We start from the raw sequence: 45088 nt of genomic DNA, 5'->3' as shown, positions 1-45088 counted from the left end.
TGTCAACTTAACGCGAAACCGCACGTCCGCCAGGGATTTACAATCTTTGGCGGGTGAACAACACCCAATCAGTACGCTATTTTTGGCTTAAGTTGACACCAGTGGCTTTTCGTCCCACCCGGTTGGATATTTTTATGTGAAAGTCCTTAACTAACGCCATGTGCGACTTTATCTCAAACCTAACCCCCAACCCCTTCCCTACTAGCGTTGGGGAGCAAAAATCAAAGCCTCTCTCCTTTTAGGAGAGAGGTTTGGAGAGAGGTCAGAATATTAACTTGCACATCGCGTTTAACTAACGCAGTAGTACTCGACTACGAGGGCCGATCGCTTGTTTGGGTGAAGCGGATATTGCACAACTCTGGGCAGAATCCTGTAAACAAGCAGCTTGAGCTAGGGTTGCAGGGTTGACTTCCAGGGAATTACCACTACTGAATTCTATATTAGGTGTAGTAGAGAGTGATGGAGAATTAGATCCAGATGTGTAGGTTGTAGGTGTTGAGGAAGCGATCGCACTACCACCACTAACTACGGGTGTAGGTGCGATCGCATTACCACCACTAACCACAGGTGTAGGTGCGATCGCACTACCACCACTAACTACAGGTGTAGGTGCGATCGCATTACCATCACTAACTACAGGTGCAGGAGTGGGTGTGCTACCACCATCAATTACTAGTGGGGGAATGGGTATACTACCACCGCTAATTACTGGCGGGGGAGTGGGTGTGTTACCACCACTAACTACGGGCGGGGGAGTGGGTGTGCTACCACCGTCAACTACGGGCGTGGGAGTTATAAGAGTTGCAGTTGCAGGTACTTTGATTTGTATTCTTGCTAGGGGTGCGTTAGTCATTTCCAAAGATGTCACCCTTGGGGAACCTGGGAGATCGGACTTGAAATCAAAGACTGTGGGGGTTGCACTACCATTGCGATCGCTATATCGCACTCCATATCCACTCACTTCAAAAGTGCCTTGATACTGGTTTCCAGTCTTGGGATCGGTGACAATGCCGGTGTATAAGGCCTTTGTGAGATTAAATTCATCCTGAACTACTCCTTGAAATGTAGTTCCTGCCAATCTTCCCTGGTATTTATAGGGTGTCAATTCACCCTCAGAGAGAATCGGCGAAGTCAAAACGCCGTTGAATGAGACAATCGGAATGCCTTTAAAGTCAACAAAATAATGCAGACTTCCATCATTACGTGTTCTTACTTGTACATAATCTGACTTGTATACAGGAACGTAATTAGGATTATTATTAGTTCCTAAGTTCCGCGAGTAAGTTCCTGTGTTGTCTGTATCAATACGAGTAGTGCTTTGATTGAAATTGGGATTAATGCTCGGAAGTTGAATAGTGCCTGATAATGTCCCAGTGCTTTGGATTGTAATTTGAGCAAAAGCACTTGTTCCACCTAGACCGATGAAAACTGCGGCTAAACTGCTGCTGCTAACAACTGCACAACCCAATTTAGTGAATGAATCTAATTTCATGAAAAATTTGCTCCTTTAATCACCTATGAAAAAAATACGCATAGGTTTAGGCATGATTTTTCCTTGCTATCACTGGATAATGAAAGCATCCGATACTGAATTAACCAGTATCTAAACAGCGTATTTGATTACATTTACATCAGTACAAAATTAAAACCGGAAAGTAGCTCTTAATGTCCCAACGACTAATGCATCGTTAGCAGAATTGTGATCGGGATTGAAAATGACAAATAAGCCGGGAGTGAGGGAAATGTTGTCGCTCAGTTGGGCGCGGTAAAAAACTTCTACGTGAATTGATGTGTCACTACGTCCGCCCGCTGTCCCCCCATCAGAAAAGTTGGGAAAATTTAAGCCTTCGGGTAAAGTACTAGAAGTAATTTTGGGCGGTTGTCCGACGAGAACGCCCCCTAAATTCCCAGAACGCAGCAAGTTGGGAAAAGCCGCGAACACCATCCAGTTGGTAGTTTCCACACTTCCAGAAAGGTTAACTGGTTTGGAGGAAGTAAAGCCACCCCAACCGCCCAACTGCAAGTTAGGGTTAATTCGCCAAGCAACGGTAGCACCAATTGCGTGGGTATCGAAAGCTGTAGGATCTGCAAAAGGCGAAATTAGTTGAGAATCGCCGATACCACTTCCTAGTAAGCCATCTGGGGAGTGGGAATAAAGATAATGTACGCCGACATCGATGTTATTGGTGGGTGCTAAACTTAACTGAGCGCCAGCAGTAAATCTGCCGCCAAATAGTCCACCTTGGTTGATGTTGCCAGGAAAACTGGGGATTTCTGAACTATAAACGCCTTGTAAACTGATGCGATCGCTAATCTGCCAGTCAAAGCCTATACCGCCAGTGCCGTTACCAATATTTAAAATCGGGTTCCGCTGACCAAATAGAGAAATTGCACCGTCGCTAGAACCTTCTAAAGGGCTAATACCGCGAAAAGTGTTGATGGGGTTGACTCCCGCCGTACCTACGACGATTCCCAAGTTATCCGAAGCAAGAAATCGATAAGATAAGTCACTAACAACTAGATTGTTGTCTGTATTTGACTCGAAACCTAACCGTCCCATATTGGTGGATAGCAAAGATGCAGTAGAACCTAAATTCCCCGCAGATAGCCCTGTTAACAGCAAATCTCGCCCTGTGAACGACGTTGCTAAGGTTAGTTGGGCGCTACTTGTGAAAGTCAGATTGGTTTTTCCCTGGCGTTCAGGGACTCCATCTCTAGGAAACAAATCCACATCAGGGCTATTGGTTCCCTGAACGCTAAAAATAGCTTGACCAAATAATCTAGTAGTTGTGGAAAACTGATTCCCTTGTAATTCACTAGTTTGTTTTTCCACAGCCTCGACACGTTGCTGTAATTGTTGCAACTCTGCTTTGAATTCGCCTTGCAACCTTTGCAGCAAGATTAAATCTTCATTATTAACAGTATTAATTTTATTGTTAGCGATAGCTTCGTTAATCTTTTCCAAACAAGCATTTAAACCAGCCGCAAATTCATAACGGCTAATGGTACGATTTCCCAGATAAGTACCATCAGTATATCCCGCAATGCAGCCATAGCGTTCTACCAAAGACTGCAAAGCATCAAAAGCCCAATCAGATGGTTGCACATCTTCAAGTTGCGACACTGAGGTGACTTGAGACATTGGGTTGTCTGAGTCTGGGGGATGGGGAGATAGAGAGAATTCTTCTATGTTCTTCTGGTTCTGTGCAATTTCTGTTACAGGTTGAGTATTTTTTAATTCAGGTAAGTTAGGAGAACTGATAAATTGAATTTTCTCTCTGCTTTTTTTAAGTATATTTTCGTACTTATTATTTATAGCTGATGAAGTGGTTATATCTGGCTGTACAAATTCAGGCGGTGTAATTTCAGCAGGTGAGACAACTTGAGGTAAATTTTCCTCTGTTGACTCCTGCACTGGATTGTCTGAAGTAATTACAGGCTGTTCTGGTAAATTGAGGGCAGAGATTGGCGCTGTTACTAGCACACTCGCCATCAGTAGACTAATATCACTCATGGTATTTCATTTGACTTGCACCACTATTTCTTTTGACAGAGAAACTTGGTGTATATCAGGAAGATTTACAAAAAAATGAGTGATAAAAATCACCAAAAATTAGCGAGGAGTTTCAGGTTTCATAAGGCAGTCTCAATGAAAAAATTTCACAGCCAAGTATGAAAGAGGGATTAAAGACTGGGGACTGAGATTCTAACTTATACATTTTTCAGAAAATAAATATTTCTTTGGGTAGTAGAGTTATCGGCTGAAAAAGCAAGATGGTTAACGCAGGAGGGTAGGTAGAATGCGTCAACTGATTATTCAAGTGCCACGAGGAAACGGAAAAGCTGTTATCGATATTGCCAAATCTCATCACGGCACAAATCTGGCTCGATTAGAAGGAAATGCAGAAGAACCGATTGATGTGGTGGGTGACACCTCTAGTTGATGTCAACGTGCTATAGGACTCATATTTGATTTTTGAAAAAACTCAGTACAACTAAGAAGCCTTCTTGACTGTTGCCTATTGCCTGCCTACGCAAATCAGTTCAGAAATCAAAGCGGATTCCTACAGAAAACCCTGCTATTAGCCAATAATACCAATTATCTAAAATCCAACAACAGATTCAAATCCAGCAATTCTGATGAAATATGACTTTCTCAATTACGAATTACGACTATGAGTAGTTAAAAGTTTTCCAAAAAAACAATCCCTAGAAAGAGAACGCAGCGAAATCGATTCAAGTGCTTCAAGGTGAAATCGCAGCGTTGCGGCAGGAAATTCAAGAATTATTGCATCAGAATTTACAGCGATAACATTAGCAAAGATTAATTGGTGAATAAACTACATGAATGCAGCAATCTCCACAGCTTGGGACAAGGTTCAAAGCATGATTAACGGGTTCATAGCTTTAGTCCCGAACATTGTCTTAGGGTTAATTGTCTTCATTTTCTTTTTGTTTATTGCTAGCAGAATTAAGGCACTGGTTAAGCGGTTAACTCGCAACCGTCGCTCCGCTCGGAATCTGGGATTAGTACTGGGAAGGTTAGCCCAAGGGGTAACAGTTTTGATTGGCTTGTTTATCGCCCTTTCCATTGTAATTCCTACATTTAGAGCCGGAGATTTAGTGCAACTTTTGGGAATTAGCGGTGTTGCAATTGGTTTTGCTTTCCGCGATATTCTACAAAACTTCTTAGCTGGGATTTTAATTCTGCTGACTGAACCTTTTCAAATTGATGACCAAATTGTTTTTAAAGGCTTTGAGGGAACTGTTGAAAATATCGAGACACGCGCAACAACAATCAGAACCTATGACGGTCGGCGAATTGTGATTCCTAACTCGGAATTATTTATCAATTCTGTCACGGTGAATACTGCCTTTGACAACCGCCGATTAGAGTACGATGTCGGCATTGGCTACAACGATGACACTGATCTAGCCAAGCAATTGATGTTAGACGCAATGTATAGCGTAGACGAGGTTTTAAGAGAACCCGCTCCTGATGTACTGGTAATGGAACTTGCCGAAAGCACTGTCAACATCCGTGTGCGTTGGTGGATTAATCCACCGAGAAGGATAGACTCTCTTCAATCACGGGACAAAGTACTGTCTGCAATCAAGAAAAAGTTAGTCGCCAATGGTATTGATTTGCCCTTTCCAACTCAACAAATTCTATTTCATGACCAAACCGAAGAGACAGATGGAAACCGCTCCCATCAGCGTGAAGGTTGGCCATCTGGTAAAGGTGAAGTACCAAAACCCCGCCGGATCAGCGATTCACTCAGGTTACTTGCTCAAGAGCGTTTCTCACAAGATGGCAACAATAAGGTAGATTCTAAAATTAACGAAAAATGAGAAACGTCAAGTTAAGCAAACTTTGGGATCAGATTCACTCAAGTTACTGGTTTATACCATCTGTCATGGCGGTAGCATCTCTTGCTCTGGCTTTCATCATGCTAAGTCTTGACCGCACAGACAAGGTAGAAATTGATTATTGGTGGATATATACTGGTGGAGCAGATGGAGCGCGATCGCTACTCGGAACTGTTGCAGGTTCGATGATCAGCGTTGCTGCTACAGCTTTTTCAATTACAATCGTGGCGCTTCAGCTTGCTGCTTCTAACTTTGGCCCCCGCCTACTGCGTAATTTTATGCAGGATACGGGTAATCAGGTTGTACTTGGTACATTTATTGGAACGTTCATCTACTGTTTACTCGTACTGCGGACGATTCATGGAGAAGGAGATGGATATGAAGAGTTTGTGCCACAACTTGCGGTTACAGTCGGCACTTTACTGGCAATTATTAGTATTGGTGTATTGATTTATTTTATTCATCATGCTTCAACAATAATTCAGGCATCTTATGTAATCCAAAATGTTAGTGAAGATTTACATTCAGCAATTGAGCGGCTATTTCCAGAAAAAATTGGGTGTGGTGAATCAGAAGATAGCCTTGGAGTTGAAGAAATTCCAATGTCTTTTGAGGAAGAAGCTTTACCGATTCGAGTTAATGGCACTGGTTATTTACAAGCTATAGATCATGAAGAATTGATAGACATTGCTTGTAAACATAATTTGCTAGTACGTCTTCAGACTCGACCGGGAAAATTTTTGGTTCAAGGTGGCGATTTAGTCTTAGTTTTCCCTGGTGAAAAAGTAAATAAAAAACTTACCAAACAAATCAATGATGCCTTTATTTTGGGTAAAGAACGTACAGAGCAACAAGATGTAGAGTTTCCAATTGATCAACTAGTAGAAATTGCTCTGCGTGCCATTTCTCCTGGAATAAATGATCCATTTACTGCTATTCGCTGCATTGACCGAATTAGCGCTGGATTGTGCCACTTAGTTCAAAGAAATTTACCTTCACCCTACCGCTACGATCACAATAAAATATTACGCATAATTGCCGAAGGATTAGATTTTCAAGGATTGGTTGACCGTGCTTTTAACCAAATTCGGCAGTATGGAAAGTCGGATGCAGGAGTAACTATTAGGTTGTTAGAAGCTATAGCTACTATTGCCAGCTACACCAACAATAGTAAATACTGTCAAATCCTACAATATCATGCTGAGAAGATTTTGCAGGATAGTCATGAGGAGCTATCACAAGAACAAGACCGCAAAGACGCACAAGAGCGTTATTCTGCCGTCATCAAAACTTTAGACTGCAAAGGTGCTATTAAAAATTGGGATTATTGAACCTCGCATGACTAGAAGTCACGAGTGTGCAGCTTGTAGAAATCAAAAAAAATTTAATTAGTTCACTTTGCTCCAGACGGTTCAAAATATGGATATAGCGGTTCCCACTCAGATGCGGTATAAAATTATACCGCATCTGAGTGGGAACCGCTATTGAGCCTCCACTTGAAGAGATCCCAAGTGGAGCAATGGCTCCTCCATACTCCAAGTTAGATTATTCAGCTTGACTACAATACTTATTCATCTGATTGACTAACGTATCTGACTGCTTACCAACAGTTGTAGCTGCTGTTGTCAGTGTTGAATCAATTTCGGCTCTAGCCTTTTGAATTTTTTCTCTACCAGGTGCCGAGGCTTCTGCTGTCTTGGTCGCACCCAGGGCCCTACCAGCTTTAGCGATCGCTTGACTGAGATTTTGAAAAATCTTGACAAAACCACTTTGAAATTCTTTCAGTTTGGGGTCTGTTAAATTCAGTTCCCCAATAGATTTAGTCACAAATTCTAAATCTTTAGATAGCTGTATGCTAGTTATGACTTGCGTTCCTTTATTTTGATCAATCAGAGAAGTGCCGGCATTGACAACTCGAATTAGTCGCTGGCATTGAGAGACTTTATCTTCACTGCAACTAGTAATTAACAAAGCGATGCTCAGACTAACAGGAGCAAGAACACTATATTTATGTAAAACAGACATTAACACTCCAACAGCAATAAGACCGAGAATATAGTATCCAATATTACTAATAAATAAGTTATTTGGGCATTGGGCATGGGGAAGAGACAAGGAAAAGGAGGGAGGTAAGGGAGAGATTTATTCAATAATTCACCCTTGTCCCCCTTGTCCCCAGTCCCCAATCCCCAACCCCCAGTCCCCAATCCCAAATCACCAATCTATCGGCAAACCCAACTGGTCTAAAGTAGTACCATCTTGCAAAAGTGGCTGAATATCACTGTCTATTTGAATGCGACCACCAGCCAGCACTAAAGCGCGTTGAGTAACTCTGCCTAACCAATGTAGGTCATGGGAGGCAATTAATATCACCTGCACGGGTAACTTTAACAACACTTGGGCCAAATGACGCCGCCATGCTGGATCAAGACCGCTGGTTGGCTCATCCAAAATTAGAATTGTCGGGTCTAGGGCTAAAATCGAGGCTAGGGCGGCTAGGCGTCTTTGTCCACCAGAGAGTTCGTGGGCGGAACGATTGGCGTAGGCTTCGAGTCCAAAATCAGCTAATAATTGTCGGGCGCGATCGCTTGCTTCTGCTGGTGACACACCATAGTTACGTGGCCCAAAGGTAACATCTTCCAAGATAGTGGGCATAAATAATTGGTCGTTGGCATCTTGGAAGCTAAAGCCGATTTGACGACGCACTTGGGGTAAAGTTTGCGGTTCTACGGGGATACCATTAATTGTAATTTTCCCAGATTGCGGTTGTTTTAAGCCGATCAGGTTCTCTAGCAAGGTACTTTTTCCGGAACCTGTTGCTCCCATCAACGCCACGCGATCGCCTTTATTCAAGGTAAAAGATATTTCTTGTAATATCGGCTCCTGGCGAGAATATGCATACACCAGGTTCTCAACCTCGACTACAGCTGTGTGGGGATTAGAAGTTAATGATTTCAAAATTTACAAACTCAATATTACTGCGTAAAGAGGTTGGGAGTTGGGAGTGGGTTAAATTTTGTAAGAAGTTAGGGTAACAACAGCAGCGATCGCCCAAGCTACTAATAAGGCAAAACGTTCTTTTGGTCTGAGGGTAGAATCTATGGGCAATTGTCCGTTGTAACCACGAGCTACCATTGCCGCGTAGACTCGCTCTGCTCTATCTAGACTACGGAGATACAAGGCTCCAATCATGGCGACACTCGCATAGCGCAGCCATCCAGCAGTTCCAGTCAAACCGCGTAATTGGGCGCTACGCCGCATCCGGTTTACTTCTGAGAGCAAAATTTCCATGTATTGCCCAGCTAACAACAAGTTTTCCTTTAAAGGTGCTGGTACTGGTAAACTTTTGAGGGCAATGCCAAAACTGTGGGGTGGTAAGGTTAGCAAAAAACTATTCATGGTAACCAGACAAACCAGCGAACGAACCAGCAAAAAAGTGGCTCGTTCCCATCCCTGGGGCAATGCCAGCAATGACAAAAAAATCAATTCTGTGCCGAGTAATCCTCCCAACTGGCGAATTGGGACGCGCAAGAAGCAAGCCCATAAAATTGCGATCGCGCCATATACACTTAGTCCATACCAGGCAGAATGCTTTAATAAAGCTGCCCCTACCACAATTACTAGAGATAGTTGCAAGCGTAGCGGTAAGGAAAGTTTAAGCATTCTTCGGTTTTACTACCTTGGCAATTGCAAAGGCAACAGCAAAGCAAACCGCAGATCCCACAAGTCCAGCGATACTAGTGCCAATTGGCCCTAAACCCTCAATCCCATAGTCAGCTAAGGGGGTTGGCACAATTATCCGTACTTTCTCGGCTAAGTCGATGAAGCCCGTATTTTCGGCAACTTTCTCTAAACCATCGGGCCACGCTGAGGCAAAGAGTGAGAGGACTCCGGCAATTAAGAAAATGGTGACAATAGGCACTGACCATCCGCGAAACTCCTGCTGCTCCCCCGGTAATAAATCTGGTCGAGCGGTGGCCAGATAAGTCAGCACACCCCCGGTTATCAGCCCTTCGCCAATGCCGATCAAAATATGTACACCTGTCATGGCTGGTAAAACTATAGCTACGGATGCAGTTCCAGAAAGGGCTAACTCAATGGCTGCTGCTACTGCTGCTACCACCACACTCACACCAGCGGCTATCCCAGCAGCTAAAGGTAAGCGCCTTTTAGATCCCCCAAACAACCGCTGTAAGGTTTCGGTTAAAACCCAGCCTACCCAAACACCAATCACTCCCATGTTCAAAATATTTGCGCCCAAGGCAGTAATACCACCATCAGCAAATAACACAGCTTGAATGATTAACACTGTGGCGATACACAACGTCCCTGCCCAAGGACTGCCCAAAACGATCGCAGCTAAGGTTCCCCCCAACAAGTGACCACTAGTACCTCCTGCTACCGGAAAATTGACCATCTGGGCGGCAAAAATGAAGGCGGTGGTTAGTCCCAATATCGGCGCACGACGAATACCAAAAGCTTCTTGCGATCGCCCAAAGGCAATAAAAAGTGCTGCTACACTAGCTAAACTAGTAGCCCCTGCCACTGGAACAGAAACAAATCCATCAGGAATATGCATGATCTACCCTGTATTTTTAGATGTTCACTTACTCAACACAATCAATAAAACTACGCCATCAACGCCATCAATTTAATAACAAACAAAATTCTTCGCTTTTTTGCAATGCCCTATTGGGGGATTTTGTAGTGTTACTTTTGACATATTTACAATCCGATATCTACTCAATAGTATACTTATTTATTAAGTAGTTAAATTTTGTTAAGTTTATTTTTTATCGAACAAAATTCAGGAGTCAAGAGTCAGAATTCAGCAATGTTTTCTGTATGACTGGCAGATGAATAACCGGGTTTAAGACCCCCACAAAATCGTAGATTTTGTGGTTTTCAAGACGCTCCAGGATGAGCTAACGCTGCGCTATCAGTCGCGGGTCTGAATCCCCGACTGATAGCGAGTCTTGTCTACGACACGCTACGCGAACGATAGCGGAGCGGTAGCGAGTCTGCGAGCGTCGCGTCTTTATTCTGACTCCTGAATTCTGACTCCTGAATTCTGACTTCTAAATTCTTCTTCAAATCACTAAACGTTGATTGGTCAAAGCTTAATAAAATTTTTAATAAATAATAATGATGTAGAAATATATTACCAAATCTTCGGATATTTCATACTCATTAAATATTACCCCTAGTAGTAAAAATCATAAAAATACGCTTATTCAACTGTATATTTGCTGTCTTAGTTGACTTAATGGTACAGTATATTTCAGATAAGCCAAAGTATAATAACACATATACAACAGTTTGCAAGTAACTGAGGTACAAAATGCAGGACTCATGCATCAGATATAAATAGTTTCTACCTCCAGCCGACGTTCGCGGACTCGCTACCGCTGCGCTATCATGCCTCCTGCCTCAAAACCCGTATCTTTGTACTTCATCCAAAAGAAAACTGCTGCGTGTCATAAATAAGTGGTTAAATATAAATTTTAGATGAATTTTGAAAAAATACTGTGAATTGAAGTACGGTAATTACTAAACTTTCAGAACAGCTACCTGTAGCAAAAGTATTGCTCAAGTTTTGAGTAACTAGATTCAGTAAATAAAGTCAGCAGATGTTTGGCTCTATTTTCTACGGACTTGAAATATCCTCGTTCTCCAATTTGGAATATGAAGACAAACTCATCCAACTCGCTTTTAACAGTACCAACTGGCCCATTAAAGATTTCAGAACTGCCTCCTAGCCGTGTGGGTACAAGTGGTGAATCTATTCATCTTTCTTTAGTAATTCCTACCTATAAAGAGCGTGACAACATCAAAAATGTAGTCAGGATATTGAGTCAATTACTGGATGAATCTATTCCAGGAAACTATGAACTAATAGTGGTAGATGATGATAGTCCAGACCGAACTTGGGAAATAGCGGAATCCTTGACGACAGAATACCCTCAGTTGCGGGTGATGCGACGCCAACAGGAACGGGGACTGTCCTCAGCGGTGATTCGTGGGTGGCAAGTAGGTACGGGGAGTGTGTTGGGGGTGATTGATGGAGATTTGCAGCATCCACCAGAGGTGCTGATGCAATTGTTGCGTAGTGTTGAGCAGGGAGCAGATTTGGCAGTAGCCAGCCGTCATGTCGAAGGAGGTGGTGTTAGTAGCTGGAGTGTTGTTAGGCGTTTATTGTCTCGTGGCGCTCAGTTGTTAGGTTTGGTGATCTTACCGGGAGTACTGGGAAGAGTTTCCGACCCCATGAGTGGTTATTTTATGGTGCGCCGGAGTGCGATCGCCAATGCAACACTCAATCCCGTAGGATACAAAATTCTCCTAGAAGTAATCGGCCGGGGAAACGTAGGCAAAGTTGCCGAAGTTGGCTATGTGTTCTGCGAACGCAAAGAGGGTGAGAGTAAGGTTACATGGAAGCAATATATAGATTACATCCACCACTTAGTGCGGTTGCGGCTTTCCACAGGACGGGTAGGACGATTAAGTAGAAAAGTTAATTTCCCCGTTGGTCGATTCCTCCGCTTTGGGTTGGTTGGCTTTAGTGGGGTATTTGTCGATATGACAGTACTTTACTTGCTCAGTGATCCGACTACCTTGGCTTGGCAACTGACACGCAGTAAAATTATTGCTGGTGAAATTGCGATTTTAAATAATTTCTTGTGGAATGATGCTTGGACATTTGCCGATGTCAGCGCCAGACAACAAGAATGGCATCAACGCCTGAAGCGGTTTTTGAAATTCAACGCCATTTGCCTTGGTGGACTTGTATTGAATGTACTGATATTAAATCTGGTATTCAACTTTCTTATTCCTAACCGTTATATTGCCAACTTCATTGCGATCGCAATTGCTACTATTTGGAATTTCTGGATTAACTTGAAACTTAGCTGGCGTGTCACCGATGTTAAATAATCACAATCGGGAACTAGCAATCTGATTTGATTTCTGAATCACTCATAGAGGTAAGGGACTGGGGATTGGGGAACTCAACCCCCCTCTGGGGATTAGGGGCAATGGGGACTGGGAAGAAGGAATAAAGGTGTACTGAGTTTTGTTCAAAAATCAAATATGAGTCCTATAGTTTAGAACGAACTTAAATCTGAAGTGTCAAACCTACAAACCAATTCGTGTGAGATCGGGCAATGAGAGTTTTTTTCCAAGGTGCATTTTATTTTTACAAAAAAATTATCTCATTGCTACCTATACCCACCAGCCATTTCCTGTCTCTGACAGACACAACCTCTGGCTCACAACACAAGCATTGGTATAATTGGCAGACTCGCCTCCCTTCTTTCTGGCTTCATCCCTTACTGAACTTGATGTGGTTGATCATCGGTATCAGCTTGCGCCTAGCCAACTTGACTGCAAAGCCTCCTTGGACTGATGAGTTTTCCACCTTGGTGTTTAGCTTAGGGAATACTTTTTTAGCAGTACCTCTAGATCAAGCGATCGCACCTGATATCCTATTGCAACCACTACAACTAAACCCAGCGGCTAGTATTGGTGATGTGGTTCATAACTTAGCTACACAAGATAGTCATCCACCACTGTATTTTGTGTTGGCTCACTTGTGGATGAAATTATTTCCCAGCGACGGAGGATTAGTATCACTGTTTGCGGCGCGATTGCTACCAGCTATCATCGGCGCTGCCTCAATCCCATGTTTTTACGTATTAGGTAGCGTAGCCTTTCGTTCGCCATTAGTGGGACACTTGACTGCTGCCATGATCGCAGTATCACCCTACGGCATATTTGTAGCACAAGAAGCACGTCATTACACTTTGGCAATCTTATGGGTAACTGCTTCCCTCACCTGCTTAGTAATTGCCACACGTCATATTCAAAACCGGACACCTTTACCGATATGGGTAGCACTTTTCTGGGTAGGAGTTAATGCTTTAGGTATTGCGACTCATTATTTCTTCACCCTCACCCTCTGCACAGAAGTCGTAGTTTTGATTTTTCTTGCTTGGCTGCAATTGCAAACTAGTAGTTCGCCAAGTGAACTTGGCAGGGTAAAGGGTAAGGGGGAAGGGGGAAAGGTTTTAAATCCCTTACCCTTTCCCCTTTCCCCTTTCCCCAGCCCTCACCCAGCATTTTTGGGTTGGCAGACTACTAGCAGCAAATTTTCTCTCCTCTTCTCTCCTCCCTGGCGGCGCATCTATGGCGTTGCTACAGGTACTTTGGTGGCGGGTTTAATTTGGATACCAATCTTGTTAGAGAATAGAAACCGTGATAATTTGACCGAGTGGATTCGAGGTTCGCGTGTTGGACTAGATTGGTTAAGCCCAATTTTTCAAGCTTTAGGAACATGGATGGCAATGATTTGCCTGTTACCAGTTGAATCTTCACAGCTATTGGTTGTGATTCCTTCTGGACTGGTGACGCTGATTTTCTTTATTTGGGCAGTACCAATTGTGCTGCGGGGGATCAAGATTCAACTACAGCACCCAGAAAGCCGGATTATGATTCAGGTGCTTGGTGGAGTAGTTATAAGTGCGATCGCTTTATTCTTTATCTTTACCTACTTTTTGGGAATCGATCTGACCAGAGGTGCTAGATATAACTTTGTTTACTTTCCGGCGATCATTGTTTTACTAGGGGCAAGTCTCGCAGTTTGTTGGCATCCTCCCAAGGAATTGATGGGAAGAGAACACGAAAAAAACGGCATAAAAAGTATAGGCAAATGGGGAATCAACGGAAAAAAAGCCGTGATGTTAATTTGGTTAACGGGATTTGTCAGTGCAGTTACAGTATTTTGTAATCTTGGCTATCAAAAATATTATCGCCCTGACCTTTTTGTGCAACTAATCCAACAAGTATCGCCAGTGCCAGTACTGATTGCCACCACCCACAAAACTTACATCCACACTGGGGAAATGATGGGGGTAGCGAGGGAAATTAAACTTGCCAATTCACCCCAAAATTTTTTGTTTCTTCTTGCCCATCAAGACCAAGATCCGAATCTTTCCACCATTGCTCTAGAAAATACTTTAAAGAACTTACCACGACCTTTTGACTTGTGGCTGGTAAACTTTCACGCCCCTGTAGCAGAAGCCGTCAAAACATGCGTGATATCTGATACTAAGTCTTTGTCAAACGTAGATGGCTACGAATATGAACTTTATCATTGTCAATAAGCTAGGGAGTGGGGAGTAAAGAAGGGAATAGGGTACAGGTTATAGGGTACAGGGTAGAGGTTACAGATTATTCCCTATAACCTGTCACCTGTCACCTCTCCCCTAATCCTAATACCCCATGCTTCAATCCAGATGCATCTTATGGAAGTTCCTCAAATATCAATATCCATAGGAGACTAGAGAAAGAAGAACAAAATATATCTCATGGATTTTGAAGCAGCGAAGGCTGTAACTAGTTAAGGAGGATTTATGCGTGCAGTACTGATGGCAGGCGGTTCGGGAACGCGGCTTCGCCCGTTAACTTGTGATCTCCCCAAACCGATGGTGCCGATTCTAAATCGACCAATTGCCGAACATATTATCAATCTCCTCAAACGACATCAAATTACAGAAGTTATTGCGACATTGCATTATTTACCTGATGTCTTGCGAGATTATTTTCAAGATGGCAGCGATTTTGGCGTGCAGATGACTTATGCCGTTGAAGAAGATCAGCCTTTGGGTACAGCCGGCTGTGTAAAAAACATAGCCGAACTCCTTGATGAAACCTTTTTAGTCATTAGCGGTGATAGCATAACAGATTTTGACCTCACCGCAGCGATCGCATTTCACAAACAAAATAAGTCAAAAGCGACTTTGATTTTAACCAGGGTTCCCAACCCGATTGAATTTGGAGTGGTGATTACCGATGAGGAAGCACGGATTCGGCGATTTTTAGAAAAACCCTCTAGTAGTGAAATTTTTTCTGATACCGTCAACACTGGTACTTACATTCTCGAACCAGAAGTTTTGGAATATCTGCCAGCAAACGTTGAATGTGACTTTTCCAAAGACTTATTCCCCTTACTACTAGCAAAAGATGAGCCAATGTATGGTTACATCGCTCAAGGTTACTGGTGTGATGTTGGTCACTTAGACGCTTATCGTGAGGCTCAGTATGATGCCTTAGATCGGAAGGTAAATCTCGATTTTGCCTACAAAGAAGTTTCCCATGAGTTATGGGTAGGTCAAAATACTTATATAGACCAGACGGCTGTGATTGAAACCCCAGCAGTGATTGGTGATAACTGCCGCATCGGAGCAAGAGTACAGATTGAGGCAGGAACCGTAATTGGTGATAATGTCACTATTGGCGCTGATGCAAATCTCAAACGTCCCATAGTGTGGAATGGGGCATTCATTGGTGATGAAGCGCATCTTTCCGCCTGTGTGATTTCCCGTGGCGCTCGTGTAGATCGCCGCGCCCATGTATTAGAAGCTGCTGTTGTGGGTTCGCTTTCCACGGTGGGAGAAGAAGCCCAAATTAGCCCTGGCGTGCGCGTTTGGCCCAGTAAAAAGATTGAGTCGGGGGCAGTTTTAAACATTAACTTGATTTGGGGGAACACCGCCCAACGGAATTTATTTGGTCAACGTGGTGTCCAAGGATTAGCGAATATCGACATCACCCCAGAATTCGCCGTGAAATTGGGATCTGCTTACGGTTCTACCTTGAAACCTGGTTCTAAGGTAACGGTTTCCCGTGATCAGCGTAATGTCTCGCGGATGGTGACGCGATCGCTCATTGCTGGTTTGATGTCAGTAGGTATTGATATTCAAAACCTCGATGCTACAGCTATCCCCATCGCCCGCACAGTTATACCCACAATGTCGGTAGCTGGTGGTATCCATGTACGGGTACACCCCGATCGCCCGGACTACATTCTGATTGAATTCATGGATGCCAAGGGGATTAATATCACCAAAGCCCTGGAAAAGAAAATTGAAGGGGCTTACTTTAAGGAGGATATGCGGCGGGCGCTAATTCATGAAATTGGCGATGTATCTTATCCTAGCCAAGTCATGGAGCGCTACTGCACTGCTTTTGAGAAACTGTTGCATGTTCATACACTCCGCAACAGCCGCGCCAAAGTGGTGATTGACTATGTTTATGCAGTATCGGGGGCAGTTTTACCCCAAATGTTGGATAAATTTGGTGCTGATGCCGTGGTATTGAATGCCAGTGTCAATAAAAGTGCGATGTCAATCACCGATCGCGAAGGACTGCTGACTCAGTTAGGTCATGTAGTGGAAGCATTAAAAGCTAACTTTGGTGTGCAAGTATCCGCTAATGGAGAACAGCTAATTTTAGTTGATGAATCAGGCTACCCAATTCGTGGAGAAACTTTAACTGCACTGATGGTAGACATGATTTTGACGGCTAACCCCAGAGGAACAGTAGTTGTACCAGTTCATGCTTCCAGTGCTATCGAACAAGTCGCCCGTCGCCATGATGGCAGAGTGATTCGCACCAAAGCCAACCCCACAGCTTTAATGGAGGCTTGTCAGAAAAACCCAAATGTGGTATTGGGAGGTAGTGGAGAGACTGGTTTTATTTTCCCACAACTGCATCCGGGATTTGATTCCATGTTCTGCATTGCCAAGATAATTGAGATGTTGACTATACAAGAGCGATCGCTTGCGGCGGCGCGATCGGAATTGCCCCGTGTAATTCATAAAACTTATACAGTCCGCTGCCCGTGGACAGCTAAGGGTGCTTTGATGCGTTACTTAGTCGAAACTCACCCAGCCCAAAACCTAGAACTCATCGATGGAGTGAAAATTTGTCAACCCTACGATGACAGTTGGTTATTAGTTTTACCAGATGCTAGTGAACCATTGGTGCATTTGTATGCAAATAGCAACGATCGCGAATGGGTGGATGAAACTGTGAGAAACTACCGCACCCGTGTTCAGTCGTTTGTGGAAAGACAACAAGAATATCAACCCGCAGAAGTGTAATTCGTAATTCGTAATTCGTAATTCGTAATTAAAAAATTCAATTACGAATTACGAATTAGCAATTACGAATTATTATTTAGGGCATTCTGGTAAACTTCTCTCGGCGTAATTGCAATCAAAATAAATTAAAGCTTCCCTACTAGAGTCAAATGATCTAGTTGTGGAGTATGCACTACTGTCTGGACTTGCTTCATATAGCCAAACTTTCAAATAGTAACTGCTATTATCATCGCTAGACCATAATTCATAACGGTAATCACCTCCTGAACCCTGACTATTTAAGTAGTCGGCTAGTGCTATGTTTGATGCGGACACCAAGCTAAATACAGTCAAAACAGGAATTACAGCTACTTTTAGTATTTGAATTAATTTCATAAATGCACAAAAAACTTACTTCCTCTAGCTTCCTTTACCGAAGTATTTTTTGAAACCAGTAATCATCAGGAACATTTTGTGAGGATACCGTAAGGCACTTAGTTTGAGTCGATGGAGTGCTTTCAAAAAAATATACTTACTTCAGGCTATTTCTCGCTTCGCTAAAAGAAATAACTTTCATCTTATTGCGTGAACTTGTACTGCTCATTGTACAAGTAGAGCGGTTTCTTCAATTTGTTTCCTGAAGTTCTTCACAAAACTTTATTATTTATAGATGAAAAATCTTGTCAATAAGTCTGGTAGGATATCCTTAAACTTATTGAGATAGATACTCATTAAGCTAATTGTCTATTTCAGCGATTTGAAAACTTTCTCAGGAGGTAACGCCATGACAAGGATGGCTGTTCAAACACCGGAGTCGATTCCCTGGTGGGCAGGGAACGCCCGGTTAACCAACCTCTCAGGGCGACTTTTGGGCGCTCACGTTGCTCATGCAGGGTTAATTGTTCTCTGGGCTGGTGCAACAACCCTATTTGAACTTGCCCACTTTAACAGAGCGCAACCAATGTACGAACAGGGGTTGATTCTATTGCCTCATTTAGCAACCCTCGGCTGGGGTGTTGGAAGTGGTGGACAGATATTAGATACATATCCTTACTTCGTCATTGGAGTATTGCACCTAATTAGCTCCGCCTTCTTGGGACTTGGTGGCATCTTTCATGCCCTACGTGGCCCCGCCATCTTAGAAGAGAGATTTTCCTTCTTTGGCTATCGCTGGTCAGATGCGAATAAAATGACCACGATTCTGGGTATTCACCTAGTATTGCTGGGTTTGGGAGCAGGCTTACTAGTTGCCAAAGCGATGTTCTTTGGCGGCTTGTATGATTCTACGGTGGGTGAGGTGCGCGTAGTTTCTAGTCCCACCTGGAACTCTGCCGTAATTTTTGGCTACTTGTTTGGTGGCGGTGGCAAACACTGGATTGCTGGAGTCAATAACCTAGAAGACTTGGTTGGTGGTCACATTTGGGTGAGCATTCTCTGCATTGCCGGCGGTATCTGGCACATTACGACTCAACCTTTTGGCTGGGCAAAGCAGCTTTTTATCTGGTCAGGAGAAGCATACCTTTCTTACAGTTTGGGTGCTTTAGCTCTCATGGGTTTGATTGCTGCCTATTTTGTCTCGGTTAACACCCTAGCTTACCCACCGGAATTTTATGGGCCAGCCCTGAGTATTGGGTTTGACCGCTTTCCCTACTTTCAAAGTGGAAATTTACTATCCTCTCGCGTTTGGCTGGCGAATGCTCACTTCTGGCTAGGTTTCTTCTTTCTTCAAGGGCATCTCTGGCACGCTCTACGTGCTGCTGGATTTGACTTCGCAAAGGGTAGAGTCATCCATTCAACTCGTGGGGAGGCAATCTAAGAATGGCAACTGCAACGATAACAACCCAGGAATCGGGTTGGTGGGCTGGTAATGCCCGGTTTATTAACCTGTCGGGTAGGCTTTTAGGCGCTCATGTTGCCCATGCTGGGTTGATTGTGCTTTGGGCAGGAGCAATGACTCTGTTTGAAATTACCAAATACAACCCCTCCCAACCGATGTATGAACAGGGGTTAATCTTACTGCCTCATCTGGCAACCTTGGGATTTGGTGTTGGTGACGGGGGTCAAATTATTGATACTTATCCTTATTTTGTCATTGGTGTTTTACATCTGATTAGTTCGGCTGTACTGGGTGCTGGCGGAATTTACCACGCCTTTTTAGGCCCGGAAGTCTTAAGTGAAAACCCCTCTTTTCCTGGCTTCTTTGGCTACGACTGGAAAGATGAAGACAAGATGACCACTATCATCGGCATTCATCTGCTGTTGTTGGGGTTCGGGGCGTGGTTATTGGTAGCGAAGGCGCTGTTTTGGGGTGGTCTTTATGATCCGGCAATGGCATCTGTACGAGTAATTACTGAACCAACTATTAACCCTGGTCGCATCTTTGGCTATCTCTTCGGTGCTTTTGGCGAACAGGGGATGGCAGCAGTTAATAATCTAGAAGATGTCATCGGTGGACATATTTGGGTAGGAATACTCTGTATTGTCGGGGGATTTTGGCACATTCTCACCAAGCCCTTTTCTTGGGCGAAAAAGATACTGTTTTGGTCTGGTGAGGCTTACCTATCCTATAGTCTGGGCGCTCTGGCTTACATGGGTTTGTTGGCAGCTTATTTTGTAACGGTCAATGATACCGTTTATCCCACAGTTTTCTATGGCCCGTTGGGATTGAGTACTACTGCATCGGGAGCAATTACGGTTCGCACTTGGCTAGCAACTAGTCACTTTGCTCTGGCGGTTGTATTTTTAGCTGGTCATATCTGGCACGCTTTGAGGGTACGTGTCATAGCGGCTGGACTTGATTTTCAGCAGGGAGTTGTCAATCCTGCGGGAATGCCGGAAATCGGGAATCTCTATACGCCAGTCAATGCTTCGGATATCACGCTGAAGTTTTTAGCAAATCTTCCTATTTACCGTCAAGGCTTGTCTTCTTTTTCACGGGGGCTGGAAATTGGTATGGCCCACGGCTACTTCTTGATTGGCCCATTTGTCAAGTTAGGCCCGTTGCGGGATACGGAGTTGGCGAATCAAGCAGGGTTACTGGCCACAATCGGTTTGCTGTTAATTTTATCGATTTGTTTGTGGCTGTATGGCAGTGTATCGTTCCAAGGGCGCAAACCTGCCCAAGGGGAGCTACCGGAAAATATGAAAACAGCTAAGTCTTGGAGTGAATTCAATGCTGGGTGGACAGTAGGTAGCTGTGGAGGAGCTTTGTTTGCTTTCCTGCTGCTAACCAATAGCAGTTTGTTTTTCTGAGTTGCACGAACTAGGCAAATAAGTATCCTTGCGTCAATTATTGCGATCGCAATAGCGGGTCTTTGCACCATCGCAGAATCACACATCATATATATCAGGTGGAAATATGTCGAAGAAAATTGGTCTGTTTTACGGTACTCAAACTGGCAACACTGAATCTGATGCTGAAAAAATTCGGGATGAGTTTGGTGGTGATCTTGTAACATTACATCCCATTTACGAGGCAGATACTACCACTTTTGATGAGTATGAATTGCTGATTATTGGCTCTCCCACTTGGGATATTGGTCAACTTCAGAGCGATTGGGAAAGCTTTTTGCCTGATCTGGATGAAATAGATTTTAGTGGTAAGTTGGTTGCTTATTTTGGCGATGGCGACCAGTATGGCTATGCCGATAATTTCCAGGATGCAATGGGAATTTTGGAAGAAAAGATTTCCCAGCGAGGCGGTAAAACAGTTGGCTATTGGCCAACTGAGGGATATGACTTTGAGAATTCTAGAGCTTTGAAAAATGGCAAGTTTGTCGGATTGGCACTTGATGAAGGTAGTCAATCTGATTTAACAGATGAGCGAATTAAAACTTGGGTTGCTCAGTTGAAGACAGAATTTGGTTTGTAGAAAATCTTGGGTGCGGGAGATCCCCGACTTTTTATAGAAGTCGGGGATCTGACAACTAGTGAAATTGATAATTTAGTAGTTATAGGTCTTTATGTCTGATTCATTTGATGTTCTGTGGTTAAGTGCCAGTACTGCTTTACAGCGTTTTGATAAACCATTACTTGAATATTTATCTGGGTATATAAGCGTCGCCCAGTGGGAATACCAGCAAACTAAAGATGAAGCCAGTTCCATAGATCAAGCTGTAGAGTTGCTATATGACTTTTTAGAATGGCGCGATCGCCCCGTGCATTTAGTCGGTCATGGGATGGGTGGTGCGATCGCCTTAATCTTTGCTCGGCGATTTCCCCAAAAAGTGCGATCGCTAACTCTGCTGGCTGTAGCTACTCAACCTGCAAACAATTGGCACGCTCACTATTACTTTCAACGACAACTTTTTAGCATCAGCCGTGAGCTAGTCTTAGCAAGCAACGTTCGGAGTCTATTTGGAAATCAACCGCCTCATACCGCTAAGAAGTTAGTCGCTGCTTTAGATAAAGATTTAGAACAATCTCCCTCACCACACTCTTTATTTAAGTTAGTCTATTTACCCAAAGGTGGAGTTTCTATGCCAATGATGGTATGTGGTAGCAAGAGTGATCCGGTAGTCAACCCACTTGCATTGCGTGACTGGTTGAATTGGTTTAAGCCAGAAGATAAGCTCTGGGAATGCCCACAAGGATATCATTTTTTTCATTACTTCTATCCTCAACAGGTTGGCGAACAGATTTTGAGTTTCTGGCAACACCACCATCCCCATCTACTGGAAGCTTCTGCACTGTCTTTTAGCACTTCTACAAGTTATTCATGAAGGCATAAAGCAGAATAACCCACGCTTAAAAAGAATATTTCCTTAGTAGTTCGAGCGGTGATAGTTAGTATTGTCGCTCCGCTTGCGTTGCCCATTTTTTCTCCAGTTTTAATGATTACATTTTGTAAAGAGCCGATCTAAATAAGAATTATTTTCAATAGACTAAATTTGTAATCTCAATAATTGGTAACTAGCTATCAATAAGCAGAGCGGATGGCAAGAAGTGATATCTGAGGACAATCGGTAACGCCTGCGGTGAATTGGAATAATCTTTCTTTCCTTGGATAAAAGCTTCGCGTCTCCTGTGGTAGCACTCACACGACATTTAACTGCTGAAACAAAAACCAAATAATTGAGTATTATTAGCAACAACTACTAATTGCTTAACAATGCAGACATACGGCAATCCCAACCTCAAATTTGATTGGTGGACTGGTAACGCCCGCTTCGCCAATCTCTCTGGCTTATTTATCGGCGCTCATGTGGCACAAGCAGCGTTGACGACGCTCTGGGCTGGGGCGTTTACATGGTTTGAAATCTCCCGCTACAATCCCGAAATACCGATGGGCGAACAGGGGTTGATTTTGCTTCCCCACTTAGCTACCTTGGGTTTTGGCGTGGGTGCAGGTGGTCAGGTAGTCGATACTTACCCTTATTTCGTTATCGGCGCTTTACACTTAATTTCTTCTGCTGTGCTTGGTGCAGGCGCACTTTTCCACACCTTCAAAGCTCCAAAAAACTTAAAAGACGCAACTGGTCGCGCTCGGAAATTTCACTTTACATGGGACGACCCGAAAAAACTTGGTTTTATCTTAGGACATCACCTGATTTTCTTGGGATTAGGTGCTTTACTCCTGGTAGGAAAAGCCATGTTCTGGGGAGGATTGTACGACTCGACAATTCATGATGTGCGAGTTGTCACCGACCCCACCCTCAACCCCCTGGTTATTTATGGCTATCAAACCCACTTTGCCACAGTTAACAACTTAGAAGATTTAGTCGGCGGTCATATCTATGTAGGCTTGTTACTCATTGGCGGCGGTATTTGGCATATCCTCATAGAGCCTTTACCTTGGGCGAAAAAGCTTTTAATTTTCTCCGGTGAAGCCATCCTTTCCTACTCATTGGGCGGTATTGCTTTAGCGGGATTTGTTGCAGCTTACTTTTGTGCGGTGAATACCTTAGCTTATCCCGTGGAATTTTATGGCTCGACCTTGGAAGTAAAACTTGGAGTTAGCCCTTATTTTGCCGACAGCATTAAGTTAGCTAACGGTGGTTACACTTCCAGAGCATGGTTAGCAAATGCCCATTTCTTCTTGGCTTTCTTCTTCTTGCAAGGTCATCTGTGGCACGCGCTACGAGCAATTGGTGTTGACTTTAGCCGAATTGAAAGGGCAATAAATGCCATTGGTAGCGAATCGTAAAATAATTTTAGATTTTAGATTTTGGATTTTAGATTATGACAATCCAAAATCCAAAATCCAAAATCCAAAATGCTCATAAGGGTATTTAATTATGACAATTACAACTGATAGAACCTTAGCAGCAGACACAAATTTATCGTGGTTAGTGGGTAATGCTCGTTTAATTGATTTATCTGGTCAATTATTAGGCGCTCACATTGCTCATGCAGGATTAATTATGTTTTGGGTAGGAGCAATCACAATATCTGAAGTTACACGTTTTGTTCCTAGCATCCCAATGTATGAACAGGGATTGACTTTGTTACCCCACTTAGCAACTTTGGGCTGGGGTGTAGGTGCTGGAGGTGAAGTAGTCGATACCTATCCCTATTTTGTAATTGGCATTTTGCATTTAGTTGCATCTGCTGTGTTGGGTGCAGGTGGACTTTTTCATGTTTTTCGCGCTCCGGCAATTTTATATAATGCCGGTGGACAGGCGGCAAGATTTCACTATGAATGGAATGACCCCAAGCAATTGGGTTTAATTTTAGGTCATCACTTAATTATTCTGGGTTTGGGAGCATTTTTGTTAGTGCTAAAGGCAATGTTTTTTGGCGGAATTTATGATACTAATTTCGGTAATGTCCGCCTAATTAGCAATCCTAATTTAAACCCAGAAATAATTTTTGGCTACTTAGTTGGTCTGAAAGATGGTAACTGGACTCCTTTGGGGATGGCAAGTGTTGATAATTTAGAAGATGTCATTGGTGGTCACATTTGGATTGGCTTCATTTTAATTGCTGGTGGCGTTTGGCATATTCTTGTACAACCTTTTAGCTGGATAAGACGAATTTTACCAATTGATAATGGTGAAGAAATTCTTTCTTATAGCTTGCTAGGTTTAGCTTTAATGGCTTGGATTTCTGCCGCTTTTGTGGGATACAACACGACAGTTTTTCCGAGAGAATTTTACGGTTCAGAACGTCTAGGATTGGCAGATATTCAGTTCTTTCTTGGTGTTGTGGCTTTCTTAGGTTTTGTTTGGCACTATTGGCGATCGTCTCGTCAAATAAAGACGCGATGAATCAAGACGCGATGAATTGCGTCTCTACAAATGGTCTTTTCAAATTGGTATTACCTTAATTAAGTTTCGCTCAACACTAGCTAAATAAAGTCTTATGCCTGCGGTGAAAAGCAGTAGACTGCGGGCATTTTTTTGGAATTTTTATGAGGATGACTCATGTTAAGTATGATTTTGTGTGCTTTTTGCACTTGGACAATAATGATTCTATTTATTGGTAGTGTCTGGTTAACTTTAAAAAAAGGAATAATTCATTTAAAAACGCTGCATGACATTCCTTGCTCTGGTTGTGAATATTTCACCAACGACTACCGCCTTAAATGTACTGTACACCCAAAAAAGGCTTGTTCTGAGCAAGCGATCGCTTGTATTGATTTTGAGCCGAAAACTTCTGCCTGTAATGCTTGCAACAAGGGGCGGCGAAAGCTTTATTGAATTTATTTGATTAATCGTTCTGTGAGATACAAGAGTGCGATGTCTGACGACAAGCCTCACGGCTACGCTTTTGGTATTGGCGCTGCGATCGCTAATTATTGATGGTTCATCCTCTCAAGCTGGGTGTAATCATTCGGATAGGCGTTCTCGAAAATAAAGGCGATATAAATTACAAAGGCATTGAACTTTATTTTCTTTAAATTCAATTAACCCCAGACTGCGTAATTTAAAACTTTGTGCAGAGTCTAACTTCACAGGAATATCACTCTCAATCACTTTTTTCATCGCTGCTTTTAACAATTTGTCTTCTTCCAGCAATGAAAGATAGGGATGTAAAAAGCCTCTAAATAATCCCTCATCAGTGGGAGCAACTTTCAAGAACTGTTCTAAAGTTAAATTACCTGTGGCAATTTGATAAAGAGCAGTCCTTAATAAATAAGGATGACCATCAATCATTCCCCTTAATTGTCCGATTTCTGTATCTGACCAATTTAATTGATGTCGTTGGACTAATTCTTTTACTTGTGTGGCGTTGAATTCTCCTATTTCGACAGATAAGCCCACATTAAAAGGCGATTGATTGACATTTAGAGAAACATATACTTCTTGAGAATGAGCAATTACTAAACGCAATTTTTGCCAGATTTCTTCGTTTTTACCGTTTTCATGCCAAGCTCTGAGTAGAGCAAAAAATTCTTGAGCGATTTCGGGATAAGGAAAAATTTTATCAATATCATCTAAGCCTAATACAAGGGGAACATCAAGATTTTTTAATAAATAGTCTTTTAAATAGTTAGTACAGTTAACTTGACTGCTTAAGCGTCTTTTCCAAGATTGATCTATTTTATCTTCTAGCCCTAATTCATAACTCAAAGTTGCACAAAATGCCTGTAAGAAATTATTGAGATCGGTAAGATTTTCTTGACTCCATAAATTAAGAGAAACTGTGCGATAACCTTTTTGTTTACTATGGTTAACAATACGGCTCATTAAAGAAGTTTTCCCCATCTTTTGCGGCGCTTTGATGCGGATTAACGCCCCTGGTTGGAGGATAGACTCATAACATTTAATTTCCACCTCTGGACGCTCGATATAAAAAGGGGAGTTAAGAGGAACTTGACCATCAGGATTTTCATAAGTCACTGACGAGTTGTTCTGTTTTACTTTTGATGTTGATTGTTCAACAATGCCTAGATTAATCAGCAATTGTTGCTTAATAAACTGACTCACTCCCTTGTAGACTAAATTCTCTGTTGATTTTGGCTTGGTGATAGAAAGATGGTCGTCATCTGTAGCGGTAGGTTGGACATCTTTGATGCCTGGATTAGCACTATCTGGGTCTACAACTAAAAAACCTTGAGTGGGCTTAGTTTCAAAATAAACTTTTGTAGTAATTTCCAAAAAATCAACATTTTGCCGATACCACTCATTAAGTTGACGCAGTTGGGGAATATGTGCTTTCAATTCATTAACACTAACAGTGGTTCGTGCCAAAATACCAATTTTATCGACTAAGTTAGCGAGATGAGAACCAGTGTGAGGAGTGGATAGAAATACAATGCCTTTTGTCTGTTCAATAACTGCTGTTTTTTTAAATGTCTGAGCATTACGCAGCATTTCTTTGATTAATAATCCACCCATACTATGAGCAATAAAAATTATTGGGTATTTTCCAAAATCATAAACTTCTAAATATTCTTGTAAATTACTAGCTCTATCAAAAAGTGGCATTGTTGAACCTCTCCACTCAAAGGGTTCAGCTTTGTAACCAAAAGACCAAATACCTAAATCTGGTCTTTCTTGTGCAAGCCACGTTAACCAGAAATTATCATCGTTGCGTAGTTCTTGCGGATGCCAAGTTCCTCGTGCGTGACCACCTAACCCGTGAACAAAAATCACATCCCCGCGCCGCTTAGGGTTGTCACATCCCGATATTTTGATTAAACCAGTCATCTCTGCGGGTTCAGGTTTTGGGATTTTAGAAAAAATGTTAAAGGGCATAGATATTATGGGGAGGATTAGAGGATGACAAGTTCTTTTTATGCCACGATCGCAGCGCGACTTAAAACTAGGATACAGCGATCGCGTCACTACTCGGACTACGGTGTACACATAAGTCGTATCACCCCCCTTAATCCCCCCTTATAAAGGGGGGAAATAAGATTTCCGGTTCCCTCCCCTTTACAAGGGGAGGGTTAGGGTGGGGTAAAACCGGTTTAACAACTTGGCATCCGGCTTTTTTAGCGTTGGGTAAAACTTTGAATAGAATGTGCTGCTAAATATCAGGGTTTTTGTAAGAAGTACAAACCAAAAGCGAAAACAGAAAAACGCTATTTTTGGGGTAATCAATTTTTGCCTAAAGTAATTAAAGGCAAAGCTAAAAAAGCATCACCAGGACAGATGCGATTGCCTTGGGATAGTTGGCAGGCAAGTAATCCAGAAATTGTTGATGTGGCTGAGAAATTTATTTTTGCTAATTGTTATAATCCGCAAGTTGCAGGGATGATTTTTAGAGATCACAGTCAATGATTTGAGATGAAGATAGGAGCAGTGTCTCTATTTATCACTAAATATGTCTTTTTTAGAAGAATTTGCTACTTACTGGTAATATCAACGACTCTAAATTCGCTCTTCTCAATTCCCTTTATGTTGTTTGTTTTTTTCTTTGGGTTGTGCATTGCCTAGTGCCAGGTATCGAATCTCCCAAAGTCTTATTACTGCGTGGAAAATATCCCATAAAGAAATCTTTACAATTCTCTGAAAGCCTTATCGGTTAAAATTTACAAGTCTCTGCAAGAAGAGAAGAGTACCACGTCGACGTCCACAACCGGAACCGTCCCAGCACCCGAAAACGAAACCACGCCCCCTATCGTCGAATCTCCAAAAGGGAGTTCTCCTTTCATCGATAATTCCCCCTCTCCATCTCCCTTCAGGTTCATGGGTAATTCCTCATATCTTCTCCACTCTCCATCCTTTCCTCTCCATCCCACATTTTTTTCATAATCATCATACCCTTTCGAGTTCCAATTTTTCCATTCTCCCTTCTCCCAATCAAAATCAAGAGAATTGCCACTAGCCAAATATATTTTTTTCTGGACACTATAACCAAAATACCCCTTAGAGTTATTTACCCAAAGTGTATCTAGTTGTTTTAAATCCTTACAATTAAAGTTTTTGACATCAATTAAATTTAAATAGCCTTGTTCTTCCTTTCCTGCTGAATAGAGAATAAACTGCCAATTTTTTGAATCCGCCTCCTTCCATCGATGTTCCTGCATTAAATAATCTAATTCATTCAATAAATGATCCTTTAAAGATTGAGCATAAACTGTATTTGAGCCGTCTAATTCTTTAAGTTGACGATAAAGCAAAGCCACAATATCAGCATTGCCATTGTAGAGAATATTTAAGTCTAAGGTAAATAAATCAACATTAGATTTAAACTTAGATTTCAGACTACTGATATAATCAAATGCTTTCTTATAATCTGCTAAAGCCTTAGATTGATTTGAACGTTCCTCTAATTTAGCTTTAACGTAGTTAATATAAACTAAAGTAGCTAAATTATCAGGATTTTTATCAATTATATTTTCTATTATTGATAATTCTTCCAGGCTTTTAGTAAAATTTATTTCAGCCTTTTCTAAATCTTTTTTTTGATTTTGATCGCTTTCAGCATCAGCTAGATATTGATACCCTAAAACCAGCGAACTATTTAACAAAGCCTCTTTTAGCTGAAAATTATTAATTTTCTTCTGCAAAACTAAACCTGCAATATTCAAAGACTGATTGGCTTCGTTTGTTTTTCCCTTTTGTTGCAATTGAGAAGCCACTGCTGAAAGTTTTCTAATTTTATCAATAGATTGGTTGAGTTCATTTGTATTTTTGTGAGCAGTTTGCAACTGGATAAATGCACCTATACCTAACAAACCTGTAATCCCTAAAGTCACAGATAAAACCACCACTCCAAAACGCATTCTTTTCTTAGCAGTTACCAATTGCTTTTCAGCTTCCTGTTTAGCTTTTGCTTCAATTTGTCTAGCCTTTTCTGCGGCTTCCTTTTCTTTCCTTTCTCTTTCTAATTCTGCTTGTCTTTCTGTTTTTGCTAGTTCCTCTTCTCGCTCTCGTTTACGACTAGCTGCTAAAAATTCCAAATCCTGAAAACCTAAGCTTTTATTCTTTGCCCAAGCATCCGCTTCTGCTAAAGCATTTTCTCTCAATAACCGAGACTCATCCTGTTTTCCTGATAATATCCACTGACGATAATTCTCTGCATAAGGACGCAAACTGGCTAAAGTTTTCTCAATCCAGAAGTTGTCAAAAATGGTTTGATAAATCAGGTTATAAACCTTTAATTTACTCTCCTTTTTAACAACGATTCCCGCTAACTGTAAATCACTCTGTTCAATACTACTATCAATATCAATTCCGCGCGATTGCCATACTTGTTGATATAAATCTAATAAGTATGCTGCTTTCTGTTCATCTCTTTTTAAGATTCTATCCCGAATTGTTCTAAAATGTTCTGGTTCATCTTGAGATTCCCAATTCTGAATCACTCTATTTCTGACTAAATTCTCTACAAAAGGAGCTTCTTCACCTGGGGGAATTATAGTTGCAGATTTACGGACAAATTCACAGACTTTCTGGGTCAAAAATGGCTGCCCTCCAGTCCAGTCTAGAATCGCTTTTAGTACGGTTTCCGGGTTGCTACTTTGTCCAGATAATCCGTTTATTAAAGGTAAAGCTTCTGCAAATTCAAATCCGGTTAATTCAATTCCTTTGCCAATATTAAAAGGAGTGCGTTTTTTATCTCGAATTAACTCAGAAGGGGTAGCAACTCCCAAAAGCACAAAAGTAATGCGTTGATATTCAGGATTATCAACTCTTTGATTAAACAAAGCTCGAATTAAAGCAAAAAAATCATCAACACGAAATTTTAAACTGAGAATACTATCAATTTCATCTATAAAAATAACAATCTGTGTGGAAACTAATTTTAGTAATTTGTCAATAAATTTACCAAAAATCTGCACATCAGAAAATCGTGAATTTTCTTCCCATAACTCATCTATATCAAACTGCTCACCTAAGTTTAAACTTTGAGAACGAGAAATAGTATCAATAATCCCAGAATACCATTGTTCAGACTTTAGCCCTGATGTCCCAATTAAGGTTAAATCAATAGATACACAAGCAATTTCTTCATTTTGTAACCTTTGCATTGTACGGACACGCAAACTGGATTTACCCATTTGTCGAGAGTTCAAAACAAAACAAAACTCTCCAGCTTTCACAGCTTGATACAAATCTGCATCAGCTTGGCGTGTGACGTAGGTAGGTGCATTAGCAGGAAGACTACCACCAAATTGATATTGATAATCTTGGGGAACAGGCGAATTTATAGTCATACTTTATATGGCTAATAGTTTAAATTATACCTAGAAATCGTTTTGAGGTACTTCAAAGTCGTTTTGAGGTACTTCAAAGTCGTGTTGAGGTACTCCAAAGTCGTTTTGAGGTACTTCAAAGTCGTTTTGAGGTACTCTAAAGTCGTTTTGAGGTACTCTAAAGTCGTTTTGAGGTACTCCAAAGTCGTTTTGAGGTACTTCAAAGTCGTTTTGAGGTACTCCAAAGTCGTGTTGAGGTACTTCAAAGTCGTGTTGAGGTACTTCAAACTTTGTCGCACCGCGATCAAGTACCACAAAATGCTCGTGTAGGCAGACTCAGTTACAACGGACAAAATTTTCGTACTCCTCTTGTGTTCCCAGTGGTATCTTTAATGCATTCGGCTATAACCCAAAGATGCTGTGCAAGTAAAGATTTAAACGAATTCAGAGGTTAGTTCATGGATTTTCTCTCGGATACCGTTGCCCTATCGCGGATGCAGTTTGCACTGACGGCGATCTTTCACATGCTATGGCCTGTTCTCACCACTGGGATGGGGATTTATCTGGTCATCGTCGAAGGAATGTGGCTCAAAACACGCAATCCCGATTACTACTATCATGCTCGTTTTTGGGCAAAGTTATATGTGTTGAACTTCGGTATTGGTGTAGCATCCGGTTTGCCGATGGAGTTTCAATTTGGCACGAACTGGGCACCGTTTTCCGAAGCAGTAGGCGACTTTTTTGGCAGCATTTTAGGCTTTGAGGCTTCGATGGCATTCATGCTAGAAGCTGGATTTTTGGGCATTATGCTGTTTGGCTGGGAACGAGTCAACCCAGTAATTCACTATTTTGCCACGATTATGGTTGCCTTTGGCGCAAACCTATCTACCTTCTGGATTTTAGCGGCAAATTCTTGGTTGCAGACCCCAGCAGGAGGGGAAATGGTCAACGGAAAGTTTGTTGTGGATGATTACTTTCAGGCAATCTTAAATCCCTTCATGCTCAACAGCGTCTCGCACATGTTTTTGGCGACGCTGGAAACTTCTCTGTTTGTGATTGGGGGAATTAGCGCCTGGTATATTCTCAATAACCGTCATGAGGCTTTCTTTGGGCGATCGCTTAAAATTGTCTTGGCAACAGCGATCGCTGTCACCCCATTACAAATCTATATCGGACACCTCAGCGCCGAGCAAGTAGCAGATTATCAGCCTACCAAACTCGCGGCGATGGAAGCTAAGTGGGAAACTAGTCCAGCCGGACAGCCCGCGCCCTGGAGTGTGGTGGCATTACCTAATAACCAGACTGAGCAAAATGACTGGGAAATCTCAATTCCCAACGGCTTAGGCTACATTTTGGAATTCAAACAGAACCTATCTAAACCCGTTCTCGGACTGAAACATTGGAAGCCTGAAGATCGCCCCCGGATGGTGGGTTTGATTTATTATTCCTTCCGTATTATGAGCGGCATTGGCTTCTTCTTAGCTGGATTGATGGGTATCAGTGTAATTCAGTGGTTGCGGGGGAAACTCTCAGCAGAGGCGATCGCCGGGCAGAAATGGCTACTACGAATCTGGATTTTGGCGGCTCCACTGGGCTACATCGCCGTCGAATCAGGCTGGATTGTGCGTTGTGTTGGGCGACAACCTTGGGTGCTTTATGGGCAAATTCGCACAGCAGACGGAGTTTCCCACCTACCTGCTAGTGAGGTGTTAACATCGCTGGTGCTTTTTGCTGGAATTTATACAGCCCTGTTTATTTGTGCCTTATTCTTTGGTAGTCGAATCATTCGTCAAGGCCCGAATCTGGAACTTCCGGTTCCAGGCGTTGACACCGAACCTGTCGCAGAAACTACTCCGGCTGAATTTGTTCCAGATCAACGTCCTGTTGAAGCAGAACAATGAGGAGTAGTGATGAGTTCCGAGTTCCGAGTTCCGAGTGCTGAGTTCCGTTAGCAGTAGGGGGGCTTTAGCCAGTACTTTTTCTTCCCTACGGGACGCTACGCGAACACGCAGAACTCAACACTCAATACTCAACACTTAATACTCAACACTCAATACTCAATACTCAGCACTCAGCACTGACTAAGGTAACTGTATGGAGAATCTAGAACACTTTTTAGCGCAGGTTTGGTTTGTAATTTTGGCTCTGTTTTTATTTCTCTACGTCATGTTAGACGGGTTTGATTTAGGCGTGGGCATCCTATCGCTAACCAGTTCCGATGACGACCGACGCGACATTTTAATGACGAGTTTGGGTAATGTTTGGGATGCCAATGAAACCTGGTTGGTGTTGATGGGGGGTGCGTTGTTTGGGGCATTTCCTCTGGCTTATGGCACCATTTTAAATGCGCTCTACATTCCCATTTTTGGGATGATCTTTGGCTTGATTTTTCGGGCTGTGGCCTTTGAGTTTCGAGAGCATTCTACAAACAAAGTATTTTGGAATGTGGCGTTTGGAGTCGGTAGTTTCATGGCGGCGCTATTTCAAGGATTTGCCTTGGGCACCATTTTAGAAGGCATTAAGGTGGATGAAGCGGGTCACTTTATCGGCAGTATGTGGGATTGGTTCGATTGGCGATCGCTCCTGGTTGCCTTGACATTAATCCAGGGTTATGTGTTGATTGGCTCCACCTATCTCATCTTAAAAACTGAGGGAGAACTGCAAACATCCCATTACCGCACAGCAAAACTCGCTGCTTGGACAACGCTCTTAGGTGCAATCTTAATCACGATCGCTACCCCTGTTGTGTATGAAAATGCCAGAGCAAAGTTATTTCATCAGCCAGAAGTGTATCTATTTTCAATCATTCCAGTGTTAGGTGTGCTGCTGATTTGGTTATTGATTCAAAGCCTGAACCGCAAAGCAGAAACTACTCCCCTCGTTTGGACAGTGCTGCTTTTTCTACTTAGCTTTGTGGGGTTAGGATTAGTTGTTTTTCCCTATATCATCCCACCAGGTATTACCATTTATCAGGCAGCGGCAGCACCTAGTGCATTAGTCTTCATGATTATTTTCATTGGATTTCTTATTCCCATTATGTTGTTTTACAACATCTACAATTACATTGTGTTTCGAGGGAAAGTAGCAGGCACACATTATGGAGAGTAGGTTACACAATAAAGACGCGAGAACCATCACAAAGACGCGATAAATCGCCGTCTCTACAATAATCAGTCTTTTGTAGAGACGGCGATTTATCGCGTCTTTGTGATGGTTCTCGCGTCTCTTGCCTTAACCGAAGAGCCAAAGGGTTTAGGACAGCTTCACAAATAAATGGTGTCTATCCAAAATTTAAAATCTAAAATTTGGTAGATTTGTGTTTCTCTGTTGATTAATTTTAGGGAAATATTGCCAACTCAGTTTCCGGATCAAAAAAGTGAATTTTCTCTGGAGTTAGCGATAACCAAAGTTGCTCACCAGGTTGTACAAATCTGTCTGGTGGTATTCGCACTTGTAGGAAATTGGCTGTAGCAGCAGGTTGGGAACCAGGTTCGGCAATCTTAACAGTGAGAAAGGAATCGTTGCCGAGATTCTCTACCAAATCTACCTGCACTGGTAGATTTTTAGTGGCAGGCATACTCAAGTTCAAATGTTCTGGACGAATGCCTAAAATTAGAGTTTTCCGATCATATTTTTGTAGAGCTTTTCCCCAGACTTCGGGGAGAGTAAAACGAAGCTGGGAATGAGTAATCAACTGTGGAGCATGAAATTCTACAGGAATAAAATTCATTGGTGGTGAACCAATGAACTCTGCTACAAAAAGATTGGCAGGACGGTTATAAAGTTCTAGGGGAGAAGCAACTTGCTGAATTTTACCCTCAGACATAATCGCAATGCGATCGCCCATTGTCATCGCTTCGGTTTGATCGTGGGTGACGTAAATTGTTGTTGTTCCCAGTTGGCGCTGCAATTTGACAATTTGGGCGCGGGTTTCGGCCCGGAGTTTGGCATCTAAGTTAGAAAGTGGCTCATCCATTAAGAATACTTGGGGGTCACGTGCGATCGCTCGTCCCAATGCAACCCGTTGTCTTTGTCCGCCAGATAGCTGTTTGGGTAAGCGATTCAGCAATGTTTCAATTTGCAACAGTTGAGCAACACTACGCACCTGCTCATTCACCGCTCGTTCTTTGTCAGAAATGTAGCGCAATCCTTTAGGTAACTTTCTGGTCGCTCCCACAAAAAGATTTTCCGCCCAGGTGGGGAGTGGGGAAGGTGGGGCCCCCTCTGGGGATAAGGGGTAATGGGGAGTGGGGAGTGGAGAATGCTGATTTTCCCTATTCCCTATTCCCCATTCCCTATTCCCTAATTCCCTGCGGCGTAACCCAAAGGCGATGTTGTCATACACCGTCATGTGGGGATAGAGGGCGTAATTTTGGAACACCATTGCGATGTCGCGTTCCTTGGGCGGTAGGTCATTGATTAAGCGATCGCCTATCCAAATATTACCGCCAGTCATCACTTCTAACCCGGCGATTAACCGCAGCAGAGTGCTTTTACCACAACCAGAAGGGCCCACCAGCACCATAAACTCACCATCTGCGATCGTCAGGTTAATTCGCCGCAAGACGTTGACACTTCCCGCACGCTCTTGCACTGCATCATTCTCCCCAGATGTGAGGGGAGATTGCGTTTGTGAGGTAACACTTTCCCCTTTACGTGGGGAAAAACTTTTATAAACGTTTTCTAAAACAACTTGAGACACAACTAATTTGGGGATTGAGCATGGGGCAAAACAGTTCCGAGTTCCGAGTTCCCAGTCCTGAGTAAAGAAATGAGATTCCCCACTCAGCACTCAGCACTCATTACTCAGGACTCTTAAGGGGCATTGGACAAAGGACAAATGACTAATGACCAATGACCAATGACCAATGACAGTTTAGCGCCCATCATAATACACGTTCTATGTAAATACGAAAAGTTAAAAAAACAGCTTGCACCATTAAAAGCAAATTACCCTAAATTTTAGGGCTGTCAGGAGGTGTTGTGATGAATACCGATATACCTAAAAATCTTTCCCAAGATCCAAGTATTAACCTTATCCATGACATTGTAGACGTACAAACCACAGATTGTTGCATTGTGGGTGGAGGCCCAGCAGGAGCAGTATTGGCGCTGTTGTTAGCGCGTCAAGGTATTTCTGTGATGCTGCTGGAAGCACACAAAGACTTCGATCGCGATTTTCGCGGCGATACGATTCATCCATCGGTGATGGAAATTATGGAGGAATTGGGACTTAGCGATCGCTTACTAGAACTCCCTCATGCCAAAATGCGCCAAATTAGGGTTAAAACTCCTCAAGATACTGTCACTTTGGCAGATTTTAGTCATCTGAAAACCCACTACCCCTACATTACGATGCTTCCACAGGTGAAATTTTTGGAGTTCATCACCCAAGAAGCGCGAAAATATCCTAGTTTTCATCTGGTGATGGGTGCGAATGTACAAGAATTAATTACCGAAAATGGTGTAATTAAAGGTGTCCGCTATCGGGGAGACGGTGGTTGGCATGAAATCCGGGCAATACTGACAGTGGGTGCAGATGGTCGCCACTCACGTTTACGCCATCTGGGTGAGTTTGAGTCAATTGAAACCTCACCACCAATGGATATCCTTTGGTTTCGCCTACCCCGTCAGCCAGAAGATCCAGAGGGAGGAATGGGGCGCTTTGGTCAAGGTAAAATTATCGCTATGCTTGACCGTGGTGATGAGTGGCAACTTGCTTATGTTATCCCCAAGGGAGGCTATCAACAACTGCGGGCTGAGGGTTTGGAGGAATTAAAAAAATCTGTTGTCGAAGTAGTGCCAGAATTCCAGCAACGCATCCACAATTTACATGATTGGTCACAAATAGCTTTTCTCTCAGTCGAGTCCAGTCGTGTCAAACGTTGGTATCTTCCGGGAATCTTACTCATTGGTGATGCAGCTCATATAATGTCCCCTGTGGGTGGAGTTGGCATTAATTACGCGATTCAAGATGCTGTCGTCGCAGCTAATGTACTCAGCAAACCCCTCAAGAATCAACATATAGAACCCCGCGACCTAGCAAAAGTACAGCGTCAACGCGAGTTGCCCACACGCATCATTCAGGCGTTTCAAACTTTTATCCAAAAGCGGGTATTTGCCCCGGTTCTCACCTCAAATCGCACCTTTGTACCACCTGCGTTTTTGCGCTTACCTATCTTGCGCGACCTTCCAGCCAGGTTGATTGCCTTCGGTATTTTCCCCTCTCACGTCAAGACTTAATTTTTGCCAAGAATTTTTTCTATTTGATGAATGAGTGGTACAATTATACTACTCTATGCAGAATTTAATGCTCATTCAGTCAAGCGAGGGTGGCGAACAGTATACTCAATGCTGTTCAAAATGATCGCTTGGCTTTTATGCTAGAAAGGACTAAAAACCCAGACATTATTAAAAAATGCAAACAATTAAACATATCTAGATATTAATTGGCACTACATAGAAAAACCCCCTCTTTTTCAATCAGTACTTTTTGCAGTCAGGAGTAATTTTAATGAACAGCTGCGTTTTGATGGCGGAAATTATTAACGAGCCGCAACTCCGCTATACAGCGGATAATTTAGGAGTCACGGAAATGCTGGTTCAGTTTCCCAATTCCCAGAAACCAGAAGATCCGCCAGCTACTCTGAAAGTTGTCGGCTGGGGAAATTTAGCGACAGAAATTCAGCAAAACTACCACCAAGGCGATCGCGTCATCCTGGTAGGACGTTTAGGTATGACTACTGTTGAGCGTCAAGAAGGTTTTAAAGAAAAACGCGCTGAATTAACAGTGCAACAAATTCAACCTGTTGGAGGTAGTTTTAATACTGATCCATTACCCTCAGCAACCGCAACTCCATCATTCACTGAAACGGCTCCACGACAAACATCTTCAGCATCTCGTCCTCCACAGAAAGACGTTAGCAGTTACGAGTCACCACGCCCAACACCTACCCCAGCGACAAATCCGGTTGGCGTTACCCCCCAACCGACAAGTTACGAACCCGCACCCCAACCCACAAATTATGAGCGAACCACTTATCCCGCAGTGAAGGAGGAAGAACCAGATCCAGATGATATTCCCTTCTAAAGTTGGTAGTTGAAGAAGAATGCAGAATTCAGAATTCAGAATTCTGAATCAAGACGCTCGATAGCGACACGCAAAGCGAATCCTTGAGTGTCGGACTTGCTTGCAGTCGGCGCTATCCGCTTTTTCGTACAGAATACCCAACTGAATTCTGACTCCTGACTCCTGAATTCTGTTGGATAAAACTTGGCTTGCAAGCGCTAACTCACAGTAATTCCAAGGGATTGGACAATCAAAGAGCGATCGCCTCTACCTAGGGGGACAATCCTCTAACAGTGAGTGGGTAAGGGAAGGCAGGGGAAAAAATAAACAAGTGTATAAGCAATCCGTTTCGGTAGTAAAAAGTACTAAAAATTTCTCTTTACTCCCCTGCCCCCCTGCTTCCCCAGCTCCCCCTGCCTATTTCACGAGGATCTCACTTTTTCGCGTTGCTCCCCTACCTAGTACAGCACGGCGGAAATAAACCACCCATTACCAATCAACAAAAACCTTACGCTGTCTTCATTTTTAATTTTTAATTTTTAATTTTTAATTCCGCCTTGCGGTACTAGTTTCCCACCCCTTCGCCGGTTTGGGTGGGCACCAAAAGAGGTTTTTACTAGACACACCAAGGGATTCTAGAATTCCTCGCATCACTTCTGTGCAATACATCCAGTGTCCCAAATCGTCATACATGCGATCGGGATTAAACTCGACATTGTAGTGCAGCACATTGGGGAGGTCTAAAAACTCATCATCGCTTTGGGGAGAAAGAAGCAGGAGATCAAATGGCTTCCCCTGACATTGTTTTTGTAGCTTGTTGACCAGATCAATTACGCCACCGCGATCGCAAATTCCCGTGCGGACGAAAAGCACTCTGTCGCAGTGCCGCAGTGCGTACCAAAACCTTTCAGAACGTGCTGTGTAACGAACGCGCATCCGTTCATGGACGGGAGACATATCGCTTGTTGGGTCGTCTGTCTCCTCAACTTCATGGGCAAAAGACAAACCCGACCACTTACTGTGGTAAATTCTGCCTGCATCTGGGCTGTAGTGCAGGAAGGCAGGGTTCCACATATCATAAAAACCGTTTGCGATCGCATCCGCAACATCTCCAATATTAGTGGTGCGCGTTAGATCAAAGGGAAAAGCAGGGCCATCGTACTCCATCTTGTACAACATCATGCGGACGGCACAGCGATCGCCAAGGGGAAGAATCGCCACACGCTTGATATCCGATAACTGACATTTGTATTGGAAAAACACCGCAGACTTGGGTCGTACTTTCACCCGGCTTTCTAACCCATCGTTACCAATCATCAGGGTGCGAAAGGGGGCATCGGGATAAAGCGGATCTTCATAGACACCCGATGGCATGGCTTTAAGTGCGTTGCAAACCTCTGTCCACATGGGCTGGATGTTGTACTCATTTTCTGATTCGTTGATCACCCAGAGGTGGCGTTCGTCCGCTTGCAAAATCCCCAAATGCCCGTCATAGAACAAAACTTGTGAGTTGTTCGGCGAAAAGAGATTGAAGGCGGCGCTATATTCTAGATCGGCACTAGGGGGAATGTCTAATGTAGTTGCGATCGCGCCATCCTCTTGTACAGCAAAGAAGGGGAGTGTCCCTGGCTTCACAGATTTCGCAATGTAAATACCTGGTATCAATCTTGCCTGACTTTGCAGTGCAGTTTGCAATTCCTGCCAATAGGGAGCGATCGTGTAGTTGTATTGTGATTGATTAATGATCCGTAAACGCTTCTCTTCGATACAGACAGAGACATGAAAACCTACAGTGTCAAAGTAGATGGCAAATTCATTCGGTTGCTGGAAGCGTTGTTTTTCTTTTGCTAATTTGTCTTTGTCGATATCGAATAGGTGCTGATCGATCTGCTGATACATCAGGCTGTGACCGATCGTGTTTGGGTGAGCCGGATCGAAGGATGTCCCCGCTTTCCATCGTCCTTGCCCATCATCCACAGCTGCCAACCAATCTAGTACGGTTACGTCCCAACTTAGCATTCGTTTGTGTGTGTCTTGCATCAGCCAGTAATGCTCCAGGGAATAGTCGCCATTGGGATAGACACCGCCCAAAATCGGAATAGCCCCGATGTCGCGCGTCATTTTCACCAACTGCTGCAAGCCACTTTCAAACCGTCGCTGTACTGCTCGGCGTTCGTGAGGGTGACAGTAGGCTAACCCTTCGTTACCCAGAGATAGGGCAATGATCACGATATCCGGTTGTTCTGGGGTGACAACTGACCCAAATCGAGCGATCGTTCTGCTGACATTCGCCCCCACTTCCGACACATTCACAAGTTGATGTCTATATTTTTGCTCTAAAGCCTGTGCCAATAGCCAGACCCAACCTTTCAGAAACCAGGCTTTATGACCTAATGCGACGGAACTGCCAATGACCACAATTTTGAGTCTTTCAACCCCTTCTTCCAAGGGCATTTTGACAACCGACTTCTCGATGTATCCAAAGGGGTAAGGTTGTAAATAACCGAATGCGCCATCATCCACAATAATTTTGCTGGAATGCTTTTTAGAGTCAATCGGTATCCAGCGATTTGTATCTAGTAAACTCTCCCATCGAGCATTACCGTTTGCGTCGAGATGTATGTATTTATATTCAACTCTCTGGGCATCGCCTGATTCTAAAGGCGGCTGAATGTCAATTTCTATATCTGTCCACCATAAAGGATAGCGATCGCTATTTGTACGCAGGTAGACACATTTGGTGATGTCCCACAATCCCAACTCTGGACTAGAACCAACCAGACCAATGGATTCGCCCCTTTGAGTATATGCACTGATCTGGAATCGATACATAGAATTTATCCTGATTTAGTGAGTACGATACCAAACAGTCAGGCTGAAATATTTAAATCTACTTTCAATACGGTTTGGTTAAGATCCCCCGCTTACTGCAACCCCCTTAAAAAATGGGTACAAGAGGGTTAAAAGACCACCTTTTTAAGGGGGGATTTTCAAAAGATTAGAACGTTAACCGAACCGCATTAAATCTACTTTGACAATATTACATAGAATTCTTAAGAATCTGGTATGGATCTTGTTAAGTATACTGAAGCTCTGATTGAAATCACCCAAAGCTATGGTTAGAAAGGTTTTTAACGATTAAATAGAATTTTTACAGAAGATTTTTATACTTATTAAATAGAATATAGTGTATTAAAAGTCTTTGCACAACTAAGAACAAATCAACAAAAGGATAAGATTAAGTTAAATTTTTCCTTCAATAGCGCTGAAATACGCAAGTACTTAGTAGTGAACGCTATCTATTCCACTTAACCAAGACTTAATAGATGAGAAATGCGATCGCTCACCATTGATTTACCGGAGGCGATCGCAGAAAAACGGACGAAATAACTCACAGGCAATACTTGCCTTCAGATCATGCAGATGCACCAACCCCATTTTGTGCAACTGTGAGCCTTGCACAGCCTCGCAATCTACAGGACTTGACTGTCTGACGATTTCTGTAAACGATGGCAATAAATCGGGATAACGTTGCAGGTTCCACCATTGCTGTTCTAGGTGGTCTGCATAGATGGCAGCAGCGATCGCAGAATTTTCTAAGAGTTCTTCTAGGGTTATTGTCTGCTGCTGTAGATAATAAAATGCTAACTGCAACCGATAAGGATGTCCCCCCAACAGAGCGATTAGGCGCTGGGTTTGTGACGAGCTTATCTCCTGTTCGCACCTATATGCTAGATCCTGCACTTGAGCAGGGGTAAACTCAGGTAACTCAATAACCAGCCCAGTATTCAAGAGAGAGGGATCGATGGAGGGAGGCATCAGAATTTCAGTAGAATGAACCGTCACCAATCCCAGCTTGTGCCAAGGATTAATGTCTGCATCGGCTTCTTTGCCTTGTTCAGACCATGTTCGTAAAAGTAGGAGAAATTCACGAGCAACGTCGGGGTAGGCAAAAAGCTGGTTGAGTTCATTGATCGCAATGACTAGGGGGCGATTCTCCCTTGAAGAGACTCCGCAATCGAGGTTGGTTAAGATTACATCCTGAAAATAATCAGTGGCATTTGATTTGCTGCCCAAGGAGTTATCCCAAAAACTAGCAATTTCATTTGGCAAGTCTAACTGCTTGCTGACTCTGGCACAGAACCATTGTAAGAAGCGTTCTAGGTTCTGTAAAATCTCGTCGTTAGCAAGTTGCAAGTTCACAGAAACGGCGCGATGACCCTGGGAGTTAGCGTAAGCCAGGATGCGAGTCATTAGAGAAGTTTTGCCCATTTGCTTGGGGGCGCGGATGTTGATCAACGCACCGGGTTGCTGGATGGCTTCATAACAGAGGGATTCGAGAATAGGACGGTCAATGTAGAAGACTGAATCCAGGGGCATCTGCCCTCCTGGTGGGTTTGGGGAACGAGGGTATAGATTGTCTGACGTTCGGCTCTGCCGTCCCTTCGGGAATCGTTCCATTTTGTGGGTTTGCCCTACACTACTACGAGAATTGCATACTGCTTCGATGCGATCGCAGGCTGAAGCCTGCGACATTGAGCCAATCTCGGCAAAACTGTCTTGATGAGGCTCCAGATAGAAATAATCGTCCTTTAGCAAGGTTATATTAAAAGCATGGAAGCAGCACTCCAAGGTTCGTTTATCGACTCCTACAGAGCCATTAAAGACCTTACTGAGGGTATTGGGGGTTAAACCTGTTTTCTCACTGAGGTCTTCGAGAGTGTATCGTTTAAAGTTTTGCTCAATTTCTAACTGAGCTTTTGCCTGATTGAGTTTCTTTGAGCCTTGAGCCGTCAGAATCGCACCCCGCCTTCGTAGATGGTTTTTCGATTGTAATTGCATTTTTACTTGGAAATAAAGTATAAAAATATGCTTAGTAATTTGCTTACTAAATATAGCTAACTGATGCACTTTAAAAATTTATGCAGTATATTTACAAATCTTAAGTGATTAGGCTATTGAGTAAAATTAGCACGTTGAGCCTACTGCCATTGGGTTTCTAAATTGGCAAATACAGTATCAGAATTACATTTTGCTTACAGTGACATCAAGAATTTCGCACGACTACTTACGGATGCAATTCAAAAACGTCTATTCTCAACGCGCCTGGGAATCGGAGTTTACTCTGGGAAAGTAAACAGAAGCAAGCAAGTTATTAACTTGCGGGTTTTTCCAAAGTTAACAACGCCGTTAAATGAATGGTTGCGAGGCACTTAAATTTTCGGTAGCTGAAACCAATATAGGGAAAAGCTTTGAAGATTTGCTGGTGCTAAATCCTTAGCTTTTTTCTTAAAGTTGCAAACTTTGGTAGTGTTAGGAATCGGGAATCTGTAGTGTTGATTCATATCAAGTTAATATTAGCCTTCTGGAGGTTGTATGACTTTTCTAATTCCTAATGAAAATAGCCAACCTAATCCTAGTCCTCACGACACTAACCCAATTGAAAGCCAAATTATGGCAATGACTACCAAAGAAGATTTGCAGCAAGAATTAGACTCAGTTCGCGCTAATTACCAAAAATGGCAAGCTAAAGACGATCAGACTGCAATAGCAACACAAACTAGACTGGCGCAAATTATTCATCTCCGTGCTAATCAGATAGGAATTCAACTAACGTAACAGTAGCAAGGCTATAGCAATTCTAAATCATTCGTGAATAACAAGCTCTGCAACCTCTCAAAGAAATCACAGAACTGAACAAGGGCGGTTTTAAAAACTCATTTAGGATTGCTATATACCACTAAATACTATTAATGGCTCTTAACCTTGTAATCGATTGAAAATATACATAGGGTTAGAATTACTTGAAGGAACTTTTCATTTGACAATACTTCGCCAATTTACGAGGGTGAGTTGATGTATTAACTTCTTTTTGTCTATGGCTTGGCAAAGATAATAAATCCTAAAATTTACTCCAAGGTTTCCTGCAAGATTATTTTCCGTATTGTCCGCAGTATAGAGGGTTTGAGACTCCAATCTACCTTTGAAGCTAAACGCTAATATATGGTTTTTTTTGCATTTCTGCTCAAACTTTTGTAGGCTATTGTTTTTGCAAAGTATTGCCCTATTACATAAAATTTTGTCCCACCACTGATAAATATAATGTAGCAGTAGCAAGTCATAATTAATTTTAAGAAAAGTATCTAATTAACAATTTATGAAACCTAAAGTTAAAGTTTTACTTGCTTTAATTCCCTTTTCATTTATCCTTGGCAGTTGCCAAAAAGAAGACTTATCAGAAGCGAAATCATTTGGTGATTTATCCCAATCTTTAGCAATTGCCAACGAAACAATATCGGCTGATATTTATGCTTCCTGCGCCCGATCCGCAACCTGGGAAGCTTTGGGAACACAGCAAAGTAGAATAAATAGCAAAGATCGTTTGGATAAATGCGACGAAATTTACCTTCCGAATTCACAAAATACTGAAATAGCTGGCAGTGTTTTAGTCAACTATGTTGCGGCAGTTGGAAATTTAGCCACTGAAAATGATAACGGCTTTACTCCTCAGTTAAATAAAATTTCAGACGGTTTAGGAAAGCTTAATATTGATGAAAATGCTCGCACAGCAGGGGTTAAAATTGCTGACTTTATTACTAATCTTCTAGTTACAGATTTTCGGCGAGATAACTTGAAAGTTGCTATTGTTTGCACAGATCAAGATATTCAGAAATATTCTACTGAACTGTCCGATTTCATTGAGTCATCTTATGTAAAGTCTTTGCTCAACGACGAAATTACGCAGATTCATGAAAATTATGGTTTCTACATAAGTGAGGTCAATATAAGATTACTAAAATTATCAAACCCAGAAGATGATCTACAAGATTTTAACGCACTTCAGACACAACAGACTTTATTAGAGGCAGAAGAACGAGCAGAAATTACCAAGGTAATTGAACGTAAAAAACAGGGATCAGCCTACGTAGCTGCTATTCGTTATACCGCAGAATTTCACCGCCAATTGAAGCGTATTTTCAATAAAGATCGGGAAGAACTCTCATCAGACCAAATTCAAAAATGCAATAAATATCGCTCTAAAAAGGAAAGCCTAAGTTTTCAAAATACCGATAAAAAATATGATGTTTGGAATCAAGAAATTACCACATCAGAGTTAAAGCAAGCCAAGAAAGTAACCAAGGAATACATTGACAAAGTTACTCCTCTATTTAATGAGATTCAAGATTAATTATCAAGTCAACCGTTTGTAAATAAAAGAAAGAGGACTTATGACTACTGAACTAAATATAGATCATTTAAAAGAGATTCATGATCAACTAACTAATACAATTAAATTTCTCAGTGAAGAGGCTGGCAAAGCTCGTGACGATGGGAGAATTGATCGCACAAAATTTACACAGGCAAAAGATGAATGGGGCAAGTTGGAAACCAAAGCAATTGAACTACAGGGTTTGATCGATGGGGTAAAACTAGGTTCTATACTCAATAACGATGTTAATAGTTCTTACTCACAAATTCTGAGTGCCACAAATAGCCTACAAGAAGCTGCTAAAAAGATTAAGAATGAGAATTTTGGAGGTTTTTTATCAGAAATAGCTAAAGTTATTGATATTGTTACTAGCACCATCAAGGCTATTAAACCGATGGGCTTCTGACCTCGCGGGGCTATAAAAAGGACTAGGATGCAGATATAATAAGCCTCATAGCCCTCTCTCCTTGCTGGTATAGGAATCCGCTTTGATT

The 45088-nt window shown here is 42.5% G+C and carries 35 protein-coding genes; 22 read left to right on the top strand and 13 right to left on the bottom strand.

The window, feature by feature from the left end; translation table 11 throughout:
• Positions 1–292 precede the first annotated feature (292 nt).
• Complete coding sequence (locus RRG12_RS29900) at positions 293–1492, bottom strand: hypothetical protein (protein ID WP_420761695.1); 1200 nt, start codon at positions 1490–1492, stop codon at positions 293–295.
• 150 nt (positions 1493–1642) lie between these two features.
• Complete coding sequence (locus RRG12_RS29895; protein ID WP_420761694.1) at positions 1643–3514, bottom strand: iron uptake porin; 1872 nt, start codon at positions 3512–3514, stop codon at positions 1643–1645.
• Between the two features lie 286 nt (positions 3515–3800).
• Here RRG12_RS29895 and RRG12_RS29890 point away from each other — a divergent pair, with 286 nt between their 5' ends.
• The 3 genes from RRG12_RS29890 to RRG12_RS29880 all read left to right on the top strand — a co-directional run bounded on the left by RRG12_RS29890 (position 3801) and on the right by RRG12_RS29880 (position 6701).
• The gene (locus tag RRG12_RS29890) at positions 3801–3944 is read left to right on the top strand and encodes a hypothetical protein (protein WP_176726905.1); all 144 of its coding nucleotides are present in this window, start codon (positions 3801–3803) and stop codon (positions 3942–3944) included.
• Between the two features lie 400 nt (positions 3945–4344).
• Positions 4345–5352 carry a mechanosensitive ion channel family protein gene (locus tag RRG12_RS29885; protein WP_069068642.1) on the top strand — a complete coding sequence of 336 codons (1008 nt, stop codon included), beginning with the start codon at positions 4345–4347 and terminating at the stop codon, positions 5350–5352.
• Entirely contained in the window at positions 5349–6701 is a 1353-nt protein-coding gene (locus RRG12_RS29880; RefSeq protein WP_420761693.1) for a DUF2254 domain-containing protein, read from the top strand. The genes RRG12_RS29885 and RRG12_RS29880 overlap by 4 nt, the downstream gene beginning before the upstream one ends.
• A 214-nt stretch (positions 6702–6915) precedes the next feature.
• Here RRG12_RS29880 and RRG12_RS29875 read toward each other — a convergent pair whose 3' ends face one another.
• The 4 genes from RRG12_RS29875 to RRG12_RS29860 all read right to left on the bottom strand — a co-directional run bounded on the left by RRG12_RS29875 (position 6916) and on the right by RRG12_RS29860 (position 9949).
• The gene (locus RRG12_RS29875; RefSeq protein WP_420761692.1) at positions 6916–7395 is read right to left on the bottom strand and encodes a hypothetical protein; all 480 of its coding nucleotides are present in this window, start codon (positions 7393–7395) and stop codon (positions 6916–6918) included.
• A gap of 189 nt (positions 7396–7584) precedes the next feature.
• The gene (locus RRG12_RS29870) at positions 7585–8328 is read right to left on the bottom strand and encodes an energy-coupling factor ABC transporter ATP-binding protein (protein ID WP_069068645.1); all 744 of its coding nucleotides are present in this window, start codon (positions 8326–8328) and stop codon (positions 7585–7587) included.
• Positions 8329–8379: 51 nt separating this feature from the next.
• Positions 8380–9033, bottom strand: a complete 654-nt coding sequence (locus RRG12_RS29865; RefSeq protein WP_069068646.1) for an energy-coupling factor transporter transmembrane component T family protein — start codon at positions 9031–9033, stop codon at positions 8380–8382.
• Positions 9026–9949: an energy-coupling factor ABC transporter permease gene (locus RRG12_RS29860; RefSeq protein WP_420761691.1), complete on the bottom strand. Its 924-nt coding sequence runs from the start codon at positions 9947–9949 to the stop codon at positions 9026–9028. The genes RRG12_RS29865 and RRG12_RS29860 overlap by 8 nt, the downstream gene beginning before the upstream one ends.
• A gap of 1106 nt (positions 9950–11055) precedes the next feature.
• Between RRG12_RS29860 and RRG12_RS29855 the strand changes: the two genes are divergently transcribed.
• From RRG12_RS29855 to RRG12_RS29845, 3 genes are all read left to right on the top strand, one after another.
• Positions 11056–12300, top strand: coding sequence for a glycosyltransferase (locus RRG12_RS29855; protein WP_420761690.1), 1245 nt, complete (start codon positions 11056–11058; stop codon positions 12298–12300).
• A gap of 230 nt (positions 12301–12530) precedes the next feature.
• On the top strand, positions 12531–14528 hold the full coding sequence (locus RRG12_RS29850) for a glycosyltransferase family 39 protein (RefSeq protein ID WP_420761689.1): 1998 nt from the start codon (positions 12531–12533) through the stop codon (positions 14526–14528).
• A 249-nt stretch (positions 14529–14777) separates the two neighbouring features.
• Positions 14778–17306 carry a mannose-1-phosphate guanyltransferase gene (locus RRG12_RS29845; protein ID WP_069072502.1) on the top strand — a complete coding sequence of 843 codons (2529 nt, stop codon included), beginning with the start codon at positions 14778–14780 and terminating at the stop codon, positions 17304–17306.
• A 72-nt stretch (positions 17307–17378) separates the two neighbouring features.
• Here the strand turns inward: RRG12_RS29845 and RRG12_RS29840 are convergent, their stop codons facing one another.
• Entirely contained in the window at positions 17379–17681 is a 303-nt protein-coding gene (locus RRG12_RS29840) for a hypothetical protein (protein WP_420761688.1), read from the bottom strand.
• Between the two features lie 397 nt (positions 17682–18078).
• On the opposite strand from RRG12_RS29840, the gene RRG12_RS29835 reads away from it, so the two are divergent.
• The 7 genes from RRG12_RS29835 (at position 18079) to RRG12_RS29805 (ending at position 24925) form a co-directional block, all read left to right on the top strand.
• Positions 18079–19101 (top strand): chlorophyll a/b binding light-harvesting protein, encoded by a 1023-nt coding sequence (locus RRG12_RS29835; protein WP_420761696.1) that lies wholly within the window; start codon positions 18079–18081, stop codon positions 19099–19101.
• 2 nt (positions 19102–19103) lie between these two features.
• Positions 19104–20537, top strand: coding sequence for a chlorophyll a/b binding light-harvesting protein (locus RRG12_RS29830; RefSeq protein WP_420761687.1), 1434 nt, complete (start codon positions 19104–19106; stop codon positions 20535–20537).
• Between the two features lie 106 nt (positions 20538–20643).
• On the top strand, positions 20644–21156 hold the full coding sequence (fldA, locus tag RRG12_RS29825) for a flavodoxin FldA (protein ID WP_420761686.1): 513 nt from the start codon (positions 20644–20646) through the stop codon (positions 21154–21156).
• Positions 21157–21247: 91 nt separating this feature from the next.
• On the top strand, positions 21248–22006 hold the full coding sequence (locus tag RRG12_RS29820) for an alpha/beta fold hydrolase (protein WP_420761685.1): 759 nt from the start codon (positions 21248–21250) through the stop codon (positions 22004–22006).
• A 389-nt stretch (positions 22007–22395) separates the two neighbouring features.
• Positions 22396–23430 carry a chlorophyll a/b binding light-harvesting protein gene (locus RRG12_RS29815; RefSeq protein WP_420761684.1) on the top strand — a complete coding sequence of 345 codons (1035 nt, stop codon included), beginning with the start codon at positions 22396–22398 and terminating at the stop codon, positions 23428–23430.
• Between the two features lie 91 nt (positions 23431–23521).
• Entirely contained in the window at positions 23522–24493 is a 972-nt protein-coding gene (locus tag RRG12_RS29810) for a chlorophyll a/b binding light-harvesting protein (RefSeq protein ID WP_420761683.1), read from the top strand.
• Between the two features lie 156 nt (positions 24494–24649).
• Complete coding sequence (locus tag RRG12_RS29805; protein ID WP_420761682.1) at positions 24650–24925, top strand: hypothetical protein; 276 nt, start codon at positions 24650–24652, stop codon at positions 24923–24925.
• A 129-nt stretch (positions 24926–25054) separates the two neighbouring features.
• Here RRG12_RS29805 and RRG12_RS29800 read toward each other — a convergent pair whose 3' ends face one another.
• A complete protein-coding gene (locus RRG12_RS29800) occupies positions 25055–26926 on the bottom strand; it encodes an AAA-like domain-containing protein (RefSeq protein WP_420761681.1) in 1872 nt (623 codons plus the stop codon).
• 24 nt (positions 26927–26950) lie between these two features.
• On the opposite strand from RRG12_RS29800, the gene RRG12_RS29795 reads away from it, so the two are divergent.
• Positions 26951–27073 (top strand): hypothetical protein, encoded by a 123-nt coding sequence (locus RRG12_RS29795; RefSeq protein ID WP_420761680.1) that lies wholly within the window; start codon positions 26951–26953, stop codon positions 27071–27073.
• A 204-nt stretch (positions 27074–27277) separates the two neighbouring features.
• Positions 27278–27454, top strand: coding sequence for a hypothetical protein (locus RRG12_RS29790; RefSeq protein WP_420761679.1), 177 nt, complete (start codon positions 27278–27280; stop codon positions 27452–27454).
• 251 nt (positions 27455–27705) lie between these two features.
• Here the strand turns inward: RRG12_RS29790 and RRG12_RS29785 are convergent, their stop codons facing one another.
• Positions 27706–30336: an AAA-like domain-containing protein gene (locus RRG12_RS29785; protein ID WP_420761678.1), complete on the bottom strand. Its 2631-nt coding sequence runs from the start codon at positions 30334–30336 to the stop codon at positions 27706–27708.
• Between the two features lie 30 nt (positions 30337–30366).
• Complete coding sequence (locus RRG12_RS29780) at positions 30367–30630, bottom strand: hypothetical protein (protein WP_420761677.1); 264 nt, start codon at positions 30628–30630, stop codon at positions 30367–30369.
• 143 nt (positions 30631–30773) lie between these two features.
• Between RRG12_RS29780 and RRG12_RS29775 the strand changes: the two genes are divergently transcribed.
• Positions 30774–32216, top strand: coding sequence for a cytochrome ubiquinol oxidase subunit I (locus tag RRG12_RS29775; RefSeq protein ID WP_420761676.1), 1443 nt, complete (start codon positions 30774–30776; stop codon positions 32214–32216).
• A 193-nt stretch (positions 32217–32409) separates the two neighbouring features.
• Positions 32410–33423: a cytochrome d ubiquinol oxidase subunit II gene (gene cydB / locus RRG12_RS29770; RefSeq protein WP_420761675.1), complete on the top strand. Its 1014-nt coding sequence runs from the start codon at positions 32410–32412 to the stop codon at positions 33421–33423.
• Between the two features lie 229 nt (positions 33424–33652).
• On the opposite strand, the gene RRG12_RS29765 is transcribed toward cydB, so the two are convergent.
• The gene (locus tag RRG12_RS29765; protein WP_420761674.1) at positions 33653–35017 is read right to left on the bottom strand and encodes an ABC transporter ATP-binding protein; all 1365 of its coding nucleotides are present in this window, start codon (positions 35015–35017) and stop codon (positions 33653–33655) included.
• Between the two features lie 284 nt (positions 35018–35301).
• Between RRG12_RS29765 and RRG12_RS29760 the strand changes: the two genes are divergently transcribed.
• Both RRG12_RS29760 and RRG12_RS29755 read left to right on the top strand, forming a co-directional pair.
• Entirely contained in the window at positions 35302–36558 is a 1257-nt protein-coding gene (locus RRG12_RS29760; protein ID WP_420761673.1) for an FAD-dependent oxidoreductase, read from the top strand.
• A 271-nt stretch (positions 36559–36829) separates the two neighbouring features.
• On the top strand, positions 36830–37405 hold the full coding sequence (locus RRG12_RS29755; RefSeq protein WP_420761672.1) for a single-stranded DNA-binding protein: 576 nt from the start codon (positions 36830–36832) through the stop codon (positions 37403–37405).
• A gap of 525 nt (positions 37406–37930) precedes the next feature.
• Here the strand turns inward: RRG12_RS29755 and RRG12_RS29750 are convergent.
• Positions 37931–40216, bottom strand: a complete 2286-nt coding sequence (locus RRG12_RS29750; RefSeq protein WP_420761671.1) for a DUF1796 family putative cysteine peptidase — start codon at positions 40214–40216, stop codon at positions 37931–37933.
• 522 nt (positions 40217–40738) lie between these two features.
• A complete protein-coding gene (locus tag RRG12_RS29745) occupies positions 40739–42226 on the bottom strand; it encodes an AAA-like domain-containing protein (protein WP_420761670.1) in 1488 nt (495 codons plus the stop codon).
• A gap of 534 nt (positions 42227–42760) precedes the next feature.
• Between RRG12_RS29745 and RRG12_RS29740 the strand changes: the two genes are divergently transcribed.
• The 3 genes from RRG12_RS29740 to RRG12_RS29730 all read left to right on the top strand — a co-directional run bounded on the left by RRG12_RS29740 (position 42761) and on the right by RRG12_RS29730 (position 45000).
• Entirely contained in the window at positions 42761–43003 is a 243-nt protein-coding gene (locus tag RRG12_RS29740; protein ID WP_420761669.1) for a hypothetical protein, read from the top strand.
• Positions 43004–43541: 538 nt separating this feature from the next.
• Positions 43542–44573: a hypothetical protein gene (locus RRG12_RS29735; protein WP_420761668.1), complete on the top strand. Its 1032-nt coding sequence runs from the start codon at positions 43542–43544 to the stop codon at positions 44571–44573.
• Positions 44574–44613: 40 nt separating this feature from the next.
• Positions 44614–45000, top strand: coding sequence for a hypothetical protein (locus RRG12_RS29730; protein WP_420761667.1), 387 nt, complete (start codon positions 44614–44616; stop codon positions 44998–45000).
• Positions 45001–45088 lie beyond the last annotated feature (88 nt).

The sequence above is a fragment of the Nostoc sp. CALU 546 genome (assembly GCF_048836525.1).
Note: the sequence above shows the minus strand (reverse complement) of the source record. Positions and strands in the feature narration are given on the sequence as shown.

What these genes read in the sequence shown, in the direction of transcription:
- RRG12_RS29900 (WP_420761695.1), bottom strand. Translation starts at nt 1,492, where the DNA reads ATGAAATTAGATTCATTCACTAAATTGGGTTGTGCAGTTGTTAGCAGC.
- RRG12_RS29895 (WP_420761694.1), bottom strand. Translation starts at nt 3,514, where the DNA reads ATGAGTGATATTAGTCTACTGATGGCGAGTGTGCTAGTAACAGCGCCA.
- RRG12_RS29890 (WP_176726905.1), top strand. Translation starts at nt 3,801, where the DNA reads ATGCGTCAACTGATTATTCAAGTGCCACGAGGAAACGGAAAAGCTGTT.
- RRG12_RS29885 (WP_069068642.1), top strand. Translation starts at nt 4,345, where the DNA reads ATGAATGCAGCAATCTCCACAGCTTGGGACAAGGTTCAAAGCATGATT.
- RRG12_RS29880 (WP_420761693.1), top strand. Translation starts at nt 5,349, where the DNA reads ATGAGAAACGTCAAGTTAAGCAAACTTTGGGATCAGATTCACTCAAGT.
- RRG12_RS29875 (WP_420761692.1), bottom strand. Translation starts at nt 7,395, where the DNA reads ATGTCTGTTTTACATAAATATAGTGTTCTTGCTCCTGTTAGTCTGAGC.
- RRG12_RS29865 (WP_069068646.1), bottom strand. Translation starts at nt 9,033, where the DNA reads ATGCTTAAACTTTCCTTACCGCTACGCTTGCAACTATCTCTAGTAATT.
- RRG12_RS29860 (WP_420761691.1), bottom strand. Translation starts at nt 9,949, where the DNA reads ATGCATATTCCTGATGGATTTGTTTCTGTTCCAGTGGCAGGGGCTACT.
- RRG12_RS29855 (WP_420761690.1), top strand. Translation starts at nt 11,056, where the DNA reads ATGAAGACAAACTCATCCAACTCGCTTTTAACAGTACCAACTGGCCCA.
- RRG12_RS29850 (WP_420761689.1), top strand. Translation starts at nt 12,531, where the DNA reads ATGAGAGTTTTTTTCCAAGGTGCATTTTATTTTTACAAAAAAATTATC.
- RRG12_RS29845 (WP_069072502.1), top strand. Translation starts at nt 14,778, where the DNA reads ATGCGTGCAGTACTGATGGCAGGCGGTTCGGGAACGCGGCTTCGCCCG.
- RRG12_RS29840 (WP_420761688.1), bottom strand. Translation starts at nt 17,681, where the DNA reads ATGAAATTAATTCAAATACTAAAAGTAGCTGTAATTCCTGTTTTGACT.
- RRG12_RS29835 (WP_420761696.1), top strand. Translation starts at nt 18,079, where the DNA reads ATGGCTGTTCAAACACCGGAGTCGATTCCCTGGTGGGCAGGGAACGCC.
- RRG12_RS29830 (WP_420761687.1), top strand. Translation starts at nt 19,104, where the DNA reads ATGGCAACTGCAACGATAACAACCCAGGAATCGGGTTGGTGGGCTGGT.
- fldA (WP_420761686.1), top strand. Translation starts at nt 20,644, where the DNA reads ATGTCGAAGAAAATTGGTCTGTTTTACGGTACTCAAACTGGCAACACT.
- RRG12_RS29820 (WP_420761685.1), top strand. Translation starts at nt 21,248, where the DNA reads ATGTCTGATTCATTTGATGTTCTGTGGTTAAGTGCCAGTACTGCTTTA.
- RRG12_RS29815 (WP_420761684.1), top strand. Translation starts at nt 22,396, where the DNA reads ATGCAGACATACGGCAATCCCAACCTCAAATTTGATTGGTGGACTGGT.
- RRG12_RS29810 (WP_420761683.1), top strand. Translation starts at nt 23,522, where the DNA reads ATGACAATTACAACTGATAGAACCTTAGCAGCAGACACAAATTTATCG.
- RRG12_RS29805 (WP_420761682.1), top strand. Translation starts at nt 24,650, where the DNA reads ATGTTAAGTATGATTTTGTGTGCTTTTTGCACTTGGACAATAATGATT.
- RRG12_RS29800 (WP_420761681.1), bottom strand. Translation starts at nt 26,926, where the DNA reads ATGCCCTTTAACATTTTTTCTAAAATCCCAAAACCTGAACCCGCAGAG.
- RRG12_RS29795 (WP_420761680.1), top strand. Translation starts at nt 26,951, where the DNA reads ATGACAAGTTCTTTTTATGCCACGATCGCAGCGCGACTTAAAACTAGG.
- RRG12_RS29785 (WP_420761678.1), bottom strand. Translation starts at nt 30,336, where the DNA reads ATGACTATAAATTCGCCTGTTCCCCAAGATTATCAATATCAATTTGGT.
- RRG12_RS29775 (WP_420761676.1), top strand. Translation starts at nt 30,774, where the DNA reads ATGGATTTTCTCTCGGATACCGTTGCCCTATCGCGGATGCAGTTTGCA.
- cydB (WP_420761675.1), top strand. Translation starts at nt 32,410, where the DNA reads ATGGAGAATCTAGAACACTTTTTAGCGCAGGTTTGGTTTGTAATTTTG.
- RRG12_RS29760 (WP_420761673.1), top strand. Translation starts at nt 35,302, where the DNA reads ATGAATACCGATATACCTAAAAATCTTTCCCAAGATCCAAGTATTAAC.
- RRG12_RS29755 (WP_420761672.1), top strand. Translation starts at nt 36,830, where the DNA reads ATGAACAGCTGCGTTTTGATGGCGGAAATTATTAACGAGCCGCAACTC.
- RRG12_RS29750 (WP_420761671.1), bottom strand. Translation starts at nt 40,216, where the DNA reads ATGTATCGATTCCAGATCAGTGCATATACTCAAAGGGGCGAATCCATT.
- RRG12_RS29745 (WP_420761670.1), bottom strand. Translation starts at nt 42,226, where the DNA reads ATGCAATTACAATCGAAAAACCATCTACGAAGGCGGGGTGCGATTCTG.
- RRG12_RS29740 (WP_420761669.1), top strand. Translation starts at nt 42,761, where the DNA reads ATGACTTTTCTAATTCCTAATGAAAATAGCCAACCTAATCCTAGTCCT.
- RRG12_RS29735 (WP_420761668.1), top strand. Translation starts at nt 43,542, where the DNA reads ATGAAACCTAAAGTTAAAGTTTTACTTGCTTTAATTCCCTTTTCATTT.
- RRG12_RS29730 (WP_420761667.1), top strand. Translation starts at nt 44,614, where the DNA reads ATGACTACTGAACTAAATATAGATCATTTAAAAGAGATTCATGATCAA.